Source organism: Chryseobacterium sp. BGARF1 (assembly GCF_001677955.1).
Classification (GTDB): Bacteria; Bacteroidota; Bacteroidia; order Flavobacteriales; family Weeksellaceae; genus Chryseobacterium.
Genome location: NZ_LELA01000039.1, coordinates 1 through 50,093, shown reverse-complemented (window position 1 = coordinate 50,093; position 50,093 = coordinate 1). Strand labels below are relative to the sequence as shown.

At 33.4% G+C, this 50,093-nt stretch carries 47 protein-coding genes and 1 tRNA gene; 35 read left to right on the top strand and 13 right to left on the bottom strand.

Annotated elements, in window-relative coordinates:
- The 3 genes from AB671_RS06965 to AB671_RS06955 form a co-directional block, all read right to left on the bottom strand.
- Positions 1-74: transfer RNA gene (locus AB671_RS06965), tRNA-Asn, on the bottom strand.
- Between the two features lie 81 nt (positions 75-155).
- Positions 156-1,502 (bottom strand): RIP metalloprotease RseP, encoded by a 1,347-nt coding sequence (gene rseP / locus AB671_RS06960; protein ID WP_066675332.1) that lies wholly within the window; start codon positions 1,500-1,502, stop codon positions 156-158.
- 107 nt (positions 1,503-1,609) lie between these two features.
- Positions 1,610-2,047 carry a DUF6646 family protein gene (locus tag AB671_RS06955; RefSeq protein WP_066675442.1) on the bottom strand — a complete coding sequence of 146 codons (438 nt, stop codon included), beginning with the start codon at positions 2,045-2,047 and terminating at the stop codon, positions 1,610-1,612.
- A gap of 188 nt (positions 2,048-2,235) precedes the next feature.
- Here AB671_RS06955 and AB671_RS06950 point away from each other — a divergent pair, with 188 nt between their 5' ends.
- Both AB671_RS06950 and AB671_RS06945 read left to right on the top strand, forming a co-directional pair.
- Positions 2,236-2,985 carry a nitrilase-related carbon-nitrogen hydrolase gene (locus AB671_RS06950; RefSeq protein WP_066675334.1) on the top strand — a complete coding sequence of 250 codons (750 nt, stop codon included), beginning with the start codon at positions 2,236-2,238 and terminating at the stop codon, positions 2,983-2,985.
- A 26-nt stretch (positions 2,986-3,011) separates the two neighbouring features.
- Positions 3,012-4,238, top strand: coding sequence for a S41 family peptidase (locus AB671_RS06945; RefSeq protein ID WP_066675335.1), 1,227 nt, complete (start codon positions 3,012-3,014; stop codon positions 4,236-4,238).
- Between the two features lie 37 nt (positions 4,239-4,275).
- Here AB671_RS06945 and AB671_RS06940 read toward each other — a convergent pair whose 3' ends face one another.
- The 4 genes from AB671_RS06940 to AB671_RS06925 form a co-directional block, all read right to left on the bottom strand.
- A complete protein-coding gene (locus AB671_RS06940) occupies positions 4,276-4,881 on the bottom strand; it encodes a DUF4126 domain-containing protein (RefSeq protein ID WP_066675337.1) in 606 nt (201 codons plus the stop codon).
- Between the two features lie 193 nt (positions 4,882-5,074).
- Positions 5,075-5,449 (bottom strand): ribonuclease P protein component, encoded by a 375-nt coding sequence (gene rnpA / locus AB671_RS06935; protein ID WP_066675339.1) that lies wholly within the window; start codon positions 5,447-5,449, stop codon positions 5,075-5,077.
- Positions 5,449-6,174: a ThiF family adenylyltransferase gene (locus AB671_RS06930; protein ID WP_066675341.1), complete on the bottom strand. Its 726-nt coding sequence runs from the start codon at positions 6,172-6,174 to the stop codon at positions 5,449-5,451. Before AB671_RS06930 ends, rnpA begins: the two co-directional genes overlap by 1 nt.
- Positions 6,167-6,793, bottom strand: a complete 627-nt coding sequence (locus AB671_RS06925) for a TatD family hydrolase (protein ID WP_066675343.1) — start codon at positions 6,791-6,793, stop codon at positions 6,167-6,169. The genes AB671_RS06930 and AB671_RS06925 overlap by 8 nt, the downstream gene beginning before the upstream one ends.
- 94 nt (positions 6,794-6,887) lie before the next feature.
- Between AB671_RS06925 and AB671_RS06920 the strand changes: the two genes are divergently transcribed.
- From AB671_RS06920 to AB671_RS06895, 6 genes are all read left to right on the top strand, one after another.
- Positions 6,888-7,517, top strand: coding sequence for a TetR/AcrR family transcriptional regulator (locus tag AB671_RS06920; RefSeq protein WP_066675444.1), 630 nt, complete (start codon positions 6,888-6,890; stop codon positions 7,515-7,517).
- Positions 7,518-7,614: 97 nt separating this feature from the next.
- Positions 7,615-8,610 (top strand): outer membrane protein assembly factor BamD, encoded by a 996-nt coding sequence (gene bamD, locus AB671_RS06915; protein WP_066675349.1) that lies wholly within the window; start codon positions 7,615-7,617, stop codon positions 8,608-8,610.
- A 42-nt stretch (positions 8,611-8,652) separates the two neighbouring features.
- On the top strand, positions 8,653-8,976 hold the full coding sequence (locus tag AB671_RS06910; protein WP_066675352.1) for a DNA-directed RNA polymerase subunit omega: 324 nt from the start codon (positions 8,653-8,655) through the stop codon (positions 8,974-8,976).
- Between the two features lie 171 nt (positions 8,977-9,147).
- The gene (gene coaBC / locus AB671_RS06905; RefSeq protein WP_066675354.1) at positions 9,148-10,350 is read left to right on the top strand and encodes a bifunctional phosphopantothenoylcysteine decarboxylase/phosphopantothenate--cysteine ligase CoaBC; all 1,203 of its coding nucleotides are present in this window, start codon (positions 9,148-9,150) and stop codon (positions 10,348-10,350) included.
- 38 nt (positions 10,351-10,388) lie between these two features.
- Positions 10,389-11,288, top strand: a complete 900-nt coding sequence (locus tag AB671_RS06900) for a DUF4835 family protein (protein WP_066675356.1) — start codon at positions 10,389-10,391, stop codon at positions 11,286-11,288.
- Positions 11,289-11,359: 71 nt separating this feature from the next.
- Positions 11,360-13,009, top strand: coding sequence for a DNA repair protein RecN (locus AB671_RS06895; protein WP_066675358.1), 1,650 nt, complete (start codon positions 11,360-11,362; stop codon positions 13,007-13,009).
- Between the two features lie 96 nt (positions 13,010-13,105).
- On the opposite strand, the gene AB671_RS06890 is transcribed toward AB671_RS06895, so the two are convergent.
- Both AB671_RS06890 and AB671_RS06885 read right to left on the bottom strand, forming a co-directional pair.
- Entirely contained in the window at positions 13,106-14,149 is a 1,044-nt protein-coding gene (locus AB671_RS06890) for a PA0069 family radical SAM protein (RefSeq protein ID WP_066675360.1), read from the bottom strand.
- Between the two features lie 131 nt (positions 14,150-14,280).
- Complete coding sequence (locus AB671_RS06885; RefSeq protein WP_066675362.1) at positions 14,281-14,472, bottom strand: hypothetical protein; 192 nt, start codon at positions 14,470-14,472, stop codon at positions 14,281-14,283.
- Between the two features lie 162 nt (positions 14,473-14,634).
- Here AB671_RS06885 and AB671_RS06880 point away from each other — a divergent pair, with 162 nt between their 5' ends.
- On the top strand, positions 14,635-14,979 hold the full coding sequence (locus tag AB671_RS06880) for a hypothetical protein (RefSeq protein WP_066675364.1): 345 nt from the start codon (positions 14,635-14,637) through the stop codon (positions 14,977-14,979).
- Positions 14,980-15,012: 33 nt separating this feature from the next.
- On the opposite strand, the gene AB671_RS06875 is transcribed toward AB671_RS06880, so the two are convergent.
- From AB671_RS06875 to AB671_RS06865, 3 genes are read right to left on the bottom strand one after another with little or no spacing between them, the layout of a single operon-like run.
- Positions 15,013-17,691, bottom strand: a complete 2,679-nt coding sequence (locus AB671_RS06875; protein WP_066675366.1) for a hypothetical protein — start codon at positions 17,689-17,691, stop codon at positions 15,013-15,015.
- A gap of 23 nt (positions 17,692-17,714) precedes the next feature.
- Complete coding sequence (locus AB671_RS06870) at positions 17,715-19,571, bottom strand: WG repeat-containing protein (protein WP_066675368.1); 1,857 nt, start codon at positions 19,569-19,571, stop codon at positions 17,715-17,717.
- Between the two features lie 2 nt (positions 19,572-19,573).
- Entirely contained in the window at positions 19,574-20,368 is a 795-nt protein-coding gene (locus AB671_RS06865; protein ID WP_066675369.1) for a DUF2797 domain-containing protein, read from the bottom strand.
- Between the two features lie 97 nt (positions 20,369-20,465).
- On the opposite strand from AB671_RS06865, the gene AB671_RS06860 reads away from it, so the two are divergent.
- The 10 genes from AB671_RS06860 (at position 20,466) to msrA (ending at position 34,938) form a co-directional block, all read left to right on the top strand.
- Complete coding sequence (locus tag AB671_RS06860) at positions 20,466-21,281, top strand: T9SS type A sorting domain-containing protein (RefSeq protein WP_066675370.1); 816 nt, start codon at positions 20,466-20,468, stop codon at positions 21,279-21,281.
- A 90-nt stretch (positions 21,282-21,371) separates the two neighbouring features.
- A complete protein-coding gene (locus AB671_RS06855) occupies positions 21,372-22,394 on the top strand; it encodes a GDP-mannose 4,6-dehydratase (RefSeq protein ID WP_066675371.1) in 1,023 nt (340 codons plus the stop codon).
- A 139-nt stretch (positions 22,395-22,533) separates the two neighbouring features.
- Positions 22,534-22,755: a DUF2795 domain-containing protein gene (locus AB671_RS06850; protein ID WP_027382805.1), complete on the top strand. Its 222-nt coding sequence runs from the start codon at positions 22,534-22,536 to the stop codon at positions 22,753-22,755.
- Positions 22,756-22,872: 117 nt separating this feature from the next.
- Positions 22,873-25,947, top strand: a complete 3,075-nt coding sequence (secA, locus tag AB671_RS06845) for a preprotein translocase subunit SecA (protein ID WP_066675446.1) — start codon at positions 22,873-22,875, stop codon at positions 25,945-25,947.
- 156 nt (positions 25,948-26,103) lie between these two features.
- The gene (locus AB671_RS06840; protein ID WP_066675372.1) at positions 26,104-28,251 is read left to right on the top strand and encodes a TonB-dependent siderophore receptor; all 2,148 of its coding nucleotides are present in this window, start codon (positions 26,104-26,106) and stop codon (positions 28,249-28,251) included.
- A 119-nt stretch (positions 28,252-28,370) separates the two neighbouring features.
- On the top strand, positions 28,371-29,576 hold the full coding sequence (locus tag AB671_RS06835) for a PepSY-associated TM helix domain-containing protein (RefSeq protein WP_066675374.1): 1,206 nt from the start codon (positions 28,371-28,373) through the stop codon (positions 29,574-29,576).
- On the top strand, positions 29,573-31,690 hold the full coding sequence (locus AB671_RS06830) for a TonB-dependent receptor (protein WP_066675376.1): 2,118 nt from the start codon (positions 29,573-29,575) through the stop codon (positions 31,688-31,690). Before AB671_RS06835 ends, AB671_RS06830 begins: the two co-directional genes overlap by 4 nt.
- A 44-nt stretch (positions 31,691-31,734) precedes the next feature.
- Complete coding sequence (locus AB671_RS06825; RefSeq protein WP_066675378.1) at positions 31,735-32,943, top strand: PepSY-associated TM helix domain-containing protein; 1,209 nt, start codon at positions 31,735-31,737, stop codon at positions 32,941-32,943.
- Positions 32,944-33,024: 81 nt separating this feature from the next.
- Positions 33,025-33,990: an ROK family protein gene (locus tag AB671_RS06820; RefSeq protein ID WP_066675380.1), complete on the top strand. Its 966-nt coding sequence runs from the start codon at positions 33,025-33,027 to the stop codon at positions 33,988-33,990.
- Between the two features lie 387 nt (positions 33,991-34,377).
- Complete coding sequence (msrA, locus tag AB671_RS06815; protein WP_066675382.1) at positions 34,378-34,938, top strand: peptide-methionine (S)-S-oxide reductase MsrA; 561 nt, start codon at positions 34,378-34,380, stop codon at positions 34,936-34,938.
- Between the two features lie 32 nt (positions 34,939-34,970).
- Here the strand turns inward: msrA and AB671_RS06810 are convergent, their stop codons facing one another.
- On the bottom strand, positions 34,971-35,786 hold the full coding sequence (locus AB671_RS06810; protein ID WP_066675385.1) for a hypothetical protein: 816 nt from the start codon (positions 35,784-35,786) through the stop codon (positions 34,971-34,973).
- Between the two features lie 363 nt (positions 35,787-36,149).
- Here AB671_RS06810 and AB671_RS06805 point away from each other — a divergent pair, with 363 nt between their 5' ends.
- The 16 genes from AB671_RS06805 to AB671_RS06730 all read left to right on the top strand — a co-directional run bounded on the left by AB671_RS06805 (position 36,150) and on the right by AB671_RS06730 (position 50,000).
- Entirely contained in the window at positions 36,150-36,380 is a 231-nt protein-coding gene (locus AB671_RS06805; protein WP_157444155.1) for a hypothetical protein, read from the top strand.
- A gap of 64 nt (positions 36,381-36,444) precedes the next feature.
- A complete protein-coding gene (locus AB671_RS06800) occupies positions 36,445-38,097 on the top strand; it encodes an ATP-binding protein (RefSeq protein WP_082987254.1) in 1,653 nt (550 codons plus the stop codon).
- Between the two features lie 10 nt (positions 38,098-38,107).
- A complete protein-coding gene (locus AB671_RS06795) occupies positions 38,108-38,773 on the top strand; it encodes a response regulator (RefSeq protein ID WP_066675390.1) in 666 nt (221 codons plus the stop codon).
- Between the two features lie 119 nt (positions 38,774-38,892).
- The gene (locus AB671_RS06790) at positions 38,893-39,225 is read left to right on the top strand and encodes a YegP family protein (protein WP_066675392.1); all 333 of its coding nucleotides are present in this window, start codon (positions 38,893-38,895) and stop codon (positions 39,223-39,225) included.
- Between the two features lie 10 nt (positions 39,226-39,235).
- Positions 39,236-40,306: a type I restriction endonuclease gene (locus tag AB671_RS06785; RefSeq protein ID WP_066675448.1), complete on the top strand. Its 1,071-nt coding sequence runs from the start codon at positions 39,236-39,238 to the stop codon at positions 40,304-40,306.
- Between the two features lie 20 nt (positions 40,307-40,326).
- Positions 40,327-40,608 carry a hypothetical protein gene (locus AB671_RS06780; RefSeq protein WP_066675394.1) on the top strand — a complete coding sequence of 94 codons (282 nt, stop codon included), beginning with the start codon at positions 40,327-40,329 and terminating at the stop codon, positions 40,606-40,608.
- 141 nt (positions 40,609-40,749) lie between these two features.
- The gene (locus AB671_RS06775; protein ID WP_066675396.1) at positions 40,750-41,457 is read left to right on the top strand and encodes a response regulator transcription factor; all 708 of its coding nucleotides are present in this window, start codon (positions 40,750-40,752) and stop codon (positions 41,455-41,457) included.
- Between the two features lie 3 nt (positions 41,458-41,460).
- Positions 41,461-42,870, top strand: a complete 1,410-nt coding sequence (locus tag AB671_RS06770; RefSeq protein ID WP_066675398.1) for a sensor histidine kinase — start codon at positions 41,461-41,463, stop codon at positions 42,868-42,870.
- 146 nt (positions 42,871-43,016) lie between these two features.
- On the top strand, positions 43,017-43,514 hold the full coding sequence (locus AB671_RS06765) for a hypothetical protein (protein ID WP_066675403.1): 498 nt from the start codon (positions 43,017-43,019) through the stop codon (positions 43,512-43,514).
- A gap of 39 nt (positions 43,515-43,553) precedes the next feature.
- Positions 43,554-44,408: a YoaK family protein gene (locus tag AB671_RS06760; protein ID WP_066675405.1), complete on the top strand. Its 855-nt coding sequence runs from the start codon at positions 43,554-43,556 to the stop codon at positions 44,406-44,408.
- A gap of 187 nt (positions 44,409-44,595) precedes the next feature.
- Entirely contained in the window at positions 44,596-46,374 is a 1,779-nt protein-coding gene (mutL, locus tag AB671_RS06755; RefSeq protein WP_066675415.1) for a DNA mismatch repair endonuclease MutL, read from the top strand.
- A 4-nt stretch (positions 46,375-46,378) separates the two neighbouring features.
- A complete protein-coding gene (locus AB671_RS06750) occupies positions 46,379-47,149 on the top strand; it encodes a rhomboid family intramembrane serine protease (protein WP_066675418.1) in 771 nt (256 codons plus the stop codon).
- Positions 47,150-47,155: 6 nt separating this feature from the next.
- Positions 47,156-48,151, top strand: coding sequence for an endonuclease/exonuclease/phosphatase family protein (locus AB671_RS06745; RefSeq protein WP_066675420.1), 996 nt, complete (start codon positions 47,156-47,158; stop codon positions 48,149-48,151).
- Between the two features lie 68 nt (positions 48,152-48,219).
- Entirely contained in the window at positions 48,220-49,206 is a 987-nt protein-coding gene (locus tag AB671_RS06740) for an endonuclease/exonuclease/phosphatase family protein (protein ID WP_066675421.1), read from the top strand.
- Between the two features lie 4 nt (positions 49,207-49,210).
- Positions 49,211-49,546, top strand: a complete 336-nt coding sequence (locus tag AB671_RS06735) for a hypothetical protein (RefSeq protein ID WP_066675424.1) — start codon at positions 49,211-49,213, stop codon at positions 49,544-49,546.
- 49 nt (positions 49,547-49,595) lie between these two features.
- On the top strand, positions 49,596-50,000 hold the full coding sequence (locus tag AB671_RS06730; protein WP_066675426.1) for a hypothetical protein: 405 nt from the start codon (positions 49,596-49,598) through the stop codon (positions 49,998-50,000).
- Positions 50,001-50,093: the final 93 nt, after the last annotated feature.

Below are 50,093 nucleotides of genomic sequence, written 5' to 3'. Positions count from 1 at the left end.
CTCCTCCTCTTGGGCTCGAACCAAGGACCCTCTGATTAACAGTCAGATGCTCTAACCAACTGAGCTAAGGAGGAATGTTCCTCTTTTAGAGTGGTGCAAATATAGTACTGATATTTGAACCACGCAAGTTTTTTATTTATTTTTTTTAATAATTTTTAAAATTTATTGGTAATGATTTTAAAAATATCTGCACCAAAAATAAGTAACATCAAGCCTAACAGGAAGATAACCCCAACCATTTGAGCATTCTCCAATATCTTTTGTGGAACAGGTTTTCCAACGATCATTTCATATAAAGTGAAAATAACGTGACCACCATCCAATCCAGGAATCGGAATTAAGTTAAGGAACGCCAACCAAACAGAGAACATCGCTGTAAAACTCCAGAAAGCCGTCCAGTCAATAGACACACTTCCGTCTTTCGCTTTATCAACAGGCATATTTTTGATGATAGCCAATGGACCACCAACTTTCTTATAACCCTGAACTTTTTTATTGAAAATCAGTTTAAACTGCTTTACCTGATACGTTAAACTCTCAATACTTCTCGTGAAACCTCTTCCGATAGATTCTCCAAAAGTAAAATGCTTCGTTTCGTAGAATTTTGTCAATTGCTTATAAGAAGCCAATCCTAAAGTTCCTTCTTTAGATACCGATAAAACAAGCGGTTGAATTGCTCCACCTCTCATTACATCTACTTTAAGGTCTTTCCCTGGATTATTTCTTACAGTTTCCTGAAATTCATCATAATAAGAAATTTTCTTTCCATCTACAGCAACAACTTGGTCACCAACTTTCAGTCCAGCTTGTAGCGTTTTAGGATTGTAGATAGAATCGATCACCGCAGGAAATCTTGGTGTAAGAAACGCTCTTGGATTTTCATCTCTGAAAGCCATTGCTTTACCATCATCATTTGTTGGGAAAGTAACTTCTTTTCCGTTTCTTAAAACAGTAATTTCATCACTTAATAAAACATCTAAAGCTAATTTATCAAGATTATTCTGAGTTTTTCCGTCAACTTTTAAGATTTTATCTCCATCCTGAAAACCCATTCCTTTAGCAACACTCGTATAATTCATTGGAGCATCTACTTTCGCTGTATCAAAAGAAGTTTCACCATTGAAGAATGAAAGACATCCGTAGATTAACCAAGCAAGGAAGAAATTTACCGTAACTCCACCTAACATAATGATCAATCTCTGCCAAGCTGGTTTTGCTCTGAATTCCCACGGCTGTGCAGGTTGTTTCAATTGCTCAGTATCCATACTTTCGTCAACCATTCCGGCAATTTTCACATAACCTCCGAAAGGAAGCCATCCGATTCCGTATTCTGTTTCACCAATTTTCTTCTTAACTAAAGAAAAATAAGGGTCGAAGAAAAGATAAAACTTTTCTACTTTGGTTTTAAAGTATTTTGCGGGTAAGAAATGCCCAAGCTCGTGAAGAATTACTAAGATAGAGATGCTTAATATAAATTGAAAGATCTTAATTGCTAATTCCATTAATTATTTTTAGATTTTAATTTGCAAAGGTAACAATTATCAAAAGGATGCCAAACAAAAAAACTCCTCTAAATGAGAAGCTTTGTCATATATTGTGTCCGATTTTTTTAAAAATTGAAAGAAACCCCTAAACTTCCATTATTCCCTACTTCAGCAAAAACACCTACTTTTTCTGTAAAGAAATATCTTGCGCCAATATGAGCACCAATTCCAAAGTCCCGTCCGAGCACTCCTAAATCAACTCCTGGATAAATATCTAACTTCTCAGGCAATTCTAAAGCTTCTTTTAAATGGAAATTAACTCTTCCAAATATAAAAACTCGATTATCATCGTTATTATCTTTATATCCGTCAAAATAAGCATTTGCTCCAGCTCCGACAGATATCAACTGGTTCAATCCATAATCATAGGTCGCAGTAATTCCGGTACCATATCCCCACGCATTGAATCCTAGATTAACTTTCTGATCCCCCTTTCCGGTATAGGCTTGTGCGCTGACTGCCACTCCGGCAAAAACCATCAACATAAAAACCAATTTCTTCATAGATTTTAATTTTAAAATATTACTAATCACAATTTGCAGCAAATATAAAACCGAAACCATTTAAAAACTGTAATTTTATGCAAGTTTTGAATTTGAAATATGAAATCACCATGTTTATTTTTAAATCATAGATGTAATTTTAAAAGGGCGATTCCATACGGCAATTAAAAAAAAATAGAAATCTTCGCATGAAAATTATAGGATTAAATCAGGATATTATCTGGAAAAATAAGATCGAGAACTTTCAATTGATCGAAAAACAGCTACAAAATCAAGAAGCAGATCTATTTCTTTTGCCGGAAATGTTTTCTACAGGATTTTGTATGGACGCTGCTGAAGTTTCAGATAAAAATGAAGAATCATTGGAATTTTTAAAGAAAATTTCGAAAGAGAAAAACGCAGCATTCTCAGGAAGTGCTTCTATAAAAGTTAATGATCAGTTTTTTAACAGAATGTATTTCGTGAAGCCAGATTCTGAAGTAATATTTTATGATAAAAGACATTTGTTTTCCTTTTCAGGTGAAGATAAGATCTACACTCCCGGAAAAGACAGAGTCATCGTAGAATATCTTGGAATTCGTTTTCTGTTGCAAGTTTGCTATGATTTAAGATTTCCAGTTTTCGCAAGAAACAATGACGATTATGATGCTATTTTATACGTTGCCAATTGGCCAGAAAAAAGAGTCGGAGCTTGGGAACATTTACTGAAAGCAAGAGCTATTGAAAATCTGTCTTATGTTTTTGGTTTAAACAGAATAGGAACCGATGGAAATGATCTTTTTTACCAGGAAAGTTCACATTGTTTTTTTGCTGATGGTAAAGAAATTTCTCAGAAAAAAGGAAATCTGGTTTCTGCCGAATTAAATTTAGAAGAACTTAAAGATTTCAGAAACCATTTTCAGTTTTTGAATGATCGGGATGTTTTTGAAATTAAATAATTCAAACTTTTGTTAGCTGGGATCTTATGAACAAACGAACCATCAGAAAATTATTTTTCATTTTAACAACAATATTATCAAGCCTTTCGTACGCTCAAGAAAATAACAAATGCGCTGAGAATATAGATTTTTTAATTAAAACCCTAGAAGAAAAATCGCCGTCTTACAAGTATTTAGTCAACAATAAAGTAGATTTCCAAATAAAAGCAGACTCTATTAAAAATATTGCAATCAAAGACAATAACCCTTATAATTGCAAAGAATATCTACAAAGAATTATGCGAACCATCCAGGATGGTCATTTGCAAATTTTAGTAAAAAATAACCTTGACCTTAGTGATCCAACTTCAGTTAATAACTTTTTAAATTCTGAAAAATTCGACTCATTACCGAAAATAAATATTGATTCTCTTATCGAACATAAGGATCCAGCTTACATTTACAACTCTTTAATAGACAACATAAATATTTATATTTTTCAAGATGCTCAAAACTCTTTTAAAGGTTATGTAAAAAATTCAGATTCAAAATTTTGGAAAAAAGGAGAATTAATTCTAAAATTTACTAAAGGAAATAATTTTTACGAAGGGGTTTCATATACTATTTCTAAAGACCCTAGATATTTCAAAACAGGATCTTTAGAAAGCCTTATCAAAAAATTTAACATCAGTAAATTCACTAGAGAAGAAAGCCTGATCTTCAATAGATCTAAACAAAAATTGTCTTTTGAAATCATCGACAATGAAATATTATACGTTTCAATAAGAAGTTTCAGGAACTTAACTATTGAAGAAAACAAAGAGTTTGTAGGGTTTTTCGAAAAATCGGTTTTGCCAAACTATAAAAAATACAAAAACATTATTTTTGATGTAAGAGATAATCCCGGCGGAGCAATGGCATATGAAACATTGCTTAGCGGAATTAAAAAGATAAAAGATCCTAAAAATATTTTTGTGTTACAAAACAGAAATACGGCAAGTGCTGCGGAGTTGTTCATTCTTCATTTAAGAGGATTAAAACCTATTAAAACCATTGGAGAGAACACGATGGGAATGACTTCATTTCGGGATATTTATCAAGCCCCATTCCCTAATAATGATTATGTAATTTTCCTACCCACTAAGGTTTTTGATAAAAACTATAAAGATCTACTTCAATACGAATATGTTGGCATCACACCCAATATTGAATTTAACGAAAACGAAAACTGGTTATTTAAAACTGTAGAAATTATAAAGAAAAACTCTGGCTAAATGTTGGCTTGCGATCATACCGAAAACAGTTTAAATTTTAATTATTCAAAACTTCTTTTCGCTTTCTTAATTTCCTCAAAGCTTTTCTACCTAAAATCACGACAGCGATCACCGTAATAATTGCCAGAAAAGCTGCGATTACCGGAGCAACCATCGCTAAAACAGCCATAATTCCTGCCCCCGCAGTTTCTGTAGTTCCTACAACAGGATTTCCCAAACCACCGGTTGTCGCAGTGGAAGCTGCCCGAATTCCTGCAAATCCTGAACTGATCGTTGCTGCAGTACCGCCTCCCGCGATCAAAGCCAATCCCCATTGAGGAAATGTTTCTAGATTTGCGAACTGACTTGCAAAAAGTACAGAACCCGCAATCGTCGCCATCGGAACAGAAACAGTATCGAGTAAATGATCTACGATTGGAATATAATACGCTAAAATTTCTGCTAAAGTGGCAACTCCTGTAGCAATTAACGCAGGAAGACCAGAAAGCCAATCAAAACTTTCGTGAGTGGGAATCCATTGAAAATAAGACGCTAAACTCACCGCAAACATTGGTAAGAACACCCTAAAACCAGTTGCCGCGGCAAGTCCGATTCCAATAAATGCACTCAGAACATAGGGAAGATAAGGAATTTGGTCTAACATAGGTCATCAATTGTTTGTTTAAAGCTACAAAAAAAAATACAAATACCTAAAATTCAAATTCTTAAACTCAATTTCACACAGTGAGCGCAATGAGACTCAACTCCTTCGAAACCGAACCTTTATAAAAAATATGAAAAACGAAAATTGCGCTTCTATAGAGCGCAACATCTTATAATTTATTCGTTATAATCTTTTATGATTTCTTCTGAGACTGGCATAATTTAATAAACTCCGCTTCCACATCCTGAAACTTCTCAGGAAGTTCATTAGATACCCAAAACATCATCGCGATTGTTTTATCGCCAAAACTCGCCTTAAAAAGATCTTTATTTAAACGGTAACATTCTCTCAGAAGTCTTTTCACACGATTTCTGTACACTGCTTTTTTAAAATACCTTTTGGAAACCGAAACTCCCAGTTTTACATTTTCATTTTGTAAATCCTGGTGATTTTTAAGAATAATGATGCGCAAATTCCCACAACTTCTCCATTTACCTTTTGCAAAAAGTAAAGTAATCTCAGTATCTTTTTTGAGCTTTTCTGCTTTTGGATATTTAAAATCTGACATTAGTCTTTCTTCAGTAAGTGGTTGATAACCTCGGATGCGGCATACAATCCGAAAATTGCAGGAAGAAAACTGATCGTTCCATAGAAAGACCTTTTATAATTGCTGCCGTCGGTCATTTTTAGGCTATCTTCATCCTGAATTTCATCTGAAAACACACAACGAATTCCTTTATCAATTTTTTCTTTTTTCAGCCTTTTTCTTACTTCTCTTGCAAGGTGACAATGCTGTGTTTTACTGATATCACGAACGATAACTTTAGACGGGTCAGATTTCCCGCCGGCTCCCATCGAGCTTACAATTTTTATTTTTCTGCGTCTTGCAGCAATAATTAAGGAAACTTTCGGACTAACGCTATCAATACAGTCTAATATGTAATCAAAATTTCCACCGTCTAGAATTTCTGCCATTCTTTCAGGATTCAAAAACTCATTCACTTTTACCAGCTCCAGATTCGGATTAATATCCATCAATCTTTCTGAAACAACGTCTACTTTATGTTTTCCAACCGTAGAATGCAAAGCCGGAAGCTGTCTATTGATATTTGTAATATCTACCGTGTCGCCATCTACGATCGTCATCTTTCCGACACCGGCTCTCGCTAAAAACTCAGCAGCAAAAGAACCTACTCCACCTAAACCTACAACAAGAACTGCGGCTTTGTTTAATTTTTCAACACCTTCTTCTTTTATCAATAATTCTGTTCTTTCAAGCCAAACTTTATCCATGCTGAATCGTTTCTAAATTTTCTGAAATTTGTTCGTTAAGTCTTTCTAAAGAAATTCCTTTTAATTCTGAAACTTTTATATATAATTCTTCGATATTAAAATCTTCATTATCAGTTTCCAAAAACATTTTATCTAAAGGAATTGTCTTTAAAACATTCTGCAAAGATAGATTATACAAAACAGCTTTTCCAAAACTCAAATAAAATTTATTTTTAAGTAAATCATCAGCAATACTCTGTTTTTTATTAAAACCATGAATAATCATCGACTGATTTGCCATCTTCCTGAAAGAAATCACTTCGTAAAACTTTCTTACACAATGAATAATTAAAGGTTTTTTAAACTCATTTGAAATTTCAATTTGCCTTTTAAAAACTTGTTCTTGTAAATTTTGCTCAATTGAAATCAATCCATCAAGACCACATTCACCAATCGCAAAACAGTTTTCAGTAATATTAGAATTTAACCAATCGAATTGATATTCAATCTTTTCAAATTGAATATCCTGAGGATGAATTCCTATTGAATACAGAAATTGCGGTGGAGTTTCACCATATTCCAGATTATAAATCCCTTTGCTTATATTTTTATTATGATGATGAAAATCAAAAAATTCCATATTCAAAAATACTACAATTACAGCAAGAATTAAAATTCTTAAACAACCGTTTACAGATATGTTAAAAAGTCTTAACTTTACTAAAACCGTAATTATGGGAAAAAAGTTTTCTGAGAAACAAATTCACATTCTTGATATCGCCGAAGAACTCATCGCCAAGAAAGGATATGAAGGAACATCTGTACGAGATATTAGCTCTAAAGCCAATATCAATGTCGCAATGATTTCATATTATTTTGGCTCTAAAGAAAAGATGATGTCATATCTATACCAATATAGAGTATTAAAAACAAGAGAGAATTTTTCTGAATTTGCAGACACCATAAAAGAAGGCAGGCCGGAAATGCAGATGAAGGAAATGATAAAATATATTGTCAGTCAGCTTTTCAGATACAATTATTTTCATGGTTTTGTAACTCAGGAACTTCGGCATACTGAAAACCTTAAGGATGAACTTCTAGATTTTTATCAGCTTTTTGTAAGAAAATTAGATGAAGTCATCAAAAAAGGGGTCGCTTCGGGAGTTTTTACGTTTACACCAAAACCCGAAGATATCCTTACAACCATTATAGGTTCTACTTTATTTGTCATCAGGAATAAGAATTTCTATGAACTGTATGTGCCCAACAAAGATGATGAATCATACACCAAAGAAGCCGAAAAAAAGGTAAGAATGAATCTTTTAATGAATACTTTTGCTGTTTTGGGATATTCGGCAGACTAATTTTACGTTAAATAATCATAAAAAAAAATCTTTTAGCAAAAAAGTTATATTTTTGCAAATTAATAGGTCGGTAAACCCGAAAACTGTTACATTTTATATGAAAAAGTATATTTTAGGTATTTTCGCTATTGCTGTTTTGGCATCATGCAAAAGTCAGCAGGAAAAAGCATTGAGAAGTGCAGACAAAAACTTTATTCTAAAAGCTGCAAACGAAAATTTTGCTAAAAAGAAGTGGAAAAACGCATTGGCACTTTATGACAGGCTTCCCAATTTGGTTGCGGGTACAGATGATGCGCCAAATGTAGTTTTCAATTCTGCGTATGCCAATTATTACGATAAAAACTACAGACTAGCTGGAAATCAGTTTAAAAACTTCTCAGTAAGTTTCCCTCAGGATAACAGAAAAGAAGAAGCTGCTTATATGTCTGCATTGTGTTACTACAACGGCTCTATGGATTATAACTTAGATCAGACGAGTACAGAATTGGCCATTAATGAGCTTCAGGAATTTTTGAATGCATATCCTAATTCTGAAAGGGCAAAAAACATCAACACAATGATTGATGAGCTTTCTTATAAACTGGAATTCAAGGCTTTCGAAAATGCTAAGCAATATTTCAAAATGGCAGATTACAAAGCAGCTGTAACTACTTTTGAAAATGTTTTGGATGATTTTCCAAGTACAAAGCTTCGTCCGAAAATATATGATTATATGATGAAAGCACGTTATTCTTTAGCTATAGGTTCAAATTATGACCTAAAAGGCGAGCGTATCGAAAGTGCTTTAGCTTTTACAAGACAGGTTGAAAAAGAGCTTCCAGATACAGAGTATTCTAAAACAGCTTTAGATTTAAGACAAAAACTCGAAAAAGAGAAAAGAGATTTTGTTGTCGCTAAGAAACAAATGGAAGAAAAAATTGCAGTACTTACAGCAAAGCAGAAAAAAATTGCTGCTAAGCTAGCAGAACAAAATAAAACAGAGCAGCAAATTAAAGAACAAATCGCTAACGAAAAGAAAGCAATGCAGATTCAGAGAGACAGTGCGGCATTAAGCACCCCTCCTCCTGCGGCGACTTTCAAAATCCAAAGATAATTCGTAAATTTGCCATCTTATAATTAAAATAATTTTCTCAAAATGAGCGTAAAAGATACAAAAGCAGAAGTAAATACTATTACTTACGATAAAGATAAGATTGAAGATAAAGTAGGTTCAATCTATGAAGCTATTGTGATCATGGGGAAAAGAGCAGAGCAGATCAATGCAGAAATCCGTACTGAATTACACAATAAATTAGACGAATTTGCTGTTCACAACTCTACTTTGGAAGAAGTTTTTGAAAACAGAGAACAAATCGAAATTTCAAAACATTATGAGAAACTTCCAAAGCCAACATCTATCGCTATCCAAGAATGGTTAGATGGTGATATTTATTTCAGAAAGACTGAAGAAAGAAAGTAATAAATTTCATTCTTATAAAATATAAAATCATAGAAGATTAGTTTCTTCTATGATTTTTGTTGTTTGTATATATCAATTCTGCTTAAATTCTTAATGGCAGATAAAATGCAGCGCATTAAGATAAAGACATTCTTGAAAAAAGCAGTAAATTAGTCCTTTAAAAAAATCTACATGAGTATTTCAGGGAAAAAGATTCTCATTGCCGTTTCTGGCGGAATAGCTGCCTATAAAATTCATTTCCTCATCAGAGATTTAGTGAAAAAAGGAGCCGAAATTCAGGTAATTATGTCTCCTGATGCAGAACATTTTGTAACCAAGCTAAGCCTTTCTACCCTTTCAAAAAAACCTGTTTACAGTGAGTTCTACAGCGATAACGGAACCTGGAACAGCCATGTGGAAATGGGATTATGGGCAGATGTCATGATTGTAGCACCGTGTACAGCAAATACTTTAGCAAAAATGATTCACGGGATTTGCGATAATTTATTGATTGCAACGTATATGTCGGCAAAATGCCCAGTTTTCATTGCTCCAGCAATGGATTTAGACATGTATCAACATCCTTCAACCAAAAACAACCTTAAGCTTGCCGAAGAGTTTGGTCACACGGTAATTCCTGCCGAAAGTGGAGAACTGGCAAGCGGTTTAATAGGTCAGGGAAGAATGGCAGAACCCGAAAACATTGTAAAAACATTAGAAGAGTTTTTTAATTCTGCTCAAAAAAAATCTCTACAAGGAAAAACAGTCCTAATCACAGCAGGACCGACATATGAAGCCATTGACCCTGTTCGTTTTATAGGAAACCATTCTTCAGGAAAAATGGGATTTTCTATAGCCGAAGAAGCTGCTAAAAGAGGTGCAAAAGTGATTCTTATTTCAGGACCGAGCTCTTTGAAGCCAAAACATGAAAATATAAATCTACACAGAGTTACGTCAGCAAAAGAAATGCTTGATAAAGTTTTCGAATATTACGAAACCATTGATATCGGAATTGCTAGCGCTGCAGTGGCAGACTATGCTCCGAAAATAGTAGCTTCAGAAAAAATTAAAAAAAATGAAGATACTTTTACGATAGAATTAATCAAAAATCCGGACATTCTGAAAACAATGGGCGAGAAAAAATCTCATCAGTTTTTGGTAGGATTTGCTTTGGAAACTCAAAATGAAGAAGAAAATGCGAAAGGAAAACTCGCCAAGAAAAATCTGGATATGATTGTTCTAAACTCGTTGCGTGATGAAGGCGCAGGATTTAAAAATGACACCAACAAAATAAAGATATTTACAAAAACAGAAAAAATAGAATTTGATTTAAAATCAAAAGAAAATGTCGCTAAAGATATTCTCGATTGTATTAAAGCTCAATTTTTAAAATAAATGTTATAAATTTCCGTTTTCAACTTTTAATTTGTCAAATGAAAAAAATAATCATACTCTTTTTTCTGATTGTATTCAATTTCAGTTTTTCTCAGGAGCTTCTGGCTACCGTTCAGGTAAATTCTCAGAGCTTAGGTGGGAGCAATACACAGGTCTATAAAGCTTTGGAAAAAAGTCTCAGAGATTTCATCAACAATACAAGCTGGACAGGTAAAAAACTTCAGAATTTCGAAAAAATAAAATCAAATTTTGCGATTGTTCTCAGCGAACGAGATGGAAATAAATATAAAGGAGCTATAGTTATTCAGGCGGTTCGTCCTGTTTTTAACAGTTCATATGAATCTCCTCTTTTAAATCTTAAGGATAATAGATTTGCTTTCGAATATGCTGAAAACGAAAATCTTATTTTCAACGAAAGACAGTTTTCAGGGAAAAACTTAATTGATGTGATCAGCTTTTATATTTATGTTATTTTGGGTTACGATGCAGACAGCTTCCAGTCAATGGGAGGAACTCAGTGGTTTTCAAAGGCACAACAAATTGCTCAAAATTCTCAAAATAGAAATTATGAAGGCTGGAACCAGATTAATGAGCCTAGAAGCCGTTCTATTTTAATTGGAGAGATTCTTAATCCTAATATGAGCCAACTTCGTTCTACTATTTACACCTATCACAGAGCAGGTTTAGATGGATTGTTTAATCAAGACCAATCACAAGCTAAGAAAATTATTTTTGATGCCTTATTACAGCTGAAAACCTACGAAAACTCTTTCCAGCAGAATTATTTCTTCAATCTTTTTATGGATAACAAAGCGGATGAGATATTCAACATTTTCAATTCTGGAAATAACGGCTCTATAAATATTGGCACTTTGAAACAGCAGATGATCATCTTCTCACCAAAGAACTCCGAATCTAAATGGAATAAGTGGAAGTAACAGACATACTTCTTGACTTCTGACCTGTAAATTTTATATTTGCACTAACAAACGTAATCTGCTTTTGATCTATGCTTTCAAGAATTTACATTAAAAATTTCGCTCTTATCGATGCTCTCGAAGTATCTTTAAACAATGGTTTACAGGTGATTACCGGAGAAACAGGTGCAGGTAAATCGATTATTCTCGGTGCTCTTCGATTGATTTTGGGTGAAAGAGCAGATATAAAATCAATTTCAAAAACTGAAGAAAAAAGCATCGTAGAAACAGAGTTTGAACTGAACAATCAGTTTAAAAAATTCTTTATCGAAAATGATATCGATTATGAGCATCAGACCATAATCAGACGTGAAATATTGCCCTCAGGTAAATCAAGAGCCTTTATCAATGATGTTCCGGTGACTTTGGATATTTTAAAAGCACTGACGTCTCAACTGATTGACATTCATTCTCAGTTTGAAACCTCTAACCTTTTTACATCAGAATATCAGTTTAAGATCATCGACGGACTTTCGGATAACAAAAAACTAATCGAAAACTATCAACAGAACTTTTTTGAATTCCAGAGCTTAAAAACTCAACTTAAAAAATTTCAGACTCAGCTTTCAGAAAGTACTAAAGAGAGTGATTACAAGCAGTTTCTTTTAAGCGAACTTGAAGATCTGAAAATGGATGATGTAAATTATGAAGATTTACAGAATCAGCTTTCCATGCAGGAAAATGCAGAAATGATTTCAGAAAACATCGGCCAAATTCTCTCTAGATTTCATCAGGAAGAAATAGGAATTCTTTCTTTTTTCAATGAAGCCAAATCTAAACTTTCTAAAATTGCTGAAGTTTCAACCAACTTTGCCGAACTTAACGAAAGACTGGAAACTTCTTTTGTAGAAGTAAAAGATATTATCTCAGAATTGGAAGGTGAAGCCGATACCATTGAAATTAATCCTTCAACTTTAGCCCAGCTTTTAGAATTCAACAATAAAATAAACAGTCTTTTCCTGAAACACAATGTTGCTGATATTGAAAACTTAAAAGAAGTCAGAGATCAGCTTTCGGGTGAACAAAAAGGAACCGCAGAGATTGAAGCGTACATCGCACAAATTCTTGAAAATATTTCTGAAAAGGAAAAATCTCTGGAAACTTTAAGCCAGAAACTTTCTAAAAATAGAAAAAAAAGCATCCCAATTTTCATCAAAAAAGCAGAAGATTTGCTTAAAAAACTCGGGCTAGAAAAAGCGAAAGTGGATATTGAATTGACCAACGCCTCAGAATACAATCATTTTGGAAAAGAAAATATTCAACTATTGTTTCAGGCAAATTCAGGATTTCCTTTAAAGCCTATTCAAACCGCCATTTCTGGAGGTGAAAGATCTCGTGTAATGCTTGCTGTGAAAAAAATAATTGCTGAAAGCGATGAGCTTCCAACTTTGATTTTAGACGAAATCGACACCGGAGTTTCTGGAAAAGTTGCCGAAGAAATAGGAAATCTGATGCGCGAAATGTCAAAAGATATGCAATTAATCGTTATTTCTCATTTGGCACAGGTTGCGGCAAAAGGAAATGATAATTATAAAGTTATAAAACAAGACATTAACGGAAAAACACAGTCAACAATCATCCCTCTTAGTGATGAAGAAAAACTGAATGAAATTGCACAGCTGATTTCCGGAAGTAAAATCACCGAAGCAGCATTAACGCAGGCTAAAGAATTGATTGGATAAGAAATTGTTGATGGTTTGATAGTTGTCAGTTGATGGTTTAAATTTAAAATATTAAGACTTCTTTTTTCTCGGAAGTCTTTTTTGTTTTAAATAAAATTAAAACAATCTCAATTGCTGTTCTTTAGTTCCTGTAAAACCTTCCGTAGAAAGTTTTGGAAATTCTTTCCCGTCAAAAAACTTTTTTCTTCCTATTTTGAAAGTATTGTGAATCATTTCCGCAATATTACCACTGCCTTTCTGTCTGTCAAAATATCTTTTTTCACCTAAATTTCCGCCCCGCATAGAACGGATCAAGTTTAAAACTTTCTGCGCTCTGTCCGGAAACTGAGCTTCAATCCATTTTACAAAAACAGGTTCTACCGTATCATTCAATCGTACCAAAGTATAACCAAAACTCTGAGCTCCTGCCTCTGAAACTGCTTTTAATATATTCAGCGGCTCATCACTATTGAGGCCTGGAATAATAGGAGCAACCATAATATTAACAGGAATATTGTTTTCAGAAAGTAATTCTATCGCTTTCAGTTTATTGTTTGTAGAACTAGTTCGAGGCTCCATTTTTCTGCGCAAATCTTCATTCATTGTCGGAATACTCAGCGACACTGAAACTAAATTTTGTTCTGCCATAGGTTTCAGAATATCCAAATCACGAAGAACCAATGTATTTTTTGTCAAAATATTGACGGGATGCCTGTAATCAAGACAAACTTGCAGAAGTTGTCTGGTAATTTCAAATTGTCTTTCGGCAGGTTGATAACAATCTGTGTTTCCCGACATTAAAATAGGTAAAGGTTTATAACCTCTTTTTTTGAAAAACTTCTCTAATAATTCCGGAGCATTTTTCTTGACCATGATTTTTCTTTCGAAATCAATTCCGGCGCTGTAGCCCCAATACTCATGCGTTGGTCTTGCAAAACAGTAAGAACATCCATGTTCACAACCTTGGTAAGGATTCATCGAATACTCCATCGGAAGATCTTCGCTTTTCACCTGATTAACAATGGTTTTTGGAAATACTTCAGTGAAAGAAGTTTTGACTAGTTCGAAATCTTCATCCTCAGGTTCAAAGGTATATCTGTCGAAACGGTTGATTACATTTCGTTGAGCGCCTTGTCCTTTTATGATATTTTCGTTCTGCATTTCTGATGTAAAATTAGAAATCTTTCATTCGAAAATAATAAATTTTAACACTAAATTTTACACAAAAAAAATCCAACATCAATAAAATTGAATGTCGGATTTTGAAAAAATTTATATCTATTTACTACTTCTTACTTAAGAGCATAAAACTCTATACCATGATCATCATCATGATTTTTTTTATCAAAATGTCTGTGATGATCTGAATAGTATTCGGTATACTTTTTATGTTTTTTACCTAAAATTTTCTTTACGCTTATAAAACTTAATACTGCCAAAAGACCGACTCCTCCTGCCAGTAAAACTCCTACTTCTTTTTTCATGTTTTTTACGATTTTCTAATTTGGTACATCAAATAGTGTTCCTTTTTACACATCTTTGATAACAATTTTTGTTAATCTATTCGGGAATTTTGTTAAAACTGAATTAAAATATACAGTCATAATTGTGGTTTAATAATTGTAGTAACAAACTAAAATATTATTATGGAACATTCAGAAAACAATGACCAAATGGCAACCCTGAGTCAGGTCATGGAAACCTTAAGAAAAAGGGGTATTCACAAAGAATTTAGAATGAATGATCAATGCCAAATGAAATATGATCATTCTGAAAAAAACTACCTTCCTGAAGAATTATCAATTCTAAAAACTTATCGTTTTGAAGGCGACAGCAACCCGGACGATAATGTAGCTTTATATGTATTGCAGGATAATGATCAAAATTTAGGAATTATTATTGATTCTTACGGAGCAGAAAGCAACTATCCCGGTGAAGAATTTGATACTTTTCTTCGTGCTATTCCGATTCAGGAAAGTGAAGAATATTAAAGCCAAACTAATTTGATATATAAAATCCCGAAATTACTCAGTTTTGGGATTTTCTTTTTTCTTGAATATTTTTTTGAATATGCCTTTCTTTTCTTTAGGCTCTTCCGTTTGTTTTTCCTCGGTTGATTTATTGATTTTAGGTGAATTAAGCTCTTTAGAAATATCTTCTTTGGCTTGTTTAACAGATGTTTTCACGTTTTTTACAGTCTTCACCGCTCCTTCAACGGTCTTTTTAGTTTTATCGATATTTATTCCGATCAACGTTTTCTTTAAACCATCTTCCACTCCTTTCCAGAACATATTGAAAAATGATTTCGTAGGATCTCTTTCCACACCTTCTACAATAACAGATTCTGGAAGCTTATCTGAATCTGTTTTGATAAACACATTCGCAACAGCACTTAAGAAACCTTTCTTTTGTTTACTTTTTTTATCTAAAATAGAAATTTTTAGGTCTTTATGTTTAAGATTAAAAGCCCCTCCTATTCCTTTAGGATTTCCTTTAAAATCAAAAACCATTTCCTGTATTGTTCCTGTTGCCGAAACGCTCAAATAGGGAACGATAAAAGAATTAAGCGCTTTTGCTGGAATATTTGACAGTCTTCCGGAAATTGAAAAACGGTCGCCCTGGTCTGCTACATTAAACCCCCAATTCACAGCAAGCGGTGAGGTTTTCATAAAATCACAGTTTATTTTTATGGCAACCTGTGTAGATTTTCCTTTCATTTTACCAGAATTGAGATTCTTTACATTCATGTTAAAATTGGCAAAGGTCAATTTTCCTGGCCCATCGCTTTGAGGAGTATCTTCTTCGTATTCTAATATTGAATTTTTGAGATTGAGATTACCAATGTACATCGGTATTTTTATAGATCTCAAAAGTTTGGAGTATAATGGTTTTTCTTTAGGGTCATCTGCCGGAATTTTACTTCTGAAAATATTCGCATTAGCAGAATTGACTGTAATATTGGTCGCGTTGATGAATTTATTTTCAGAAAACAACTCCCAGTTTCCCTGCGCCGAAATAGTATTTACTTTAATGTCATACAAATCTCTTTCAACATGAATCATTCGTATAAATTGCGCCCTTGAAACCAAAGGAATCATCGCAAACTGATTGATTTCAATCTTATTCTTATTTAAGGCTAAAGCTCCAACATTCATCTTATAGAATTCAGTTTTATAAACAAAGTTTTTGGTGGTTAAGGCATAATCTTTTACTTTAACGGCCATGCCATTTTTTGCATTGTTTTCTACCAATTCAAGCTGATTAACAGTGGCATTTAAATCATTAAAAGTTAGAGGCTTATTTTTGCTTTCGTAAGTAATATTTGAATTTTTAACTAAAATTTTTCTTACTACAATTGGAAACTGAATTCCCGTGACTGCTGTTTTTTTCTTCGGAACGGGTTTTCCTGCTGTAATTTTACCGTTAATTCCATCAATCAGAACATCTTTTACGTCAAGATTTAATTTCTTATCTATAAATTTAAAATCATTGATATTAAACTGAACCAGATTGGTTTTAAAATCCATTGCCATTTTGGGTGAACTGGTGTGCTTTGCTACAACGTTTCGGATTTGTCCGCCTTTCGGATTTAGATTAAAACTTTCAACAGAAATATTCTGCTGATTATTATAGTGAATTCCTTTTCCTGCAATTTTAAAATCGTTGTAAAGGACAGGAATAACTTCTTTAGAACTCTCTTTGGTAAGCGCTAATTGATTGATTTTGACGCTCAAATCTTCAGCAAATAACAAATCCGTCTCATCGGGTTTTACTACCTGAATCTTGGCATTATTCAATTCAATATTATCTAAATTCAACTCAAAATCTTGCTTCTTTTCAGCTTTTTTAACAGCCGAAATCCCGGTTGTATAAACTTTTACAAAAGGGTTTTGGAAATCAGCATAAGCCAATGAAACTTTATTTTTTTTCAGAACAATATCCTTGAAATTCATTTTAGGAATACTGAATTGAAACATTTGAACCTTTTTCGGATACGATTTCTTAAACTGCTCGAATGTAATTATCGGTATTAACTGGAAGTTTTCAATCGACATCTGTCCGTTTGCAGTATTAATCTTATCAATTTTTAAAGTATAAATATCATTTGGCTGAAAGAAAAAATCTTTTCCTCGAATACTATAGCGATCAAAAACAACAGGAAGCTTATTTTCAACAGACTCTTCAGTCATCTGAAGGTTTTCTACAAACAAATCAAGCTCGTTTACGCCTACGAATTTCTGTTTGGTATATTTAAAAATATTGATTGTTCCTTTATTAATCCTGATATTTTCAAAATTAACAGGATTTCTTTTTTTTCCCGTCTTTTTATCGACAGGTTTTGCCAGAATAATATTAAGATTCGGTTTTGAAAGCAGCAGGTCTGAAGAGCTGATGGTCTTGTTAAACAATGCATCATAAATCCCGAAACGACTAATCTTCAGCGTATCAATAGTACCCTGAAGACCAATCACCTCAGTATTTTGGGGATTTTTATTATTAACCGTAATTCCGGTTGCAAAAATATTTCCTGTTCCCAAATCGACATCCAAAGATTGATAAGAAACTTTATAATCTGTATTTTTTTTGATATAATCAGGAAGCTGGGTCTTAAGCCAAATATTAAGTCCGAAATTGGCAATCAAAATGATTCCAAATAAAATTCCAAGACCTATTAAAAGCTTTTTAACCCATGGTTTTTTCATGATTTTATATTTAATGTTTTCATTTATCGAGGTTTTGGTGGCAAAGGAGTCTCTGATATTTTTTGTTTGTTAATTACTGGTATCTCAGAGCTTTCAATAACAAATTTTTTGGTCAGGTTTGATTTTAAAATTTTCCCTTTAGCATTAATCTGAAAATAGGAATTATTCTTCTTTGCATAAATTCTCGGTTCTTTACCACTATATGCGTAGAAATCACTAAGGTTCGGATAGATTTCATCATAGATAAAATTGCACAAAACCGCTCCTCCCTCATTGATAATTCCTGCCTTATTTTGTTTCTTAGCGAAAATCAAGCCATTGATGTACTTAAATTTGTCATAAATCGGAGGAACAGTAATTTTAAAATTCTCATGATCAATTAAACCTATTTTTCCATTTTTCACAATAAACTTTGAGTGTCTTGGTCCATATTCTGTCCAATTTGAAATTTCATCATATTCTAATGGAAGAATTATATTCTTGTTAACATCAACAATTCCAAATTTTTTGTTTTTAGAAACAATAAGATAATTGTGATTATTGAAAATTGGTATGATTGAATTATACTTATCAATTAATACTTGATTTTCAATATTAATGATTTTATTATCTGCTATAAACAAATTCTTTTTACGAAGTTCATCATCATCAAACTTATCATACAGTGGGTATATTTCTTTGTATTGAATAGGAATTCTTATTTTCCCTTTTTCATCAATGATACCAAATTTATTCTTTTGAGAAACTAATAAGAGATTAGTTCTTTCAATTTTGTGGATTTGATCAAAATCAAAAGGAATAATTTCCTCTCCAGTAGAAGCAACCATTCCATATCTATTTTCTAGATTTTTAAAGATTACAAATGGTGTTTTTATAGAATAATCATTATAAACTGGCTCATAAGAGTCTCCGAGTTTTTTCAAATCTTTATTAAAAATAGAATATATTTTTCCTTTTCTAGCATTATAATACTCAGAAGAATTGTGATTTGAATCGAAATATTCTACAAAATCATACTCTATCTGAACTTTGGCTTCACCATTAGGCTTAATTATTCCGTACTTACCATTTCTTTTAACAATTGCATTTTGGTAGGTGTCAAAAACTGATGCCGAATCAAATTTATTATTAGGAAAGGCAGGTTTTATTTTTTCGTTTAGGAATTCGTATTTGTTGTCTTTCAAAACTAGGACGGCTCCATTTTTAAAATATGTTGTTACTTCGCTTAAATTCGATGGAGCTTTTATATTTAAATTATATCCGCTAAAAACTTTATCAAAAATGAAATCTGAGATTTGCTCTCCTTGACTATTTAAAAATCCCCATTTCCCTTTTTGAGAAGCGATTACAATATTATCTGCATGAGAATTTTTAACAGATTCATAACTTATAGGAATAACAATTTCGCCGTGCTTATTTATAAAACCATATTGGTTATTCTTTGAAACAATACACAACCCTTGACAAAAAAAACCAGTTCCATCAAAATCAAATGGAATAACTACTTTTCCTTTAGTATCTAAAAAGCCATACTTTCCATTTTTCTTTACACTTAATAACCCTTCTGAGAAAAGATTTAGCTTTCCATAATCTGGAGGAATAATTATTTCACCCTTTGTGTTGATATAAAGCTCTTTTCCATTATTTTTAGTGAATGCTAAAAGGTTATCATCAAATGGATTTATAAAGTCGTAATCAAAAGGTATTTGTATAATACTGTCTTTATCAATAAAACCATATTTGCCTTTTTTATTATGTACTCTGAAAAAACCACTTTCTTTATCTTTTTCTATATAGTCAATTTCATTTTTTGAAATCTTCTGAGAACTTGAATTACAAGAAATTAAAGATAGGAGTATAAAAAATATGGCTTTTTTCATCTTTATTTAATTTGCAATTCTATCACATATCCTTCATGACCTCTTACGTTCATAAAGTTTCCACCCTCAAAACTCAGATATTGTCCTTTAATACCGTTTAATACTGCAGTGAATTCAGGTTTTTTATCTAAAGTGAATGAAGCTACTTTTTCGGGTTTTGAATAGGGATAATCGAATTTCCAAATCTCTTCACCTTCAGAATAAAATTTTTGAAAATCCTCAGGAAAATATTCTCTTATTTTCTGCTGAAAATCTATCAAATCAACCTCTCCTTCAAAATCGTCTTGCAACATTTTTCTCCAGTTGGTTTTATCGGCTAAATGCTCTTTTAAAGCAACTTCTATCATTCCGGCTTCGTAACGGTTTTCTGTTCTCGCAATCGGTAAAGCAAATGTTGCGCCTTGATCAATCCATCGCGTGGGAATCTGTGTATTTCTTGTTACCCCAACTTTCACATCGCCTGTATAAGCTAAATATACGGTATGCGGTTGCAATTGGATTTGCTTTTCTATTTCAAGATTTCTTTCGCCAATCCCTAAATGAGCTGTAGAAAGCTCGGGACGAATAATTGTATCACTCGCATAAGGACTTTCAAAAAAGCAACTTTTACAAAATCCCATTCTGTAAATCACCTTGTTTAACCCACAGTTTACACATTGAAAACCTGTATGTTTTATCGTTAATTCTTTTCCGAATAGCTCATTCATATGAATAAGATCACCTGAAAGATTAAGATAATATTGGATAGGTTGATCATTGAAACTTGTCATTTTCAATATTTGTCCGGAAAACTGCATTTTAAAAATTTTAATATTTAAGATATAAATGTAAACTTTTTTTCATGTATTTGAAAACTAATTCATAATTTAACTCTTAATTACAAAAACATATAAAATGAAAAAATTCTACTCTTTTTTGTCGATTTTACTGACATCTTTGCTTTTTGCGCAAACCACTATTTATTCAGAAAACTTTGGAAATCCTACAGCAACCACTTTGTTAACAGCTTATTCGGGATATCAAAACAGTAGCCCTATTGTTTATTCCGGAACAGCAGATGTAAGAACCTCTACTCCATCAGAAGGATATACCGGATCTAGCGGAAATGGATGCGTATTTCTTGGAGCCGTAACTGCACTCTCGGGAAATCCAGCAAAAACATTAATTATCGAAGGAATAAATACCACAAACTACAGCGGCATAACAATGACACTTGGCCACTTTAAAAGCACAAATCCTTCAAACAACGAACTTACAATTGAGATAAGCCCAGATGGTTTAACTTGGGCACCTCTAACCTACACAAGACCTACTGGAGCCGGAACATCCAATTGGATTTTAATCAATCCTACCGGAACGATTCCTACTACATCTAATTTGAGAATCAGATTAACCAATGTTATAGACTCTAATGTCGGTATCAGAGTTGATGATATAAAATTAACGGGAACTGCAACCACTTTAGCAACTAGTGAAAACAGTAAAAAAGGATTAAATATTTATCCTACTTCTGTTACTGACGGCAAAATCTTCATTACTTCCGCCAAAAACACTGACAAAAAAGTGAAAATTTTCGACCAAACAGGAAGATTAATGATGAACAAAATTATTACCAACGAAATAAACGTCTCTAGCTTGTCAAAAGGAATTTACATTCTGAATGTTGAAGAAAGCGGAACGTCTATATCCCAAAAAATAATCATCAGGTAACAAAAAATTTATAGCTAAAAAAAAGAATCTCAACCAAAAGCTGAGATTCTTTTTAGTTTATAGATATATTTGTGAAAACAAATTTAACAAATGATTTATCTCATAACAGGAGGAAGCGGATTTATTGGTTCTCATTTAGTAGAAAAATTATTGAAAGAAGGACATTCTGTCATAAACATTGACAATTTTGATAATTTTTATGATTATAAGATAAAAATTAAAAATACTTTAGATTCTCTTGAAAAAAATATTGATTTTGAATTTTCTGAAAAAGAAAACGATATTCAACATTTAATTTCCATTTCAAAATCAGAACACTACACTTTACATTTTCAGGATATTAGAGATAAAAAAGGATTAGAAAAGATATTTCAAGATCATAAAATTGATACGATCATACACTTAGCAGCACTTGCTGGCGTACGGCCTTCTATTGAAAGACCTTTAGAATACGAAGAAGTTAACATTCGGGGCACAATGAATCTGTGGGAATTGTGTAATCAATTTAATATTAAAAAATTTGTTTGCGCTTCTTCATCAAGTGTTTATGGCAACAACGAAAAAACTCCATTCTCTGAAACCGACAATGTAGATCAGCCCATTTCTCCTTATGCTGCAACAAAAAAATGTGGAGAAGTCTTAGGCCATGTTTATCATAGTTTATACGGAATAGACATGATTCAGCTTAGATTTTTCACCGTTTATGGACCAAGACAAAGACCTGATTTAGCTATTCACAAATTCACAAAACTCATTTCAGAAAACAAAGAAATCCCTTTCTACGGTGATGGGAATACGGCTAGAGACTATACTTATGTAGATGATATTATTGAAGGAATTTTAAAATCAGCAGTGTATTTGGAGAAAAATTCAGGAATCTATGAAATTATCAATTTAGGTGAAAGCGAGGTTGTCACTTTATCTGAAATGTTGTCAGAAATTGAAAAAAATCTCAATAAAACTGCCATCAGAAAAATACTGCCACTACAACCGGGTGACGTGCAGAAAACCAGCGCAGACATTACAAAAGCTAAAAATTTAATTGGTTACAACCCCACAACAAACTTCCAAAATGGCACAAAAAAATTTGTGGAATGGTTTTTGAGAAAATGACATCAATCTACTGCGATGGCAAGTATACAAGCACTTGTAGTAAAATATAGATAAAAATTAACAAAAGAATTGAAAATCAAGTCATAAAAAAAGTTTATAATATAACCTATTTTTATACTTTTGCAAAAAATAATAAATTATGTACTGGACATTAGAATTAGCTTCATATTTAAGCGACGCACCTTGGCCGATGACAAAGGCAGAATTGATTGATTACGCAATCAGAACTGGTGCACCAATGGAAGTGGTAGAAAACCTTCAGGCAATCGAAGATGAAGGAGAAATTTATGATGCTATCGACGAAATATGGAGCGACTATCCAACAGATGAAGATTATCTTTGGAACGAAGACGAATATTAATGAAAAGCATTAAGCTTTAGGTGGTATACTTAAAGCTTTTTTAAATATATAATACACACCAAAGCGTGTAATTTTAATATGCTTAAAGCAATAAGCTTTGAGCTTAAATCAAATTCTATGAGTTTTTTAAATAAAGTTCTTAAAGGGTTTTTGGGAGACAAAAAAGCGCAGGACCTAAAGGAAGTAAAAAAAGTTGTAACAAAAATCAAAGCTGTTGAGCCAAGCGTTGGAGAATTATCTGATGATGGTTTGAGAGAGAAAACTGCCGAGTTTAAATCTAAAATTAAAGAAGCGACAGCAAGTATCACAGCGCAGATAGAACAAATTAAAGAGCAAATAAAAAACTCTACCAATGTTGATGAGAAAGAAGCACTTTTTTCTAAAATAGAAGCTTTGAAAAAAGATTCTTACGAAATTGAGGAAAAAGTTCTTTTACAGGTTCTTCCGGAAGCTTTCGCCTTGATCAAAGAAACATCAAGAAGATGGGCTCAAAACGGAGAAATTCGTGTAACAGCAACAGATTGGGATAAGCAATTAGCCGCTGCTGGAAAAGATTTCGTTGAAATTCAGGGAGATCAGGCAGTTTGGAAAAACTCATGGAATGCAGCCGGAACACCAGTAGTCTGGGATATGGTGCATTACGATACGCAGTTTATTGGTGGTGTAATTCTTCACAGTGGAAAAATTGCTGAGATGGCAACCGGTGAAGGTAAAACTTTGGTAGGAACACTTCCTATTTACTTAAATGCACTTCCTGAAAGAGGGGTTCACGTTGTAACTGTGAATGACTATCTTGCAAAAAGAGACTCCGCTTGGATGGGACCATTGTACCAATTCCACGGAATGGCTATCGATTGTATCGATAATCACCAACCGAATTCTGACGGAAGAAGAAAAGCATACAACTCAGATATTACTTACGGAACCAACAATGAATTTGGTTTCGATTACCTGAGAGACAACATGGTGACTTCACCTACAGAACTAGTACAGAGAGAGCTAAACTTCGCGATTGTGGATGAGGTAGATTCTGTATTGGTAGATGATGCAAGAACACCATTAATCATTTCTGGTCCGGTTCCTCAAGGAGACAGACAAGAATTTGATATTTTAAAACCTTCTATCGACAGAATTGTTGAAGTACAGAAAAAAACTGTTTCTGCTATTTTTAATGAAGCTAAAAAATTAATTGCTGCAGGAAATACTAAAGAAGGAGGATTCAAATTACTTCAGGCTTACAGAGGTCTTCCTAAAAACAGACAATTAATCAAATTCTTATCAGAAAGCGGAAACCGTGCATTGCTTCAGAAAGTTGAGGCTCAATACATGGCAGACAACAACCGTGAGATGCCGATTGTAGATAAAGATTTATACTTCGTCATTGAGGAAAAGAACAATCAGGTTGATTTGACAGACAAAGGTGTTGAGTACATGTCTCAAGGAAACTCGGATGCCAACTTTTTCGTTCTTCCGGATATCGGAACCGAAATTGCAGAAGTAGAAGCTAAAAATTTATCTAAAGAAGAAGAATTTGAAGCGAAAGAAAGATTATTTGCTGAATTTGCTGAAAAGTCTGAGAGAGTTCACACAATGAGCCAACTATTGAAAGCCTACACATTATTTGAAAAAGATGATGAATATGTGGTAATTGATGGTGAAGTGAAAATCGTTGACGAGCAAACAGGCCGTATTATGGAAGGTCGTCGTTATTCTGATGGTTTACACCAGGCAATTGAAGCTAAAGAAAGTGTAAAAATCGAAGCGGCTACTCAAACTTTTGCTACAGTTACCCTTCAGAACTATTTCCGTATGTACAACAAACTTGCAGGGATGACAGGTACAGCAGAAACTGAAGCAGGTGAACTTTGGCAGATTTATAAATTAGACGTAGTGGTAATTCCTACCAACCGTCCGATTCAGAGAGACGATAAACAAGATTTGGTTTTCAAGACCAACAGAGAAAAATATAACGCAGTAATTGAAGAAATTGAAAGACTAACCTCTGCTGGAAGACCAGTATTGGTGGGGACAACTTCTGTTGAGATTTCACAATTACTTTCAAAAGCACTTCAGTTAAGAAAAATTCCACACCAGGTGTTGAATGCAAAACTTCACAAAAAAGAAGCAGAAATCGTTGCCGGAGCAGGTCAGCCAGGAGTTGTAACTATAGCAACCAACATGGCAGGTCGTGGTACCGACATTAAGCTTTCTAAAGAAGTAAAAGAAGCAGGTGGTTTAGCAATTATCGGAACAGAAAGACACGATTCTAGACGTGTTGACAGACAGTTGAGAGGTAGAGCGGGACGTCAAGGAGATCCGGGAAGTTCGCAGTTTTACGTTTCATTGGAAGACAATTTGATGCGTTTATTCGGTTCTGAAAGAATTGCAAAAATGATGGACAGAATGGGACATAAAGATGGGGAAGTAATTCAACATTCTATGATCTCTAAATCTATTGAAAGAGCTCAGAAAAAAGTAGAAGAAAACAACTTCGGAACAAGAAAGAGACTTTTGGAATACGATGACGTAATGAATAAGCAGCGTGATGTAATCTACAAAAGAAGAAAGAATGCTCTATTCGGAGACCATTTGAAGTATGACATTACAAATATGATTTTTGATGTTTCTAATTCTATTGTGACCAAAGCTAAAGCAACTGGAAATTACAAAGATTTTGAATTTGAAATAATTAAAAACTTCACGATGGAATCTCCGGTTTCTGAAAATGATTTTAAATCAAAACAAATTCCAGAACTTACCAATATTCTATTCAAAGCAGCTCAGGATGATTATAACATGAAACTGAACTTGTTGAAAGAAAAATCGTTCCCTATTATTGAGAATGTATATCAGAATCAAGGTTCTATGTTCAAAATGATTCAGGTTCCTTTCTCTGACGGTGTAAAAACATTGACCATCGTTACAGATTTAAAAGAAGCTTACGATTCTCACTGCGACAGCTTAATTAATGATTTTGAAAAGAATATCACTTTATCAATCATTGATGAAAACTGGAAACTTCACCTTCGTGAAATGGATGATTTAAGAAAATCTTCTCAAGGAGCCGTTTACGAACAGAAAGATCCATTGGTGATTTACAAACAAGAATCTTTCCACCTATTCAGTGAAATGGTAGACAAGATGAACAAAGAAATTATTTCATTCTTATACAGAGGAGAAATTCCCGCATAAGAGATAAATTATAGATTTCACAAAAACCCGCCTCATTTGAAGCGGGTTTTTGTATTTATCGAATAATAATTATTAAATAAAAATGAAAAATATCAATCTAATATTTTATTTAGAATAATTAAAAAGAATATATTTGCAAAAAAAATAGGTATTCAAATGAATAAATTATTGATCTCTGCTTCGTTATTGGCAACTGTATTTGCTTTTGCACAAGAGAAAAAAGATTCTACAAATTCTAAAAATATAGAAGAAGTTATCATCAATAGAATGGTGAAAAAGCTCGATACTGAATCTTCCAATAAAATGCCGGTAAAATTTATCGAAAATCCGCAAGTCTATTCTTCTATCGATAAAGGGATTTTGGAAAATGAAAATATTTTCACCGTTGATGATGCCTATAGAAACGTAACTGGTTTGCAGAAAATGTGGAACCCAACAGGAAGAGCAGGAGATGGTGGCTCGTTTTTCGTTTTGAGAGGTTTTCCTTCACAAGCATCTACCAGAAATGGCGTAGTTGCACCTGTTACGTCTACAATCGATGCAATAAATGTAGAAACATTAGAATTCCTAAAAGGTCCTGTAGGAACACTTTACGGAAGTACAGTAGCTTCTTACGGTGGTCTTATCAATAGAGTTACCAAAAAGCCTCAGCAAAATTTCTTTGGCGCAGTCTCAGCTTCTGCAGGAACTTATAATACTTACAGAGCAACTGCAGATATTAATGCTCCGATTACAAAAGACTTGCTTTTCCGTGTAAATACAGCTTATACAAATGAAGGAAACTTCACAAAAACTGACGCAAAAAATCAATATACAACATTCGCTCCAAGCTTAACTTGGAATGTTTCCGACAAAGTTCAGTTGAATGTAGATTATGAATTGTTCAACAACCGAGTAACGGCAAATCCTTATTTCTTCTATCTTTCGCCGAAAACTTTGAACGGAATCGATAATATGAAAGATTTGGAAAAAGCGGCTGGCTTGGATTATAAAGAATCTTACACCGGAAAAGATTTGTATATGACTGCAAGAAACTCTAATGTTTTCGGAAACGTGAAATGGAAAATCAACGATAACATCACCTCAAATACTTACATCAATAACTCTGATTCTTATTCAAACGGTTACAATCCGTATTTCTCAATTTCTTACACAGGAGGACAATATTTGGTTGCAAGAGCAGACCAATCAACAAATAACAGTAAAAAATCTTGGTTTCAAATTCAACAAAACTTCAACTTCAATTATGACTTTTCAAATGGAATGAAAAACAAGACGGTTGTTGGTTTTGATTATATGAGAACAACAGAAAGATTACGTTACAAGTATTTAAACGCTAATTTTGATACTGTAGCAGTTTCAGGCGCAGATTATTCAGGAATGAATGATAGTGCTTTGTCTGCACTTTATGCAGATACAAATAAATTTTCAACTTGGGATTACTTAAGAGATTTGAACACCTATTCAGGATATATCTCCAACCTCTTTACTCCGATTGCAAACTTGCATATTATGGCAGGACTTCGTTATGAAAACAACGATTATTTAGGCGGAATGAATGGAACAAATGTAGAGAAAGCATTCAATCAATCAGCATTTTCTCCAAAGGCAGGAATTGTTTATGAAATTGTAAAGGAGAAATTCTCGGTTTTCGGAAATTATCAAAATTCTTTTAAATCAAACGGATATTATACTTCTGATATAGCCGGAAGTACAACTTTATCAGACCCTGAAACAGGAAATCAGTTTGAAGGAGGTTTCAAAGCAAGTTTATTTAAAAACAGATTCAATGCAACAGTATCTTACTACAACATTCAAGTGAAAAACCAATTGCTTTACACTGGAGAATATGCCCCAAATTTTGTTTCAGTACAAAAACAAGCTGCTTCTACACTCAGCAAAGGTTTCGAATTGGAAGTTAATGCATATCTAGTAAAAGGATTCTCTTTGGTCGGAGGTCTTGCTTACAACGATACTGTGGATGAATCAACAGATTTAAGGCCAACAACAGCAGGTTCTTTCTGGAATGCAAACTTCAACTTGGCTTACCAATTTGTTGATGGGAAAGTAAAAGGTCTAGGATTCGGATTTGGAGGAAATTATGCAAGTGATAACAATGTAACAGGAGATTTTGTTTTACCAAAATATTTCGTTTTGAATGTCAATGCATTTTATGATGCCAAGAAATTCAGAATCGGAGTTAAAGTTGATAACTTCACAAATGAACATTATTGGACTGGATATTCGACAGCAAATCCGCAAAAATTGGCAAACTTCCTAGGAACAATTGCTTATAAATTTTAAAAAAACATCTGCCAAACTGCACCCGTAGTTTGGCAGATTTATTTAGACTAAAAAACCCTTTTTATAATTAATCTAAATAAAAACAGAAAGACTTATCTTTGCGCATTCTTAAAAATTTCATGAAAAAAAAGCATCATCCTAAAAAGAAACCGAGCGTCTATAAAAAATGGGCGGGTAAACTGCACCTTTGGTTCGGCTTATCAGTAGGTCTCATTGTTTTCATTGTTTCTTTATCGGGAACGATGTATGTTTTTAAAGATGAAATTCAAAATCAGCTTAGAAAAAAAGCCATCTATGTAAAAGCGGAAACGGAAAATAAAAAACCTCTTTCTATTGAAGTTTTAAAAGAAAAGATTACTTTAGAACTGAATGAGAAATATCCGGTAAGTTCAGTTGAAATTCCTTTAGATAAAAGCAAATCTTACAAATTTCTTTTTTATGAAAAAGACAAAAAGGCGTGGAATTATTTTGATGAGGTAAAGATTAATAAGCTTATTTACGTCAATCAGTACACTGGTGAGATTCAGGGAATTTACAATGAAAAATACGACCTCTTCCCTATTTTGAAATCTATTCATTGGAGTTTACTTTTAAAATCAGACTGGGGAAAATATGTGGTCGGAATTCCGGTTGTCCTGTTTATCATTATGCTCATTACAGGAATTATTCTTTGGTGGCCCAAAAACAAAAAAATGCGGAAAGGTCGTTTTTCATTCGATTGGAAAAACGTAAAAACATGGAAGCGCAAAAATTATGATCTGCACAATGTCCTAGGATTTTATGCTTCGTTTATCGCTTTATTGCTAAGTCTTTCAGGGTTATATTTTGCTTATCCGTGGGTGAAAAATGCATTTAATTTCACATTATCCGGTTCATTAGAACTTCCAAAAGAAAAAACAATTAGATCACCGGACTCACTTTTAGCAAAAAACAAGTCGGTTTTTGATCTTACCATTCTTCAAACTCAAAAAATATATTCAAAATCATCAAGCTTCCGAATTCCATTGAACGGAAAAAACAAAAAAGGAAAAGAACTTGAAAATATTCCCGTTACCACATATGGTAAAGACGGTAGATATAGCGAAAGAAACCAGCTGTTCTACGATAAATATTCGGGAAAACTATTATCAAATAAACCTCATCAAAAATTAACAAACGCTGAAAAATATGCCAATGCCAATTATGACGTACATGTTGGCTCATACTTTGGAATCTTCGGAAAGATTTTATGGTTTGTAACAGGATTAGTTTGTACTTCATTACCGGTAACCGGTTTTTTGGTATGGTGGGGAAAACGTAAAAAACAAGGAAAGAAAACAGTATGAAAAAGGCTCTTTTATCAGTAGCTTGTCTTAGCACAGTCGCAGTTTTTGCACAGGAAACAGACAGTTTAAAAGTAAAAAATGTAGATGAAGTGGTTCTTACAGCTTCCAGAAAAAAGGAAAGCATTAAAGAAATACCCAGTTCTATTACCATTGTTAGCGAAAAACAAATTCAGTCTCAATTGACTGTTAATTCAGATATTTCTAATATTCTGCAATATACCGTACCGAGTTTAGGACCGAGTTCCGGGCAGACTTCCAATTCCGGACAGACTTTAAGAGGTCGTCAGGTTTTGGTGCTGATCGACGGAATTCCACAATCTACACCGCTAAGAAACGGTGCAAGAGATATTAAATCTATCGATCCTTCTGCTATAGAAAGAATTGAAGTCATAAAAGGAGCTTCATCTATCTACGGAAACGGTGCAGATGGCGGTATCATCAATTATATCACCAAAAGAAACAAAACAGATAAAAAAATATCAGGTATTTCTCAGGTGGGTATTACCGGACAACCTTATGGTGGAACTCTTGGCTTCAGAGCCAGTCAACTTCTATCGGGTAAGATAAAAAAGTTCGACTATGTAGCGTCTTTGGCTTATGAGAGAACCGGTGATGCAAAAGACGGTGACGGTGTATTTCTAAGCCCGACTTACAGCACCGCACAAATGAACAACTACAACGGATTACTGAAGTTGGGTTATGATATTAACGATGACCAAAGAATCGAGGTTTCTTATATGGGGTATGCATCAAAATCTGATTTGAATTTAGGCATAAAAACCGGAAAATACGGCGTTACTCCGACCATAGGAGAAGGGGAAGGCAAAAGTCTGGAAACCACTCCACAAGGAACTCCGCGTAACCATAATTACAGAATAAACTACGACAACAAAAATCTTTTTTGGGGCTCTACAGCATTGAATGTTAATGCTTATATGCAAGACTTCAGAACGGTTTACGGGTATAGCGATACTTTTTTGGGAGGCGGACAGTCGAATATTATTTCTAAAAAAATGGGAGCCAGAATCAATTTTGATACTCAACTTTGGTCCGCCGCCAATTCTCAGGCAGAAGTTATTTATGGTCTTGATCTCCTCAACGATAAAACCGTACAAAAACTTGAAGACGGACGTTATTGGACTCCAGATATGGATATGATCAACACCGCTCCTTTCCTTTTACTGAAAATTGATTTACTGAAAAAATTAACGATAAAAGGAGGATTGAGATACGAAAATATGACGGTAAATGTAGGAGACTTCAACACTCTTTCTTCAGTAAAAAGTGACGGAACCTTCACTCAAAGTATTTTTGTAACCGGTGGAGATTTAAAATACAACGCTTTGGTAGGGAATATTGGTCTTCGTTATAATATCAATAATCAAATCAATCTTTTCGGAAGCTTCTCTCAGTCGTACTCTATTAACGAAATCGGAAGAATTTTAAGAACATCTACACAAAGTAACCTTGCCCAAATAGAAGCCAAGCCAATTATTGTAAACAATTATGAATTAGGTGCAACGGGACAGATTTCTAATTGGTTGAATTATGAAGTAACATCTTATGTGAGTACTTCAAAATTGGGAGCTTCTTTTGTTCAAGGTCCCGACAGATCATTTACCATTCAAAGATCTCCTGAAGTGGTGTACGGTGTTGAAGGTTTCTTACATTTCACACCAGCAAAATGGATTAATTTCGGTGGAAGTTACAGCTGGTTAGAAGGGATCACTTCACTTAAAGACGATGGTGATTACTCTGCAAAAGTAAACAACAGCAGAATTGCTGCACCAAAAGTTTTGGCTTACGTTCAGGTAAAACCTACAGAATCGCTTTCTTTAGGTCTTGATATGCTTCATTCTTTCGAGCAAGACAGATTCAGTCCTAGCTCAAAAACAGGTTTGTACGCCTATGGAGAAGGAAGAGTTCCGGAATACACGATAATTAATTTTAAATCAAATTATGAGATCGATAAAAACTGGAAACTTTCTTTAGGAGTAGAAAATCTATTTAACACAACTTACCAACCGTCAATTGCTTGGTGGAACGCCAGAGATTCTGAATTTGTAAATGCTTTGGGAATGAGAGGAACCTTCATGGTCGAATATAGATTTTAATTGATTTGAATAAACTTATTTTAATTTACACATTGTAATTTTCTATGAAGAAAAAACATCCCCATAAAAAGAAACCAAGTCTTTTCAAAAAATGGACAGGCAAACTGCATCTGTGGTTTGGTCTTTCCATCGGTTTAATCATATTTATTGTTTCAATCACCGGAACTTTGTTTGTATTCAAAGACGAGGTTGAGAATTTTACCCGTAAAGATGTTATCTATCACAACGAGCAAAACATCGCACAGAAGCAAATTCTGCCGATTCGTGTTTTAGAAAAAATGGTCGACGATCAGCTTAAGGAAAAATATAAAATCCATTGGGTGAATGTTCCTATCGACAAAAAACTGTCTTATCAGTTTTACTGGTACGAACACAACACCGCAGCCTGGAATTATTTTGATGAATTTCCTATCTACAAAGTAGCGTATGTGAATCCCTACACCGGAAAAGTATTGAGAACTTATGATGAGAAAAACGGTTTTTTCAGCATTGTAAAATCGATTCACTGGAGCTTTTTATTAAAACAGGACTGGGGAAAATATGTAGTGGGAATTCCGGTAATTATCTTCGTGATCATGCTGATTTCAGGAATTATTTTGTGGTGGCCAAAAAATAAAGCTGCCAGAAAACAGCGTTTCTCTTTCAAATGGAAAAACATCAAAAGCTGGAAAAGAAAAAATTATGACCTTCATAATATCTTAGGTTTTTACGCTTCAATTTTTGCTTTAATTTTTTCGATTACAGGTTTATTTTATGCCTTCTTTGTGGTACAGGCGATGATCTATTTTGTTTTCTCCGGAGGAAATACGGTATATCCCGATTTCTCGCACATTACCACCAAAGCACCGATTGAGCAAAGAAGTGAGACAACTTTAGATAAAGTCATTCACACGGTTCAGGCAAAATATCCTAACTCTTTCGGGTTTGCAATCGATCTTGGACATCCGCACATGGATGATCATGAGCATCCTAATTTCTCCGTTTTTGTAAAGCATCTTTCTTATTCTTATCATAAAAACAGCAGTTTGATCTTTGATGAAAACTCGGGTGAACTTTTACACACGTACAATCATGAAGATAAAAATTTTGGTGAGAAAACGGTTGCTGCGAATTACGATATTCATGTAGGATCTATTTTAGGATTGCCAACCAAAATCATTGCATTTATTGTCAGCTTAATTTGTGCTTCACTTCCTGTAACCGGATTTTTAATATGGTGGGGAAGAAGAAAAAAGACTAAAAAAACCGTTTGAATTTTCAAATAAATTGGGTTTAATAACTATTAATACAATCTTTTTTATAAATTTATTGCCTCGAAATTATACAATAAGAAAATGTCAGTAGTAGATTTGTCAAAAGAGGTTGCATTAGGTATCGATATCGGTGGAACCAATACTAAGTTTGGTCTTGTGAATCACAGAGGTCAGATTTTAACCAAAGGTTCTTTGCCAACCGATCAATACAGCACGCCTGAAGCATTTGTAGATGCTCTTCACGAGCAGATTCAGCCATTGATTGATGAACATTGTCAAGGTGGAATTGAAGGTATCGGTGTAGGAGCTCCCAACGCAAACTACTACAGAGGAACAATAGAACTCGCTCCCAATCTTCCTTGGAGAGGGATTATCAATTTTGCAGAATTAATGACTGCTAAATTCAACAGTCCTTGCAAAATGACCAATGATGCCAATGCAGCAGCTTTAGGTGAAATGATGTACGGTGCAGCAAGAGGGATGAAAGATTTTATCATGATTACTTTGGGAACCGGCGTAGGAAGCGGAATTGTTTCTGGCGGAAATTTAATTTACGGTCACGATGGTTTTGCAGGAGAACTGGGTCACACCATTGTAAAACCAGGCGGTAGAAAACATTGGAGTACAGGTTCTGAAGGAAGCTTAGAAGCTTATGCTTCTGCGACAGGAATTGCCATTACGGCAAAAAAAATGAGAGCAGAATTTCCTGATTCTATGCTTAATCAATATCCGGAAGAGTCTATCAATTCTAAAACGGTGCACGAATGCGCATTAAAAGAAGATCCTGTTGCCGTTGAGGTTTTCAGATATACCGGTCAAAAATTGGGTGAGGCATTAGCTAATTTTGTAATGTTTTCTTCACCGGAAGCTATTTTATTATTCGGAGGAGTTATTAAAGCAGGGGATTTCATTTTAAAACCTGCCAAACTTCATATGGAAAGAAGCCTTCTTCCTATTTTCAGAAGCAAAGTAAGATTGGTTTTCAGTGAATTGGATGAGGCAGATGCAGCCATTCTTGGCGCAAGTGCTTTGGTTTGGGAAAAATGATCTGAATTAAATTTAAAATATTGAGCATCCTTTTAGGATGCTTTTTTTGTTTTATTTCCCACAAATTACACTGATTTTCACAGATTTTCACAGATTTTTTTGATTATTCTGAAAACGTTTTTAGCCACGAATGCACGAATGTTTTTTATATCTGTTTATAATATTTGTGTATTCATGGCAAATAAATTTGTTGATCCTTCTTGGCTCAATTAATAAAATTAGAATTTGTCTTAAACACTTTGATGATTTGCGAAATCTATTGTTATCATTTATTCTTAAAGGCTAAAATCTTATTTAAATGAAAAAGTTTTTCATAATTTTGATTTCATTTTTCAGGCTTATAAAAGTTTTAAAAAGAGAATATTTAAATAAAACAATCAACTTAAAATGGATAAAAATAATTTTCAGCAGATTACTTTTGGTGGCGGATGCTTTTGGTGTGTAGAAAGCTGTTTTAATATATTAAAAGGAGTAGAATCTGCAATTTCAGGGTATTCTGGTGGTCATAAAGATGATCCGACGTATGAGGAAGTTTGCACAGGTGAAACCGGTCATGCTGAAGTGGTACAAATTACGTATGATCCTACAATTATTTCTTATGAGCAATTGATGGATGTATTTTTCTTCCTTCACGACCCTACTCAATTGAACAGACAGGGAAATGACATCGGAACTCAATATCGTTCTGTCATTTATTATAAAGACGATGCTGAAAAAGCAAAAGCTGAAGAAGCCATCAAAACGTCACAAGGATCAGGAAGATGGTCTGGAACTTATGTAACAGAACTAACACCTTTTGAAAAATTCTGGCCAGCCGAACAATACCATCAAGGATATTATAATGAAAACCCGACACAGCCTTATTGCAGCGCAGTGGTAGGACCAAAAATTCAGAAATTCAAAAAATATTTTGGAGAATTAGGCATGCTGGAAACAGATTCACAGTAAAAAATAAAAGCGAAGATCTTTCTTCGCTTTTTTTATTGCCCTTCTTCCTGAATTCCGCCGTATTTATCGATGATATACTCTGTTGCTTTTCTTAATTCTCTTCCATTATTCGGATCAACTCCATCATCTGTAAAAAAATCTACTTCTCCGTTATATTTAGAATACCAAACCTTCCCATAAGCATTATCTACCGTTAAAGTATCTTTCCGTTCAATTCTTTTAAAATATTCCATTTTTTCATAATCAAAAGGAACTCTATGATTGTACATCGGATTTTTATCCTGACAATTTATCGGTTTATATTCACTTTTATCCCAATACATACAATGAAGCTGTGAATCTAAAATTCCAGCAAAACCCTTTCCTGGAGCCTGTGTATTAGGCTTCTTCGAAAAAGCAATACTTCCAGTTGTAAAGCATAGCAACAATGCAATTTCCATAATACCCATCCCATTTTTTTTCATGAATTCGGGCATTTTGAATGTTGGATTAATGGTAATACTAACTTGAGGGGTTTGTTCAGATAACGTATCACTAAAGCCTAATTTAAAAGTTGTTGAGCCATCTCCGCCTTCAATGCTTATTTTACTACAAAAATCCTCAAAATCCTTATAACCAATATATTTACTTAAATAAAGCAGCGTGATATCATCAATATTATAGTCTTCTCCATCTTGTATTAAGCTTTTATAATACCTTGTAAACGATCTCTCGTCTCTTGAAAAATCATACCTCTCATCAAAAAGGCTACTTAAATAGTTTGAAAGAGAATTTATACTCGCTCGTGGAAGTTCCTTTTTTGCAGTTTCAAAGACCGTTTCCACTAAAAGTTTCTTCTTACTGTACATTATAATTTAGGTTATTAGTTATCGCTGTCCAAGTTAGACAAAATCTTGACAACCAAATTACGGTTTTCCATAAAAATCAAGCATTTACACCGATTCCTCTGTCTATCCTCTGTCCGTAGATTCGCATATATCTATCAGATATTTGTAAAAGAAATCAGAGAGAAAAAAACTAAAAACTGATTTCTAAAATCACCTGATAAAACGGAAGAAAACTCCGGGTTGGGAAGCAGATGTTTCTCTTCCGTTTTTGAAGGTTCACTTCCCAAAAATTTAGAAGCGCTTCGAAATTTAACGTGTACAGCTCGAGATCAAAGTATCTGCGAGAGGAAGAAAAACAATTTCAACTTCAAAAATTTAAAGGAAATGATCCAATTAATATTAATGCTATTAGGTTTAGCATTCGGAAATAATAATGCAAATACCTCAAATTTTAATAACAACGGAAGTACAGTAACTATTCAAAACGGTACAGGAACAGGATTTGATCAAGGAACAGGAGATAACGGAGGAAACGGAAATGGAAGCGGAAGTGGAAACGGAGGAAGTACAGGTGGAAACACTGGACAAACTCCTCCCCCTTTTGTTCGCCCATAAATAATTATTACGAGCAGATTTTATAAATCTGCTCTTTTTTATTATTTTGCATAAAAAACTGATTATGCAAAGAATTATTTACATTTTAATTCTTTTATTGTTTTGTTCTTGTAATAAAAAAAATAATATAGAATATTTTGGAGATAATAATACATGTTATCAAAAAGCTAAAGATTTTAGGGATTCTAATATTTCAGATTCCGCTTTTTACTATTATAACAAAGCAAAAGAATCATATAAAAGTGTTGACGACACATTAGGAATAGCAAAGTCATTAGTAAACATGGCGATCATTCAACAAAAGCAAGGTGATTTTTATGGTAGTATTGAAACATCAACAGAAGCAAATAATTTCTTAAAAAAAATTTCAGATAGTACTATTAGAAGTACTCTTGCTGCTAACAATAATAACATAGGAATCTGTTCTGCATACTTATATAATTATGATGACGCTATTATCTTTTATACAAAAGCTTTAAATGATGTAACTACAAATGAAAATAAATATGTCTATTGTAACAATATTGCAGATGTTTTTATATCTACAAAAAAATATAATTTAGCTAAACAGTATTTAAAAATAGCAATGTTAACAAAAGATAGTGCTGATTTTTCCAGAGCTTTAAACAATATTGCAAAGGCCAAACTTTTAGAAAATAAAAACTATGATCCCATTCCTGAATTAGTTAAGTCATTAAAAATAAGAGAAAGAAATAATGATTTTTTGGGACAAAACTCAAGTTTTGCAACTTTATCAAATTATTATTTTGACAGAGATAAAAAAATTGCTTTTTACTATGCAAATAAAATGATGAATACTGCTATGAAAAATAATAGTTTGGAAGATCAGTCACAAGCATTGCAAAAAATGATTTATTTAGATAGCAAAAACTATTTAAATTATTTCAAAAGATTTCAACCTTTAAATGATAGCATTCAAATAACCAAAAACAAAGCAAAAAATCAATTTGCTTTAATAAGATTTGATTCTGAAAAAAATAAAGCTGATAATCTCAAGTTACAAAAAGATAACACTGTGAAAGGTTTTCAAATTTATAGTATTTCTATTTTAGCTTTAATTGCAGGAATTGCAGGAATAATTTACTATAAAAAACGTAAACAAAGACTACTACTAGAATCCGAAAACAAATTAAAAGAACAACAACTAAAAACCTCCAAAAAAGTACACGACGTAGTAGCCAACGGAATTTATCAGGTGATGACAAAAATTGAAAATCAAAATGATTTCAATAAAGAGCAGACGCTTGACGAACTGGAGTATGTTTATGAAAAATCCAGAGATATTTCCTACGAAGATCCCGATTCTCATGATGAAAAATTCAATGAAAAAATTTCAAAACTCGTCGCTTCTTTTAAAAATGATGAGATCAAAACCTTTACCGTCGGAAATCAGGAAGAAACTTGGGAAAATGTTACAAAATCGACTCAAACGGAGATTTACCAGATCATTCGTGAACTTTTGGTGAATATGAAAAAACATAGTAAAGCGAGTAATGTTGCTTTAAGATTTGAAAAAATAAATAACATTATCAATATTCATTATACAGACAATGGAATTGGAATTTCTAATGAATTAATTTTTAAAAATGGTTTATCAAATACGGTTTCCCGTATAGAAAACATCGCCGGAAAAATTACTTTTGAAACCAAAACCGAAAAAGGATTGAAGGTCAACATTTCATTTCCCGTTTCTTAAAAAAATAAAAATGTTTAAAAAAATTCTAATTTCCGAAGACCACGAAAGCATCAATATTTCAGTACAAAAAACTTTAGAAGACCTTAGTTTTGATAATTTTGAGTATGTCTATTATTGTGATGACGCATTGGCAAAAGCCCAGAAAGCAATCCGTGAAAAAAATCCTTATGATTTGCTCATCACCGACCTTTATTATGAAGAAGATCATCATCCTCAAAAATTAAAAAATGGCCGAGAATTGATTTCAGCAATCCGACAAGAACAACCGGATTTAAAAATTATTGTTTTTTCTGCTGAACACAAATCCGGAATAATCGATTCTCTTTTTAATGATTACGGAATAAACGGCTATGTACGAAAAGCAAGACACGATTCTAAAGAATTGAAAAAAGCAATTACGTCAGTTTATAACAATGAAAATTATCTTTCACTTGATCTTAAACAGGAGGTAAAAAAACTGAATAATTATGAATTCACAACGTATGATATTACCCTAGTTTCTTTACTTTCTCAAGGTGTTTTACAAAAAAACATTCCGGTATTTCTACAAAACAACAATATAAAACCCAACAGTTTGAGCAGTATTGAAAAGAAACTCAATACCCTGAAAGAAGAGTTGGGAATAAGCAACAACGAGCAATTGGTTGCCTTCTGTAAAGACTTAGGAATTATATAACTCCTCTTAATTAACTATTCAAAACCTTTCAATAATTTGAAAGGTTTTTTGTTTTACGGTTTCCCGTAAGGATTGGTTTTGAAAGGTTTATACTTTTGGAGTATTAAACAAAATCAATCATGGGAAAATTTACAATCAGCAAAAGAAAAAATGATGAATATCAATTTAATCTGAAAGCCGGAAACGGTGAAATTATTTTAACCAGCGAAGGTTACACCACAAAAGCAAATTGCCAGAAAGGAATTGAATCTGTAAGAATCAATTCACAGGATGATACAAGATACGACAGAAGAGTTGCCGTAAACGAGAAAGAGTACTTTGTTCTGAAAGCAAGAAACGGAGAGATCATTGGAAAAAGCCAGTATTACAGTTCAAAATCCAGTATGGAAATCGGAATTGATTCTGTAAAAACCAATGCTCCAACCGCCGAAATCGTTGATGAAACTCTTTAAAAAAAACATTATGGATCTTAAAATTAAACTTGAGCAATTACATCAAAAAGTGGTAGGACTAAAAGAGCAAATCAGCACCGAAGAAGCCACCAAAAATGCTTTTGTAATGCCTTTTATACAGATTTTGGGGTATGATATTTTCAACCCTACAGAAGTTATTCCGGAGCATGTTTGCGATATTGGAACCAAGAAAGGCGAAAAAGTAGATTATGTCATCAAAAATAATGACGAACCCATTTTCATTATCGAATGCAAACACTGGAAAGAAAGCGCAGATGCCCACAATTCTCAGCTGCACAGATATTACCATGTTTCGAAAACCAGATTTGGAGTGCTTACCAACGGAATTGTCTACAATTTCTACACTGATCTTGAGAAACCAAATATTATGGATGAAAAACCTTTTTTCACCATCAATATTGAAGATATAAAAGACAGTTCGATTAAAATTCTGGAAAGTTTCACCAAAAAAGATTACAATCTCGAAAGCATTCTGGATTCTGCAGAAGCATTAAAATACATCAAGGCCATCAGAAAAGAATTTGAAAAAGAGATTGAAAATCCTTCTGATGAATTGGTCAAGCTATTGGTTAACCGTTTTTTTGAAAAGCCTTTAACTGCAAACCGAATGATTTCGTTTAAAGAATATGCAAAAAAAGCGTTAACAACTTCCATTAACGAATCTATCAGTTTCAGACTAAAATCCGCATTAAGCATCAATGAACAAATTGAAAAGCAGGATGATGATATAAAAACATCACAACCAATCGATGAGAATAATGATTCTAAAATTGTAACCACAGAAGAAGAATTGGAAGGATTTCAGATTGTGAAAGCTATTTTGAGAGAAAAAATTCCTTCTTCAAGGATTGCCTACAGAGATACTTTATCTTATTTCGGGATCTTACTCGACGATAACAATAGAAAACCACTTTGCAGATTACATTTTAATACCGCCAATAAATATCTCGAAACATTCCATAACGGAAAAGAGGCAGGAGAAAAAATTTTACTGAATAATCTGGATGAAATCTATAATTATAAGGATCAGCTTCATAAAACACTAGAAAATTACAACTAATATAAGTTAACATTAAAACCATGAAAAAACTACTTTTTACAAGCCTTTTAGGTTTAGGCTTATTATTACCTGCCAATTTTTTAGCCAAAGAAAATTCAACTGCTAAAACAGAATTTTCAAACACAAAACCAAAAAAGAAAAGCAACAAAAGCAATAAGAAAAGAACGAAAACAGCTTCTACAAAACAAGATTGTACCTATAACGGACGTACTTTATATGTCGGAAAAAGAGGTGGTTGCTATTATTACACAGGAAATAGCAAAAAATATGTCGACAGATCATATTGCTCAGGTTGTAATTAATGATTCATTTTCAAGTAAAAACACACTCCATATATAACTCAAGGCGAATTTTACATTCGTCTTTTTTGTTGAATTAAGATTAAAAAAGCAGAGTTTTTCGTTTATAATCTTTTTCCTATTTTTGTGAAGTTCACTATTTTTATGAAAAAAATTGTTCTGATTGAGGATGAAACCAGCGTTGTCTCTTTTATTAAAAAAGGACTTCAGGAAAAAGGATATGAAATTTCTGTAGCATTTGACGGCCGCACCGGTGTCAATTTGGTGCAGGAAAATGATTTCGATTTGGTCATTCTCGATATTATGCTACCCGAAATGAACGGACTGGATGTCTGCAAAGAAATTAGAAAAACCAACAAAAGTGTTCCTATTCTTTTTTTAACCGCATTGGGAACTTCCGAGAATATTGTTTTAGGATTAGAAAATGGCGGCGACGATTATCTCGTAAAGCCTTTTAAGTTTATCGAATTAGTTGCCCGTGTAAAGTCTCTGCTTCGAAGAAGTAACCCAATCAACACACCAAGTGCTGCCGAAAACGAAATTGATAATGAGCATGTTTTTCAGGTTTCAGATTTAATCGTGAATGATTACACAAAAAAAGTAATTCGTGCAGATGAAGAAGTTTCTTTAACTTCTACAGAATATAAACTTCTGATGTATTTTCTTAATAATCCTGAAAAAGTAATCTCAAGAGCCGAAATTTTAGATGCAGTTTGGGGAGTTAACTATGAATTGGGAACCAATGTTGTGGATGTTTACGTTAACTATTTACGAAAAAAAATAGATCATCAGGAAGACAGCAAACTCATTCATACAGTAATAGGAATGGGATATGTATTAAAAAAACCTTAGAAAATGTTTAATAGAGTCATTACCAATCAAACCAAAACGATGGTGCTTTTGATGGTTGTTTTTACAACCGTTATTCTGATTTTTGGTGGATCGGTATACTTTTCTATTGTTAATTTTTCGCATCAAAGGTTTTATGAATTGCTGAAAATCCGTACCACAACGATTGTACAGATCGAGAAAAGCAAAGAACATCTCGATCTTCCTGAAAACTATATTCTCAACAGCAGGAATGACGAAGAGCTTCCGATGGAAAGAGATTATGTTTTTGTCATTCCTACAGATTCAAATTTCAGTAAAATTTCCCACGAAGTACATATTCCGGACACTTTTTTTAAAAATATCATCAGATCTGGGGAAGCCAATTACAACGATTCTGAATTTTATTATATCGGGCAGACTTTCAAATATCAAAACAAAGATTATATCGCGATTGCTTCGGCAAAAAACCATTACGTCGTTCATTATCTTGGTTTTTTAAAAAGAACATTGATTACATGTATGATTCTTTCGATATTTTTCAGCATGATTTTCTCTTTTTATCTTTCTAAAACTTTATTCAAACCAATTCTTAAAATTACCGGAAAAGTAAAAGAAATCAGCTCTGAAAATTTACATTTAAGACTTGAACCTCAACCAGACAACAAAGAATTAAATGAACTGGTTGAAACTTTCAACACCATGTTAACAAGAATCGAAACTTCTTTTGAAACCCAAAATCATCTGATTGGAAACGTTTCGCACGAGCTCAGAACACCGCTTACGTCAATCATGGGTGAAGCCGATGTTGCACTTTCTATCAACCGAACTGCAGAAGAATATAAAGAAACGCTAGAAATTATTTTAGATGAGGCCGAAAAACTTGATAAAAAAATAAAAGCACTTTTACTGATTGCACAAACCGGGTTTGACGGCAGAATTCAGAAAATAGACAAAGTAAGAATCGATCAGCTTTTATGGGATGTTATCGAGACTTTAAGAAAAATTGATTCCCGAAACAATATTTACCTCGACATCAGCATGCTTCCGGATAATCCTAAAAAACTGAAAGTGCAGGGTAACGAGCAGCTTCTTCATCTGGCGGTTGCCAATATCATTAATAACGGCTGCAAATATTCTAATCATCAACAGGTAAAAGTTTCGTTGGGCGCAACAGATACAGACCTTTACATCATCATTAAAGACAACGGAATTGGGATTCCGGAATCTGAAATGAATAAAATCTACGATCCTTTTTTCCGGGCTTCGAATACCCGAAATTATGAAGGTTACGGCATCGGTCTTCCACTTGCCAGAAATATTGTGAGAATGCACAACGGAGAATTGTTAGTGAGCTCACACGAAAATCAGGGAACTACTGTACAAATGCGTTTTCCTACTATTTACGGTACTCAGAAAGAAGAAACCCCAAGTTAGCTTCAAAAAGAAGCATTTTTTAAAATGAAATTCTAATCTCATTTTAATCTCTTTAATTACATTTTAATTTCGTTCCAAAGGGCTTTTAATTTGGCAGATATAGTTTTGTATCATCAAAAAGATGTTACACAACTAAATCTAAAGATATGATCAAAACCATTTTAATAGCAACAGATTATTCTCTTGAGTCTCTGAATATTTTAAAAAGAGTTTTAAAAGAGAAAAACGCAGAGGAAAATGATACACAATACAAAATTTTATTGGTATCGGGTTATGATATGGGAGATTCTATCAGAGATCTTCTTTTCACCACAAAATCTACTATTTTCAACAAAATAAGAACTCAGGAATTTTGTGATGCTTACGGAATTATTGTCAATAAATATCCGCATTTGGTTCACAAAGTTGTTTGCGATGTTTTTTCCGGAAGCTTCCAGAGAGCATTTAACAATTACGTAAAAGCTGAAGAAATTACAGAAGCATACTATTCGCCTTCCCTTAAAAATAAAAATACCAAAGGAAAATTTGATTTGAATCCTTACATCAAAAAGTGTAAAGAATTGACGTCTCACGAAATGGTATTAGGAACTCCCGCTTTTATGCCGGAAAGAGGCAGGCTTGCAGAAGTTTTTGTGGAAGTTTAATGCCTTTTTTAAATACAAACTATTTAAAATTTAAGTAAAATGTTAAGAAATTATAGTAACAGCAGGACGTTGGGAGACAACATAAAACTGGGGACGCTGACTGCTTTTACGGCAGGAACTATAAATATTGCATCTCTATTAATATTTCTCTCATTTACCTCAAACGTAACGGGACATTATGCCGTTTTTGCAGCAGAAATAAGTAAAGGAAACTGGAATCAGGTTGCGGTTGTCGGAGCTTGGATCTTCCTATTCTTCTTCGGTAGTTTTACCGCCAACTTTTTCGTAATCAACTTCAACAAAAAAAGTAAATATTTTGCTCACGCAATGCCGATTGTTCTGGAGATTTTATGTCTTTTGATCGTAGGTATTTACGGACAGTTTTATTATCAGAAAACACTGGAAGAAGCAGAATATTTGGTCGCTTTAATGCTTTTTGCTACCGGTTTACAGAATGGTTTGACGGCAAGTATTTCCAACTTTTTGGTGAAAACGACTCACCTTACCGGAACAACAACCGACTTGGGAATTCTGATGTCTATGTTTACGCACAAAAAATATAGGAAAAATCCTGAGTTGATTGCAAGAGCAAAACTTTTATCAAGTGTAATGTTTGCTTATGTTACAGGAGCTGTGTTTTCAGGATTAACTTATTATTATCTGGAGTTCAGTGTATTCTATGTAATCAGTGCTTGTTTGGTAGTTGTTATCGGATATGATCTTTATAAAATTCATCTGAGACATTTTTATACGAGCTACAGATATTCAAAAATCTATAAAAAGCCCAATCTGATGGCGTATTTATACGACAGAATACATGGAAGCGCAGAAGTAGTAATAAAACAAAAACGACCAGAAAAATCGAAATTGGTCTTAGAAGAGAAAATGATGTAATAGTCATTGATTAAAATTGGACAGCACAAATTGCATATACTTAGTTTGGGGCTCCTAATTGTTGTACAATTAGGGGCTTTTTTAATAGGATTGTGCAAAAGATAGGGATAACTTAATGCTCAATTCATTCGTTTAATATTTTAATTCTTGTTTGCTTTGCTTATTTTTGTAAGTTCATTATTCATTTATGTCAGATATTATTCAGCTTTTACCCGATCATGTAGCCAACCAAATCGCAGCCGGTGAGGTGGTACAGCGTCCTGCATCAATTGTAAAAGAACTTTTGGAGAACTCTATCGATGCCGGAGCTACAAAAATAGAGCTGATCATAAGAGATGCCGGGAAAAACCTTATTCAGGTTGTTGATGATGGAAAAGGAATGTCTGAGACCGATGCTAGAATGTCTTTTGAAAGACACGCTACATCAAAGATAAGAGGAACTGAAGATATATTTAAAATAGCAACCAAGGGATTCCGTGGTGAAGCTCTGGCTTCTATTGCAGCTGTTTCTCAGGTAGAATTGAAAACCAAACAAAAAGATACAGCTTTAGGAACTAATATTTACATTGAAGGCGGAGTTTTCCAGTTTCAGGAACCGGCGCAGACTTCGGAAGGATCTAATTTTTTAGTTAAAAATCTTTTCTACAATGTTCCTGCAAGAAGAAAGTTTCTTAAAAATAACAATATTGAATTCCGTCATGTCATAGATGAATTTCAGCGCGTAGCACTGGCTCACGAAGGTTTAGAATTTTCTCTTTTTCATGATGACGAGCCTATTTTTAAATTAAGAAAAGGAACTCAGATGCAAAGAATTGTCGATATTTTCGGCAGAAAACTTCATCCACAACTGATTCCCATAAAAGAAGATATTTTGTGGTGTCAACTTCATGGTTTCGTAGCAAAACCGGAAGGTGCTAAGAAAACCCGTGGCGAACAATTCCTTTTTGTGAACGGAAGATTTTTTAAAAGTCCGTATTTCAATAAAGCGGTTCAGGAAGCTTTTGAAGGATTGCTTTTACCAGGCTATATTCCTACCTTTTTTCTATTCCTCGAATTGGATCCTGAAAAAATTGATGTCAATATTCACCCACAAAAAACGGAAGTGAAATTTGAAGACGAGCATCTTATTTTCGCTTTGCTCCGTTCTACCATTAAGCGCGCTTTAGGAATTTACAATATTGCACCAAGCCTTGATTTCGAAAGAGATCCGCAACTTGATGAAATGATGAATAAAAGCTTTTCGAGCAAAAGCAATAACATCGGAAATCTCAAAATGCCCGAAATAATTGTAGACCGAGATTACAACCCTTTTTTGGAAGAAAGAGGAAATCCGCAAATAGAAATTCAGAATCTTACAAAAATGTATCATCAGAATTTTTCTGCAGAGCCTTCAAAGATTAATTTATTTGAAGATGAAGATTTTGATGAAGATTTGATGCGACTTCCCAACGGATATTGGCTTTTTAATAAAGGAGACCGCACATTGATGCTCGATTTGGGCAGAATGCACCGCCTTTTGGTGGCAGAAAGTAATAAAACATCAAAGAAATCTACAAACAGACAGTCTCTCTTGTTTTCGTTAGAATATCATATGAACGAAACTGAAAAGAGCAAGTACAATTCAATTAAAAAATATCTTCCTGAACTGGGGTTTGAGATGAGCATTAATCACGACAGTGTTTTAAGCATTGATGCGGTTCCGGAAGGGCTAAAAGAGTCTCAGGTAATGAAATTTCTGGAGGATCTTTTTAATGTTTTAGAATATAAAACCGAAAAAGAGTTCTTGCATTTTTACCAAAACCAATGGAACAAAATGCAGTCGAAATCCCGTTTTGATTTTATCTATAAAGCAGATGCAGAACAATTGATTAAAGATTTTACAGCATTAGGTTTCCCAGAATTTTTACCTAACGGGAAAAGATGTTTTTATGAAGTTCCATTTAATGATTTTAAAAATAAATTTTAAGTAAATGTTTAATAATATACCGCCACTTACCCGAAATTTAATTATTATAAACATTGTAGTTTATGTAATTTCTAATTTTTTTCTTTACGCTTTACAAAAACCAGAACTATATAATTTATTATCTGCTTTTTATCCTTTTTCACCCAATTTTAAATCTTGGCAGATTGTAACCCATATGTTTATGCACGCTCCTTTTGAGGGCGGAGCAGGTATAATGCATATTCTTTTTAATATGTTTACATTGTATAGTTTTGGACCTATTTTAGAGCAATCATTGGGAGATAAAAAATATTTAATATTATATTTTTTAAGTGGATTGGGTTCTTTTTTCCTATTTAATTTATGGAATTTTGTTGAAATTCAACAAATTACAAGTACTCTACAGGGATTAGGAATTGATATTACTGAAATTTATAGACAAGCAGACATTAATTATTCAGGAGATATACTTTTAAACAATAAAACACCTGAGATTTTTGAATTATCTAAAGAACTTTTAATTAATCTAAAATCCCCAATGCTTGGCGCATCTGGAGCAATCTTTGGAGTTATTGCTGCGTTCGCAACTTTATACCCTGAAGCAAGAATTGGAATTATGTTTATTCCAATTCCTGTAAAAGTAAAATATGTACTTCCCGTCGTTGTAATAGGCTCCATTTATTTAGGTATCAGTGGAAATGGTGGTGGAATTGCCCATTTAGCTCACGTCGGAGGTGCCATTGTAGGATTTATTTTAGCTAAAATCTGGAAAAAACACTTATACCGATTCAAATAACATCCTGTGAAAGTTGTCCGGTTAATACTTCTTATTGTGCATTTAGGATTATTACTTCTGTTAACAGGAGTTTTACTGAATGCTTATATTCCACCGAAAATTTTTCCTTGGTTTAATTTACTGTCTTTAGGTTTTCCTCTTTTGGCTATTGGCTATATTTTAATCACATTTTTCTGGATTTTCAGTTGGAAAAAAAGAGCATTTGTCTTTATGTTTATGGGATTATTCTTTCTAAATCCTGTAAAAAGATGGGTTAATTATTCTTCTCAAAGTAAGGAAACGGCAAACCTTAAAGTTCTTACGTTTAATATTAAAGGAGGAAAATTAGGTAAACAAAAAGTAATTGATTACATCAACGAACAGAATGCAGATTTAGTTTTTATACAGGAATATGGAGATGAGGGCGAGCTGCAATTCAAAAATATCACAGGAAAACACACCGCTTCCATTATATCCCTCTATACACATTATAAAATATTAAGCCGAAAAAACCTTTTCGACGATCTTCCAGACTCAGATATAACCTCACAATGCGAGCAAATCGATCTCGAAATAAAAGGTAAAACCTATCGTATTTTTAACGTCCATCTACAATCCTTTGGTGTTGTAAAAAGTATGGTAAGGCTTAACGGAAACAGCGAGGACGATGAGAAAAAAGTGAAAAATATTGTCAAAAAATTAATTCCAACCTTTAAGTCGCATCAGGAACAGGTAAAAAGCATCCGAGAAAGCATTGATAATTCTCCTTATCCTGTAATCGTAGCAGGAGATTTTAATGCAGTCCCAAATTCTTATGAATACTATAAAACTTCAGAAGGGTTAAAAGATGCCTTTTATGAAGTAGGCAAAGGTAGCGGAACAAGTTTTCATGATTACAAATATCCTTTAAGAATAGATTATATTTTTACTTCCGAATCTATAAAACCTGTTAGCTATAAAGTTGACCGAGCGGTAAATCTTTCTGACCATTTTCCGGTAATCGCCACTTTTAAAATTGAATAAAACATAATAAAAAATTATAAACCTCTGATTGGCAGAATTTTTGTTACTCTTGAAACATTTTGAGTTTCATGAAGCGGTTTCCTTTTTTACTTTTTATCCATCTAGGAGTTTTAATATTATTATTGAGCACATTTGCCAATGCCTGGATCCCTCCAAATTATTTCAGCAAACTCAATCTTCTTTCGCTAGGTTTTCCTTATTTAATTTTAGCGCATATTTTATTAAGTGTTATTTGGATTATAAAAAAGAAAAAAATTGCTTTCGTTTTTATTCTTTCAACCTTTATTTTTTACAATCCGGTAAGACGATGGGTTAACTTCTCTCCGCAAAACAACGACATTAATACCGCAAAAACAGATCTCAAAGTTTTAACATTCAATGTAAAATACGGGAGCTCAGGTTGGAGTAAAGTAAAAAAATACATTACAGATCAAAATGCCGATATTATTTTGGTTCAGGAAAAAGACACCAACAGAGCGCTAAGAAGTGACTTGATAAAATATCCTTCGGTGATATTAAAAACTAAACATAAGATTTTAAGACAAGGAGATTTAATAAATGATGACTCCAAAGGCAATTCTTTTTATGCAGACATTGATATTAATGGTAAAATAGTCCGGGTTATCAATGTTTACCTTGAGCCATTCAGACTTAATAAAAATATGCTTGGTATGGAAGATGAAAACTCAGAAAAGCAAGAAAAAAATAAAATTCAAGCCTTATTTTCAAAGTTGATACCTACATTCAAAACTCATGAAGATCAAGTAAGAAAAATCAGAAAAGCGGTTGATAATTCGCCTTATCCGGTAATCCTTGCTGGAGACTTTAATTCAGTTCCTAATTCCTGGGAATATTACAATTTAGGTAAAAACTTAGATGACGCCTTTGTAAAAGCCGGAAATGGCAGCTCCACAAGTTTTCATGATTATAAATTTCCTTTGAGAATAGATTATATTTTTGCCTCGAGCAGTATTATCCCTAAAAGTTATAAGGTAGATTATTCTGTAAAATTATCAGATCACTATCCTGTAATTGCCGAATTTCTATTAAATTAGTTGCATGAAAAATGTAATCTGTGCTGGGGTAATTTTATCATTGTTTACGGTTGCCTGTTCTAAAAGAGAACCGGTTGTTGATACTACTCAGGAATTAAAACTTAAATATGACACTACAGCAATAGATTCTTTTTCGCCAGGGGCTATATCTGTAGATGTTGCGAGACAAATAAGAATGTCTTCGCAAAAATATCAGGATTCTCTAAAAGAGGTATTAAAATTGCAACAGGAAGAAAAAAGAATTACTCTGGAACTTGAAAAAGAGAATAAAAAGAAGGCAGAAGCTGAGAAAAAACTAAAAGCAGCTGAAAATAATTCTACCGAAACTAAAGTAGAATAATTAAGTTTTTTAACATCGAAAAATCAAATACTAACTTAAAATATACACAATGAAAAAGCACATTTTAGCAGCAGTAGCAGTGTCTACACTATTTGTTGCATGCACAAAATCATCAACAACAGAAAAAACCGAAAATCCTGACGGATCTGTAACGACTACAACGACTACGGAAATCGGTACCGAATTGGTAGATACCTCAAAAATAGATAAAGCGAAAAGCGATATTAAAAATACCGTAGATAATGCGGGTAATAAAATAGAGAATACTGCTCAGAAAGCAAAAGAGGATATTAATACTGCAGGAAAAAATATTAAAGATGAAGCCCATAAAGTAGGAAAAGACCTAAAATCAGGAGCTCAAGATGTTAGCAAAGACGTAAAAGATGCTGCTGCAAAAGGAGCTCAAAAAGTAGAAGACGGTGCAAAAAAACTGAAAGAAGATTTAAAGAAATAAAACATGACACTATCCCACAAAGTGTGTAAGTTAAAAAGTTAGGGCTTGGATTTTACAATCTGAGCCTTTCTTCAAAAATAAGCATAAATTGGT

Coding starts and splice junctions, on each gene's coding strand:
- AB671_RS06865 (WP_066675369.1), bottom strand. CDS start 20,368: ATGCAGTTTTCCGGACAAATATTGAAAATGACAAGTTTCAATGATCAA.
- AB671_RS06780 (WP_066675394.1), top strand. CDS start 40,327: ATGAAAAAACTACTTTTTACAAGCCTTTTAGGTTTAGGCTTATTATTA.
- AB671_RS06810 (WP_066675385.1), bottom strand. CDS start 35,786: ATGTACAGTAAGAAGAAACTTTTAGTGGAAACGGTCTTTGAAACTGCA.
- AB671_RS06955 (WP_066675442.1), bottom strand. CDS start 2,047: ATGAAGAAATTGGTTTTTATGTTGATGGTTTTTGCCGGAGTGGCAGTC.
- rseP (WP_066675332.1), bottom strand. CDS start 1,502: ATGGAATTAGCAATTAAGATCTTTCAATTTATATTAAGCATCTCTATC.
- AB671_RS06875 (WP_066675366.1), bottom strand. CDS start 17,691: ATGAAAAAACCATGGGTTAAAAAGCTTTTAATAGGTCTTGGAATTTTA.
- AB671_RS06795 (WP_066675390.1), top strand. CDS start 38,108: ATGTTTAAAAAAATTCTAATTTCCGAAGACCACGAAAGCATCAATATT.
- secA (WP_066675446.1), top strand. CDS start 22,873: ATGAGTTTTTTAAATAAAGTTCTTAAAGGGTTTTTGGGAGACAAAAAA.
- AB671_RS06895 (WP_066675358.1), top strand. CDS start 11,360: ATGCTTTCAAGAATTTACATTAAAAATTTCGCTCTTATCGATGCTCTC.
- AB671_RS06760 (WP_066675405.1), top strand. CDS start 43,554: ATGTTAAGAAATTATAGTAACAGCAGGACGTTGGGAGACAACATAAAA.
- AB671_RS06740 (WP_066675421.1), top strand. CDS start 48,220: ATGAAGCGGTTTCCTTTTTTACTTTTTATCCATCTAGGAGTTTTAATA.
- AB671_RS06925 (WP_066675343.1), bottom strand. CDS start 6,793: ATGGAATTTTTTGATTTTCATCATCATAATAAAAATATAAGCAAAGGG.
- AB671_RS06830 (WP_066675376.1), top strand. CDS start 29,573: ATGAAAAAGGCTCTTTTATCAGTAGCTTGTCTTAGCACAGTCGCAGTT.
- AB671_RS06765 (WP_066675403.1), top strand. CDS start 43,017: ATGATCAAAACCATTTTAATAGCAACAGATTATTCTCTTGAGTCTCTG.
- AB671_RS06940 (WP_066675337.1), bottom strand. CDS start 4,881: ATGTTAGACCAAATTCCTTATCTTCCCTATGTTCTGAGTGCATTTATT.
- AB671_RS06930 (WP_066675341.1), bottom strand. CDS start 6,174: ATGGATAAAGTTTGGCTTGAAAGAACAGAATTATTGATAAAAGAAGAA.
- AB671_RS06880 (WP_066675364.1), top strand. CDS start 14,635: ATGGAACATTCAGAAAACAATGACCAAATGGCAACCCTGAGTCAGGTC.
- AB671_RS06805 (WP_157444155.1), top strand. CDS start 36,150: ATGATCCAATTAATATTAATGCTATTAGGTTTAGCATTCGGAAATAAT.
- coaBC (WP_066675354.1), top strand. CDS start 9,148: ATGAGTATTTCAGGGAAAAAGATTCTCATTGCCGTTTCTGGCGGAATA.
- AB671_RS06730 (WP_066675426.1), top strand. CDS start 49,596: ATGAAAAAGCACATTTTAGCAGCAGTAGCAGTGTCTACACTATTTGTT.
- AB671_RS06855 (WP_066675371.1), top strand. CDS start 21,372: ATGATTTATCTCATAACAGGAGGAAGCGGATTTATTGGTTCTCATTTA.
- AB671_RS06870 (WP_066675368.1), bottom strand. CDS start 19,571: ATGAAAAAAGCCATATTTTTTATACTCCTATCTTTAATTTCTTGTAAT.
- AB671_RS06910 (WP_066675352.1), top strand. CDS start 8,653: ATGAGCGTAAAAGATACAAAAGCAGAAGTAAATACTATTACTTACGAT.
- rnpA (WP_066675339.1), bottom strand. CDS start 5,449: ATGTCAGATTTTAAATATCCAAAAGCAGAAAAGCTCAAAAAAGATACT.
- AB671_RS06750 (WP_066675418.1), top strand. CDS start 46,379: ATGTTTAATAATATACCGCCACTTACCCGAAATTTAATTATTATAAAC.
- AB671_RS06860 (WP_066675370.1), top strand. CDS start 20,466: ATGAAAAAATTCTACTCTTTTTTGTCGATTTTACTGACATCTTTGCTT.
- AB671_RS06850 (WP_027382805.1), top strand. CDS start 22,534: ATGTACTGGACATTAGAATTAGCTTCATATTTAAGCGACGCACCTTGG.
- bamD (WP_066675349.1), top strand. CDS start 7,615: ATGAAAAAGTATATTTTAGGTATTTTCGCTATTGCTGTTTTGGCATCA.
- AB671_RS06835 (WP_066675374.1), top strand. CDS start 28,371: ATGAAAAAAAAGCATCATCCTAAAAAGAAACCGAGCGTCTATAAAAAA.
- AB671_RS06840 (WP_066675372.1), top strand. CDS start 26,104: ATGAATAAATTATTGATCTCTGCTTCGTTATTGGCAACTGTATTTGCT.
- AB671_RS06785 (WP_066675448.1), top strand. CDS start 39,236: ATGGATCTTAAAATTAAACTTGAGCAATTACATCAAAAAGTGGTAGGA.
- AB671_RS06790 (WP_066675392.1), top strand. CDS start 38,893: ATGGGAAAATTTACAATCAGCAAAAGAAAAAATGATGAATATCAATTT.
- mutL (WP_066675415.1), top strand. CDS start 44,596: ATGTCAGATATTATTCAGCTTTTACCCGATCATGTAGCCAACCAAATC.
- AB671_RS06900 (WP_066675356.1), top strand. CDS start 10,389: ATGAAAAAAATAATCATACTCTTTTTTCTGATTGTATTCAATTTCAGT.
- AB671_RS06885 (WP_066675362.1), bottom strand. CDS start 14,472: ATGAAAAAAGAAGTAGGAGTTTTACTGGCAGGAGGAGTCGGTCTTTTG.
- AB671_RS06920 (WP_066675444.1), top strand. CDS start 6,888: ATGGGAAAAAAGTTTTCTGAGAAACAAATTCACATTCTTGATATCGCC.
- AB671_RS06820 (WP_066675380.1), top strand. CDS start 33,025: ATGTCAGTAGTAGATTTGTCAAAAGAGGTTGCATTAGGTATCGATATC.
- AB671_RS06945 (WP_066675335.1), top strand. CDS start 3,012: ATGAACAAACGAACCATCAGAAAATTATTTTTCATTTTAACAACAATA.
- AB671_RS06800 (WP_082987254.1), top strand. CDS start 36,445: ATGCAAAGAATTATTTACATTTTAATTCTTTTATTGTTTTGTTCTTGT.
- AB671_RS06775 (WP_066675396.1), top strand. CDS start 40,750: ATGAAAAAAATTGTTCTGATTGAGGATGAAACCAGCGTTGTCTCTTTT.
- msrA (WP_066675382.1), top strand. CDS start 34,378: ATGGATAAAAATAATTTTCAGCAGATTACTTTTGGTGGCGGATGCTTT.
- AB671_RS06735 (WP_066675424.1), top strand. CDS start 49,211: ATGAAAAATGTAATCTGTGCTGGGGTAATTTTATCATTGTTTACGGTT.
- AB671_RS06950 (WP_066675334.1), top strand. CDS start 2,236: ATGAAAATTATAGGATTAAATCAGGATATTATCTGGAAAAATAAGATC.
- AB671_RS06770 (WP_066675398.1), top strand. CDS start 41,461: ATGTTTAATAGAGTCATTACCAATCAAACCAAAACGATGGTGCTTTTG.
- AB671_RS06825 (WP_066675378.1), top strand. CDS start 31,735: ATGAAGAAAAAACATCCCCATAAAAAGAAACCAAGTCTTTTCAAAAAA.
- AB671_RS06890 (WP_066675360.1), bottom strand. CDS start 14,149: ATGCAGAACGAAAATATCATAAAAGGACAAGGCGCTCAACGAAATGTA.